We start from the raw sequence: 56,465 nt of genomic DNA on the forward strand, positions 1-56,465 counted from the left end.
TACACCTTGCATGGTGTACGGTGTCTGGTAAAATGGTTTCCAGGTTAGGCAAATAAACACAGGCAGGAGCACACCCCCATGACACAGCAAGAATCCATCACCGTTTACAGCATCCCTTCAGGCATGGGCGGCGTTCATACCGTTTCCATCGTTGAGGACATGGGCGAGCAGGTGAAGGTTCGCATCTGGTACGGCCGCCCTTCCCCGACCGGCTGGGAGAGCTGGGGCGAGTGGGACGGACAGACCCGCATCGTTGATCGCGCCTCACTGACCGGCGAGCGCACCCAGAAACTGGTACGCCTTCCCGAGGACACATCTGCAGGCTGGATGTTCTGCCAGCCCTATGAGGCCGAAAACTATAACCCTGAAAACGTGGTGGCCAAGTACATCCACGCTTTCCACGAAGGAGAGCTCTACCGGATGTATGAGATCGATGAAAACAGCCAGTCGATCAAGGAATACCGGGTTGACCCCAGTGAGCTCAGCGAGGCTCACAAAGAACAAGCCAAAGCGGTTCGCCACGAGTGCACCGGCTATCAAGTGAAAGTATGGGAGCGCGGCCAGACAGCGGCCGCCTAATCCCCCGTTCTGGAGAACCAAAATGACACCCGCTGACAAAGATCAGGCCCTACATACAATTCTCGCCGCCCTGCGCACCTATCAGGAGCTAGGCTATGGGGATCCGGATATCCGCCCGAACGACATTCACGACATTGCCACCAACGGTGGCGACCAAATCTCCATGGACAACGCAGGCATTGAAGAGCTTTGCCAGATGCTGAACTTCGGTGACCTTGAGTTGACGCACAAAGACGAGCGGACCACAAGCCAAGGTCCCTTCACCGTCACCCAGGGCGATGACTCCACCCGGCTCGATATCGGCATTACCGGGCTCGGCGGTGTTCAGCTCAATCGCACCGGCGAAGGTCTGGTCATTGATGTAACCGGGCAGGATGAGGAAAACCCGGTTATCGGTTCCCTCGCCCTGCTGGAAAGTGACTTCACCACCCTTTCAGATGAACAGCAGCCCAATTCCGGCCTTCTGGTACCAGTAACGCTGAACACCTTTGACGTCGAGGGCAACCAGGTCGACACACAGTCCATGGATCTGCCCGGCCACCAGGTGTCCGATATTATCGACCATGCTTCTCAGCTGGTGGTTGTCATGCGTGACATGGGAGCTGGTAACTCCGGCATTGAGGCCTTCGATCAGGTTTACAGCCAGCTCGAAGAGGCCATCACCACGGCCAAGATTGTCGACCCCTGTGACCGGCCCTTGCCCACCCTGCATTTGATGCCCTGAACATCCATCCCGTTCGATCCTTTGCCCGCATGAGCGGGTTTTTTTTGTGCCTGGCCGTTGGCCAGCCGGGGCGCGGGGCGCCCTTTGTTGTGCGCTGAGGCCGTTTGGCTACGCCACGGCTGTCGCCGCGGGTTTTCGGACTATATACACCTTGCAGGGTGTCTTATTGCTGGTAAAATGGTTCTCAGGTTAGGCAAACAAATACAGGCAGGAGAACACCCCATGAGCAATGAACCCACCTTCAAGCTGGCGGTTGAGCTGACCGCCTCCCAGATCGAGGCAATGGCTTCCCTGATTGAATCCGGTGCCGATGATCTGCAAGAGAAGATCGCCTCAGAGTCGGACTACACCGCCGAGGACATAGCCGGTGCAAATGAGCAGATCAAGGACGCCAACAAGGGCATCGAGATCATCAAGCAGGCGCTGGCAGATAATTGCAACGAGATTCTGGCCATGTTCGGCCTCGGCTATCAGAACTCACAGGAGGCTGGCCAATGAGCACTCGCAACGCCCACACCAGTCGCACCATCGGAATCGTTGGCCGTTTCCAGCAGTCAGCCGTAATCGCAGAGATGCTGCGCAAAGTACAGCACATCGACGAGAGCGCCATTCAGATTGTCGTTGAGCCGGAACACAAGGTTGTCACCCTCCATGACATTTTCGACCCGCAGGCCTCCGTACACCTGCATGGCATGGAAGCGGACAACTTCCTGGCCAGCAGCCGAAAGCTCGCCCAAAAGGTCGGCCTGAGCTATCGGGACGCCCAGAAAGCCGCCGCCTACGATTACCGGCAGCTCATGATTTCCAACGCGCAAGCTCGCGCCACCCAGCCGTTCAAGATTCGCCGCGCCGGTTGAACCAAATGCCCCATCCATCCCTTACCCACCGATCAGTAACCCGGGAGCCCTGCTCCCGGTAGGAGGGCTTCGCCCTTTTCGTGTGCACTGAGGCCGGTTGGCTACGCCACGGCTGCGCCGCGAAAACTTCCACCCCCAGAATCTGGTGAAATTTGATACAATGGAATCCTTATCTAGCCAAGTGCAATAATTTTATCGAATAATACAACTTTAGATTCAGGGCAAAGCTGTAATGAGGGGCTTCATGGGATTCGATCCAACACTACTGGCCAGGCGGACAGCCGATGAGGCGCACCGCTCCATTGGACAGGTCCGCAAAGGTTCCGGCGCTCCCTACATCACGCATTGTGACGCGGTGGCCGGACTGGTTCGCCAGCACGGCGGCACCTTCTCAATGATTGAGGCGGCATTTCTACACGACACTCTGGAGGACACCCCGCTCACTGAGAACGACATTCTGGAGATGTTCGGGCCTGCGGTTTTGGATCTGGTTAAAGCGGTGACGTCTATCAGCAAGCCGGAGGATGGCAATCGCGCCACCCGCAAGGCCATTGACCTCAAACATTATGCTTCTGGCGACGCCCGGGCCCAGACCATCAAGCTGGCGGATATCGTGGACAACTTGAGTGATATCTCCACGCTGGATCCGAAGTTCGCCGAAGTCTACATCTGGGAAAAGTACCAACTGGCCCGGGCATTAACCAAAGGGGCTCCCGAGCTGCGGGAGCGGGCAATCGAACTGTGTCTCAAGCACATCAAAGAAATCGGGCTATCCGCGGACTAACCCTCTGCGAATAGCGCCTGCTATATGAACCAGGGGAGCAATCACAACATGCGCAACCTCACAACCGACGAACAGAAAAAGGTCATCCAGATCGCCGAGGCCACCGCCAAACAACGGCACCGCCTCATGGCTATTGAGCCTAAGGGCAATCAATCCCGGTTCTTTCAGGCGCAGGCTGAGTTTCACTCAATGGAAGTCCTGCTGCATCACGGTACCGGCCGGGAGATCCCGGAAGAGACTGTCGAGTTCCTGCAAATGTACAGTGATGATAGCCAGAGCGAGTACAAGGCTGAAATCAACGCCTTCATCCGGGCTGTCGAGAATGCAACCGGGCGCTCAATCAATCTGTAACCGGTTACCGGTACCCTGAACATCAACGAATCAACCAATCCGTAGGTAGGCAAGAAGCATCAATGAATACCCCCGACAACAACCTGAGCCCATCTCCGGTCATGCTCACCCCCAGGCAGACTCACCTTCTGCGGCAACTGGTGGTTGATCGAATGGAGGCAATGGCCGCTCACATGCCGGAGCACAGCGCCCTTCATGACGATCCCGAGATCCTGAATACCCTGGAGGAGTTATCTGACCTTGATATCGCCCTGACCAGTGAGGCTAATGAGAAACACACCACTGGGGGTGGCCCGGAGAAGCCTGGTATGCGGTTTGACTCCGAAGAGCTGGCGGACATCCAGCGTTATGCCATGTACGGCATGGCGGCCGTTGAGGAGGCGCTGACGAGCGATTCAAAGACCGTGCGCGACCCAATCGGCATGGTGAAGGATCGCAAAGAGATGCAGAAAGACCTCACCCGATTCCGACCCACCTTCGGAAAGCTCACTGTGGCCTATCTCTCAGGCTCTCAGGCAAGCGAAATCACCAGGCGGCTAAAGGACTAGCCCTTACCTTTTCCTACCTTTCAGGCAGCTTCCAGCTAACTCCCTGTTCACTGCATTGACTCGCCACCTGCCCAACCCCGAAGTAACATACCCCTCGATACAACAGACCAGAGATTTTTAAGTGTCATGGAACAGCCCTGCAACACCACCCCCACACTTCGTGAAGGTGCCCGTATCACCCTCGGCCTGACGTTCAATGCAGTTTATCGACGATTCCTCAAACGAGGCGTGCACAACCGCCGGGGCTATCTGGCGCTGATGGACAAGCTGAGCCCGGCCAACCGCTTTCGCCTGAGGCAACTGGAGCACCGCAGCCCGGATCTGGCCAACACCATGAACGAGGGTATCGACTACTGGGCCGGCATCATGAGCGCCATCTTTGAAGTCAACGACCTACTCAAGGGCGTCCCAAGCCAAAGAGCGGTACCCAAATCCTTCGAAAACCTCCTGCCACGGGAATCAAGGCCGGCAATCAAGCAAAAGGCCGACACACTGCTTAAGGAGGCGGATCCCGATGGCCTGGCCCTCATGCGGGCCATGAAAGCTCCAGTGACCGATGAAAATGCCCGGAAAGTGATTCACGGCCACTTCATGGCCCATACATTTGAAACGAAAGGACCTATGGTCGATGAGCTGCTGGGCCATGACCAGCTCAACTATGAGGCGCGGGTTATCCTCAGCGATCTCTCCGAAGCGGTTAGCCGCTACCAAACCAATCCGGATTCCTTCGATGAAGATCGAATCAATGAAGTCGGAGGATCCCTTCTCTACATGGATCCGCTTCAGGTTTTGCTCAATGCAAAGCGCAAAGCCACAAAGGATGAATACGAGCAACAGGAAGGTGAAACGGTTGAGTGGACGGTCATCTGCTCTCTGGGAACCCAGTTTTACGGCAGAGAACTCAAAAGCCTCGAGGCCCTTGTCGACAAGCCATAAAAAAACCCTCCGAAAACCGGAGGGTCAAAGTTGCCCCTTGCCCCGTGTCCTGAAGCAAGTGTCTGTCTGCTAGGTCAGCATCCAGACGCACAATTCCTTCTACGCCCTGATCAGGGCTACGGTTCACATCAGTAACTGAGGCCTGTCAGCCGCCCCATACAGGCGTGGGACTCTGGGACGAATCAAGATTCTGCTCCTGATAGTGGTAATCAGTCACCACGTCGGCCTTATCAAACCAAACTATCAGAACCTTGGTCTGAGTGTCCACCCCACCGGCAAACAAGCCGACAAACGGAATGAAGTTGGTAGCACGGGAAGTGGCCTTGGAATAGGTGTACGAAATCCCGCTTACCGCATCGCCGCCCAACTGGTTCCCGGACATCACACCATTGGGCTCACCCAGCCGGGCAATCACTTCCGCCCGGGTAGTCTCGCCAATCTCCAGGCTCCTCACCTGCTCATTACTCACATCCGTTCCAACCGTGGCACAACCGGTCATTACCAGGGCCATCAGTGCGGATAACAGCACGCGCATCGTCGTTTCCTTCTACTGCTGAGTTTGTTCTCCGGCCACCCCCAGTACATCGGCTCTCATGTATCTGTCGGATAAAACCCCGGAGAATGTTAACACCAAAACACCTTGCATGGTGTAGGTGGTATGATACAATTATTATTAGGTTAGGACAACAGCAGGTGATACGTTATGTGCAGCATCGAAAGCAACCCCTACATCGACCGCCTTCAAGCCTTTCAGGACATGGCTCACAGCCCTTCCCTCACGGCTAACTGTCAGGATGTGGTAGACGCCTTCCACCGCGACGCACAGGCCTACGAGACTATCCTCGCCGCCTTCAAGGAAACCGGCTACGGCCTCACCCTCCGCAATGACACCACCAACCAGTGGACCGTCATTCTGGAGGACATGAGCGAGCCCGGCCGCTTCCGCCACCAGACCTTCGATCAGCGCGGTTTCTTCGGACACCACACCATGGACTCCATCGAAGAAGTCATCGAAGACGCCATCGATCTCGGGTACCGCACCGTGGACAATGGCCGCCTCGAGGAACTCTGCATGACCGAAGAATGGGCAGAAGGCTCCCGGGTAGGCGCGTTGATCCAGCAGCTCAACAGCGGCCAGATCAACTGGAGCGAGTTCGCCAGCCAGTCCTCCCCTACCCCATAACCCATAACGAGAAAAGGAAACCCTATGAGTAGTACCGGATCAAAGCACGTTGCCAAGTGGCTACCCATCGCCATTTTTGGCCCCGCTGTCATCGTTGGCGCATACATGCTGTACGATAAGATCTCCAGCCAAAACGAAGCCCAGGCAGAAGCTGAGAGCATCACCGATCTTTCTGAGCAGATCCAACAGGCCTACGAGGAAGTCCCGGACGAAGCCCAACCCATCCTGATCACCGTTGATGAATCGGGCGAAACGAGCATTGAGCCCCGCCCCGGACTGACCACTGACGTCATCTCCGCGACCGCACGCAACCACAACCAATGTGAATCGTTCGCCGAGAATTTCACCAGCGGTCAGTTCAATTACTCAACCGTCATCGTTGGAAGCAAGAGATACCAGGTAGGCGAATGGACCGGTTCCAGCCCAACCACGGCATGCCTCCTGGCATTCCAGCAGTCACCTGAGAGCGTCACTGTACAAGTCGAGATCCGTTGATTATACGGGCTCAGATTCTCATGTAGTGCGGTGGCCCTCCCCGGGTCACCACCTCCCCCACAGTCAGATATCGCCCCTATCCCTCACCTGCCACCCATGGCATGCCCTCGACCCTATGTGCGCTTCGCGCTTTTGTGTGCACAGACAAGACGTTCCTAAGGAACGCATGGCGCGTTTTCTGATCGCCTGAATGCACCTTGCTTGGTGTATCTTTATTTGATACTATTACTTTCAGGTTAGGACAAGTAAGGCAGGCAGACATGAAACAGAACACTATTCAGATTTCAGAAAAGACCCAGAGGACGCTGGTGCTTCTTGGTCTCATTGCTGGGGGTGTCGCCCTCGTTATCGCAGGCACCTCAGGATACGAAGCCACCCGGCTATGGGGCGAGCAGATCGCCCAGACCCAGATTATCGTCGGTGGCGCTATGGCCTCATTTAGCTTCGCAGCGCTCATGTGGTAACGGAGGCAGTTCATGTTGCAAAGAACGAACATCATCAATGCCGCCCGTGACGCAGTGGCAAAGCTTGAATCTGAAAAGCCAGGTGCTGGCCTTGAAGAGCTGGCCCATGCTTTCCGGGTCCTGATTCACAAGTATGTCGATGAGTGGGACCTCGAAGACCTCACCGAAGAATTTCATCTTGAAATCTTCACATACTTCCCGGCGCTTCCTGGAGCCCCTGAGGAGGAGACTGAACATGAATAAGCCTCAAGGGTTTGCAAGCTCCGTCGCCTCATATCCGAATCGCGGTAAGTGGGGTGACTCTCGCTGGCGGGGTAACTGTTCCGGCCACATCATCAAGGACGCTCTGGGTTCCTATTTCGATTGGTCCAACCCAGAGGCCCTGTTCGTTGACCCCTCAGAGGGCTCCGGTACATCCGGTGACGTTGCCCGGGAACTGGGGGTGAGTTACAAAGGCCTCGATCTTCACAGTGGGTTCAACCTTCTCAGGGACGATCTACTCGAGTCCGTTGGGCGTCCCGCTGAAATGATCTTCTGGCATCCCCCATATCACTCAATGATCGAGTATTCCAAAAACGTATGGGGTAATGGACAGGCTCACCCAGACGATCTGTCCAACTGTCAGAGCGTCGGTGAGTTCATCGAAAAGAGTCAGCTGGCTCTGATGAATATCTATGATGCCCTCTCCCACCAGGGTCGAGCCACGTACTGCGTGCTAATCGGCAACATGCGTAAGTCCGGTGAGTTCTATGACCTGACAGGAATGCTTCAGAGAGTGGCGCCGGGGAAGCTGAGGGACATCATCATCAAGCAGCAGCACAACTGCGTTTCAGACTCTCGACGTTATGGGGGTGCTTCCTTCGCCCGTATCGCGCACGAAACCCTATTGGTTTTCGAGAGGGACAGAAGGATTCTCTGTGCCATCGACTTCGCCTTCCAGGTTGAACAGCGTCTGGCCAATGCCCAGCGAATGACGTGGCGATCGGCTTTGAAGCGTGTCACCCGCCCTGGCGAAAAGGTTCACCTACAGGACCTGTACGCTCGCCTGTCGGGGTACGCCAAGCGTGTTGCGACCAACCAGAACTTTGAGGCGAAGATTCGACAGGTAGTCCGACGCTTCGAAGAGGACTTCACACCCCTTGGAAAAGGGGTTTATGAGAGGGTGGCGGCCTAGTGTCGTCATTGTCCACGGCCACCCTTGCTGATAGTATAACTTGGTTTCTCAGGCAAGTTATCGTGCCGGGAGCCCCGGTTTCAGCAGGTGTGGCCCAGCCATTCGCTTCGCGATTTGTGTGCACTTATGGGAAGCGGACAACTGTAGCAACGGCTACACTTGGAGATTGATTTGAATATTGAAGCTGTAAAGGAAACCGTGCCTACTCATTTCCCGGACAAGACCAGCAGCCCCTTTACCATTGGGGATATCATGACCATTGATGTTGATGGTCATCTGGACTTCCACTGCACCCTGTACTGGAATGGCCGAGAGGTCGCAAAGATTGATTCCAGTCCCGGTCCTTTTGAGCCTCTCAACTGGGAATGGCTCGACAAATCAGCAAAAGACGATTTTGCCTCCTTCCTTCGCCTTGTGAAATTTCCTACGGCCGATCTTTTTGTGGGTAGCATGATTGCATGCTTCTGCAATATCGAGTGGCTTGCCAAGGAATGCGAAACAGATACATTGTTTCGTTTTGCAACCGACCCTCCCCACGTTTTTCAGCGTGTAAAACAACCCTTCTCTCCAGAGCTAAAGGCCCGACTTATCAAGCGTTACGGGAAGAATATCTATTTCTTCAATGAAGCGTTAGATAGGTACTCTGGCATCGGGAATATTCTTGACTGAATCTCTGATTTAATTTATCTTCTCATTAGGCTGTTGAGAGGTTTTATTTTGTCAGAAGAATTTGATCCTAAGTCCCTTGAAGAAGAGCTGTGGTCCGAGAAAGCCGAAGAAGGCAGTGCCATTCGCTTTTCCTCGGAGACTTTACCGCCGGCTTCAGTTGGACTCGCAAGTATCAGGATGAAGCGCTGGACTCGCAGGCTTGTCTCCCTGTCAGTTGTGCTTATGGTTCTCTCGACGCTCCTGTGGATCAGTAAGACCCACCACATCCTGAGGCTTTCCACCCAGGATGGTTTGGTTCAATCAGTAGAGCTTTTCATTAATGACGAACGCTAAAACTCCGATCCGGAAAACAACAGGTACTTCTGCTTCTGCAGCTAAGGCCGCGCCGAATCGTGTGGTTCGCAAAAAGCTGGCGGGCCCAGCAAATTCTACTGCGAGCGTTCCGGCACCCGTTCAGGGTCCGAAAACCTTCAAAGAAAATGAATCCAGGCTGTCGTTTGTAGACAGCAATCTGTCTAATTTTTATTGGGCTCTCGGCCTGTTTTTCAGCACGTTGACTTTGTTTTTGATGGTTTTCTTCTGGACGCCCGACCACTACAACATTCCAGCTACGGATGACTACCGCTTAATCAACCTCAAGCCTTTGAGCGAGCAAGGGAATATAACAGATGCTGCTGCACGGGACTTCGCTGCCGCTGCAATCGAGGATGTCTTATCTCATTCCAATATGGACCCGAAAGCATCAATGAATGAAGCTTTCGATAACTACTTTACTGCTGCCGGCAGAAAGGATTTCCTGAATGCACTCGAAAGTGCAGGTGATCTTGAGCCATTGGTCTCTGGCCGATTCTCTACCCTAGCCAAAATCCAGTCGGTACCGGTCATTGAGGAATACCGCCTTACCAACAATCGCTTTACGTGGGTTTATACAGTTCCTGTTCGCTGGCATTGGTTTGACATTGCTCAGAATCGGCCACGATATGCTGATATCCAGGTAACTATCTTCGTTGTACGCGAGAGCCAGCTTAGAAATAGCTCTGGCATGGCCATTGATGCTGTTGTTTACAGGAGCGCTCGATGACCTTTCAGAGCTTCGCAAACAAGAGCATCAAGCCGCTTTATATTCTCTCTGCGTTGCTGATGGTTATCGTGGCAGGAAGACTGTTGTTTGACTTCCACCCACGAATTGATATTCGGCCTTCCAATGCTCCTGTGGTTCGTGCTCCTTTGCTTCCAATTCCTAACGTAGGTCCCATCGCCAGAGACTACTGGATTAAGGAAATGCTTCGTGAGTGCTTTTCCTTTAACACTACCGATATGGAAGAGACCGTGAACAATTGCGCCCTCTTCTATTTCGATATTAATTCGCAGGGGGTTTTTCCAAAGGTCATCTCACGGACCTCTTTTGGTCGGTACATACAAGACAACCCCCAGAGCGGTGCAGTGGTGCAGGCGGTTAACACAAAAGGGCCCTTCATGATTTATGAGGGCTCATCCAAGGGGCTGCCGATATGGCGCTACCAGACTGAAATTATGACAACCCGCTTCTTTTCCGGGAGAACAGCCACCAAACGCTGGTTAATAGATGCAACCATGACTTTTGATACACCGGACTCCCTGTTTTTCTCTGGGTTCCGCTTCACCTCTTTTTACATGGAGGAGCGGGCATGAGAAAGAGCATGAACACTTTCCTTCTGGGCCTCACCCTGTCTTCGGTGGCTAGCTTTTCTGTTGCACAGGACGACAAAAATTCGGGTGATGGTGTTTTGATGTTTACCCCCAGTGAATCCGACAAGGTTGTTATGGAGCAGCGGCGGGAGGCGATGAGTCGGTACATTTGGCAAGAAAAGAACCTTGAGCCTATTCGTGCCGAACTTCGCGAGCTAGAGCGTGAAAAAACGTATCGTCGAGAGCGCGAACAGAGAATGGGTATTCCTCCGAAAATCATCATTGATCAGCGAGTTGTTCAGGAAGAACAGATTCGGGCTCGTAATACTCCTCTTCGCGAGGCGGCTTGCCAAATCAAGACAATCTCTTACAGCAACAGCAACCCAGAAGCTATCAGGCTGCCGATTGCATCTCGCTCCCCGGCTCACCTCATTTTCCAGGACTCAACTGGACAAGTATGGCCACTTGACGGCCACACCCAGGGGGATTCTGAAGCATTCTCAAGCGAGATTCTTGAACAGCAGCCGCACATTTATGAGGTTGCCGTTCAAAAACCGTACGCAATGGCAACAAATAATCTTCTTTTGCAGGGTTACCCGCAACCTATCGTTGTGCGCCTTGTCGGCGATGAAGAAGACAATGTATGCGTTCTCAATGTTCGGCTGAACATGCCGGGACCAAACGCAAACACCAATCCGACCATGCTTTCAGACGCAGGTTATGGCGGCGGTGAAGACGAAATCATGTTCCGCCTTGCTGTCAACGACATCCCAAATGGCGCTGAAGAAGTGGAACTCACTGGACTTCAGGACGCTGGACGCGCCTGGATCATCAACGGCCGCCTCTATGTGCGCAGTAAATTCTGGATGGAGAGTCCTCCCCGAGCCCAAATTCAGGATGTGAGTGGCATTTATGTTTATCGGATCGAGGATCCATCGCAGGCGACCGCTTATCTCAGGACGCCGAATGGTGAGTCTGTAAGGGTAACTATTGGTTCTTAAATATGGCCGACGAACAAAACATCCATGAGAATCCAGAACAGAACAGTGACACGTTCTGGGATTCCTTTGGCGAAGAGCAGGATCGCGAAGACCGTGCAAGACGTAAGGCAGCCCTTAAAAATGCCTTCAAAAAGGGTGGTCGCGGCTTTTTGGTGATTGGGGTTGTTGCTGCTGGTCTCTTCACCTACATGATTATGACAAGCCCTGACGAAAGTACTGACAACACTGGTGGGTCAGGCAGCGTGGTTAACCGGACCAGCCAGGGCGATGTGCGAGAAACAGAACTGTCTGATGATAGTCCTATTGCCCAGCAACAACGCCAAGCTCAGGAACAACAGGCGGAAGACGCCCGTAATCAGGGTCGTACCTATATCGAGCAAGTGACTCTTCAGAACCAGGAGCGTGCTGAAGAAGCAGCTGCTGATGAATCTGTTGACACCAGGCGAGATACTGGTGATCTGGCACTGGATACACTGCAACGTCAATCTCAACGTGTTTCTACAGGAAATCCGACTCCCGTCACGCCGCCCGGTCAGACAAACCAGAATCGTCGTGCAAGCCAGAATCAGCCGGAAGGTTGGACCCTGAAGGACGAAATTGATGAAGCCAAAAGCCTAAGTGAGCAAACAAAAGACGACCTGCGAAAGGTTGCAGAGTCCCAATCGAATTATGGGGCGTTTGCCAGCTATAGCGCTGTTTCACGGGATTCTGGAGAAGCATCAGGTACAAGCTCGAACTCTTCCAATCCTGATGACATTCCTTTCGTCACCGGTGGCTATGGTGAGGAACTGGCCTTTGCACAGAATCCATCAGGCGAGAGCCCAAACACCTTCAAGATTCCAGCCGACACTCGACTCTTTGGTGTTGCCACTGTCGCGCATAACTCGGACATAGGTGGTCCGATGTCATTTGAATCAGTTACACCGCCTTTAGATGGAGCAGTGTTTCTGGCTGAGGAAGTTCCCGTTCGGGGGGAAGCCGTTGCTCCACAAATCACTCAAATGATTTATCGGGGCGAGACATACGATGTAAGGGCTTTGATCGTTAACGCAGCAACTTTCCAGCCCGGCATCGCTAGTGATTATGACAACCACTATCTGAGCCGTTGGGTTCCCTATCTCTTGGGAACATTTGGTGGTGCTTATGCTGAAAGCTTAAGAAATAGCACCACCACTACAAGCCCTGAGGGCGCAACTGTAAATGAGACATCGGACATCCCTGATGCCGCAGATCAGGTCAAATTTACTCTTGGTACTGGGCTCGGACGCATGGTCCCGGTACTCCAGGAACAAATCAATCGACCGGTTACTGTTGAGGTTTACAACGGAGAGCAGGTCGGAATCTGGATCCTAAGTGAAGTTGAGGTTAAGCGATGAGTGCTGAGAACTGGATCGATATTCTTAACCGCGCCATTCAAATGAATGCCGCGTGGGAAGTCGAGGATGATGAGAGCGGCCATACCTTCATGTATGACGTTGAGGTTCTGAACGATATCGTCACACTCCTGGAGAATGGAGCAACCAGTGATGAAGTTGTTCATCAGTATGAGCAGTATGTCGGGCCTGATTTCGAGCGTTACATTTTGGTTCTCGAGCAGGCTATGGAGCAAACAGAAGAGGATGAGCCTGATGTCCTCGACGCAGATGCACCTACCGTTGATGACGCTGTTAGCGCCGGCAACGACACTCCTTCAAGCTTTGACTATGGAGATGTTCCCGAGGAGCCATCTGAGCAAGAGAGCAAAAAAGATTCACCAAACAAAGCTCCCAAAAGCAAAAAGGGTCTTGTGATTGGTGCATCACTTGCCGGACTTATAACGATGGTTGGCGTTGGTGGTTTCGTTTTTTATTCCGCATTCACCCAAACATCAAGCCCCGTGGCACAACAAAAGACAGTAACTCCTGTCTTGAAATCAACGCCCAAGCCTCCCGTTAAGGATGAGGCGCCTCAGCAGGCTGCTGTTACAAATAACCAGGCAGGTTCATCAAATACAGCTGAACAGGGAACAGTGAGTGGGAGCCAGAGCAAGGGGTTCACCGTTGCTCAGATGGGTGCCGAACAGACTACCCGCGGTTCGGAAGCACAACAAAGCGCGGTGCCAACAAGCCGTCAGGTTCAGCCCTCACCCCGCCAGCAGCACGCTTCTATGCCTTCGCCATCTGACATTGTTGATGATTCGCAACTTGCCGACATGAGGGATGAAATTAACGCCCAGATCCAGAAGATCGAAGCATCCATGTCGGAAAAAATTGGCGATCGTTTTGGTGACCTTCGCGAAACATTGGGTCGGATGGAAGCACAACTCAAACGCATTGATGACCTTGAAAAGAAGATCGCTCAGGAGCAGAGCGAAGAAGAGAAACACTCAGAGACTGTCAAGAAGAAGGTTCAAGGCCTTACACGACTGGGCGAGTTCTCAATCCTTGCCAATGCAGGGGTTAACAATCGCGTAGTGGCCCTCTCCCCTACCAACAAGGTCATTACCCTCGAAGAGGGCGAGCGGAACATCCTTGCTGCTGGAAGCAACCTGACTGTTGAGGAAATTGTTGGCAACGGAGATGCGGTAATCTTCAGCAATGGATGGTTTATTGATCATGTAAGGGCTCCGGAATCTCTTCGCGAGAAACGCCTTACCGAGAATTCTGACACGGGCTCAAACTCTGAAGGTGCAAATCAAGGCGCCCCTTCTGTACCCAGAACGGCCGCGATTTCAAAGTCCCTGAACCCGGCCATGGTAGCCGCGTCTTCACGCTCCAATACCAATGCCGATAACCGATTCCCGACAATTCAGCGTGCACCTCAGGGGTGGGAGGCTACCGCCCTCATCCCGCCACGCCGGGCTGTCATTGTAGATCCAGAGGGTAATTCCATAACCATTACTCCTGGATCCCAAATCGCTGGCTTGGGCGAAGTGCATTCGGTCAAACAAGACCGTGTACTGGCTGGCCAGTTTTATATCCCCCTCAGCAATCTGTAATCAGGAGAACACTCATGAAAGACCTTACGCTAAAAGCTTATGTTGCTGTTGCCGCATTTGCAGTGACAAGTACTGCGAATGCGCAGGAAGATCTCGCATCGCGAATCACCGATGAAGGCGGGTGGCTGGACCAACTCGGTGCGGTCGGCATGCTGGTTCTTGCTGCTGCGTTTCTGGCTGGCGTTGGCTGTGTCAGCTGGGGCATCTGGTACTACGTTAAAAAATCCGATAACCCCCAGGAGCCGGACGCTGGTGGAAAGGCACTCAAGTTCATTGTTGGTGGTTCGGCTTTGACAATCGTTCCCCTGTTCATTGCTATCATGACAATGACACTTGGTGGTGACGGCGATGCATCCGGTGCCGTTGATTCTCAGCTTCAGCAGTTCCAGCAGTAATCTGATATGAAGTCCATCGTACTTTCCGTTAAGCGCAGCAAGTTTCGGATGGACGACGCCCGGTCCCATGAAAAGGACCGGGCGTATCAGCAGATCCGACCAAAGATACTTGAACGTGATAATCACACCTGCCAGTTTTGCGACCTCCGTTTAGAAGGAAAGCTTGAGGTTCATCATGTTAGTGGTGAGCATGGCGACAATTCCCCGAACAACCTGATAACTGCCTGTAGGCTTTGCCATTTAGCGCATCACATTGGTTTTGTGGGCGTTAAAAATGCAGGTCTATTGGTTCGTTTGCCAGGCATTCAGCAAGCAGAGCTGAACCATTTACTGCGTACACTTTGGATTGGTGAAGACTCCAAGTTGCTCACCGTCAAAGACCAGTGTGCAAGTCTGCTACGATCCCTTGCTCTGACAGCCAGAGGAGCGGAAGCGCTTCTGGGGTATAGTGACCCTAAGCTTCTTGGTGATTACCTGCTTAGACTCAACGAGAAGCAGTATAAGAGGCGTATCGGGGTTCTGCGCGACATCAAGATTCTTTACCATCGCGACAGCTTTGAAGACCATATAAAAGACGTTTCTGAAGTCTATTCTGGCTATCCTGTCGCCAGATGGGGCAAAATAGCTGAAGCGTTTTCCCAATCTGCTTGACTATCCTCTACACTTATCTTATCATTCTAGGTGCGTGTAGAGGGATTGTTAAGAGGCTATGTTATGCACTCAGCATCCCGTGGTTCCTATTTTTTAACCGGAGTGCTTTTCTTCGGTTCGTTTTACTCGATCTGGCTAATTGATTATCCGCCTTTTGCTTGGTGGGATGGCCTGCTTATGTGGTTTTACGAATGGGTTCTTGATTGGAGGTCTTCTTCCGACAGTACTCTATTCTACGTTTTCTTTATCGTACCACTCGAATGGATTTTCTTCGGCCTAAAGTATCTCTTTTTGCCAGGAATCTTGGCAGCACTACTTACACCGACAACAGACCAATGAAAGGGGCCTAGAGCCCCTTTCTTTTTACTTTCAATTTTAATTTTTGCCCACCCCTTAGACCCTCCAATTCAGCCCTAGAGCGTGTATAAAGCTTCCATCCTTCTGGCAATGATGAAGGAAAAAGTATCCCGGGACCTCTCATCAGTCGTCGGAAAAGTTCCATGGGCGACAGGAAAACCTTTTCTCGAATACAGATTTGATGATGTGTTGCACTCAATAGCATCACAGGAAGGGCAGCCATTGCCATTAATGTAAATATGACCGAAAGTAAGGTCCCGGTTTTTGCCAGTGCGCCGGCTGTAGTAACCGCTATTCCTATCCATAGAACGCCTTGGATTATAGCAACATTCCTGTAAGCGGATTTTACGTCTCCTGGTGTGCGTCTGTTGTCGTAACACTTTTTTTCGAAATCAAAACCAGCCCTATTGGATATGACATGCTTGAGATCAAGATCATTTGCAGATTTCCAGCTTTGATACTGTGTTTTTACAGTGTTTCCGGTCTGCGATCCGAAAGACTGTTTGATGAGGGCGGTGGGCCCTAAGGTAACTGACAGAAATTTTTTCACTGGCCCCTTTTCCTTTGTCATTACCTTCTCCTGTCTTTAGGTGCTGCTGCTTCAATCGCTGTAGATGTCAGACGAGTACTTCCTTCGCGAACATTACTATTCACCTGATCTGCTGCATCTCCTACGCCGAACGGATTAACAATTCCACCCGCGACCCAGTTGTTCATTGAGTCAGGAATAATATGTTGCACTGAGTAAATGAACCTGATCAAAATAGTAGCTGCAAGCATGTAAAGTATCAGTTGAGCTGACATCTCAAACACGGGATTGCTCAACGATCCTCCAAGCTGGTTATCAACATCCCAGGCCCTCCAATACTGAACATTGAAATACGCAAACGAGGGTGCGGCGATCGCATTAGCTGTTGCTACGCCTACAACTATAAAGAATGGCTTAAGAAAAATTGCGGCTGTTAAGCTTACTGCTTTTAAGAATCCAGTGTTTATCGCACCGTCACCATCGCTATTAGTGAGTAGCGCCACAGCAAAGCTTACTGCAAACATCCCCTCGATGGTTGTAGCGAGCCATCCAACTACTTGCATCGTGAATATGATAAAGGGAATCATTGGAAGTATATAAGAAAGGTAAAACCCGCCTGCGATCATCATCAAACTTGCTGTTTCTAGGAAACCAACAACCATTTTTATTGATTTCGCTAAGACAGCAGCGGCGATTGCTAATGGGGACGTCAAAGGATTAGCGGCACTGTTGCTAGCAGCATCAGACGCGGATGCAGCCAATTCGAGAGGAGCAGTTATTGACTGATACAATGCCCCAAGGCCAATCAATGATGTTCCAATCGATGAAATAGTGTTTATAGGATTTGGATCTCTTGATTCTCTCCAGTCTCTCCAATCGTCGTTTATTGCGTCGGTAAATCCATCTTCTCCCCTTCCTTGCAGGAATCCGGCACTTACTCCTGGGCGATTCATTTCATCCCCAGAAACACCAACTGCGTTTGTACCGCCTTGCCCTCCCGCAGTACTGAGATAATTTCCAGCGCCGGCCATTGACCGCAAAATTGTTTGAGAATATGTACTTGCAAAACTTTTCCTCGCATCCATAAGGTTGCACTGATCGATGGAACAGTAGTCCAGTACACCTATAGTGGGCGTTTCCCCTTGAAAACTTGCGCGGTATTGTTTTGTTTGCGTCAGAACAATTCCAGAAAATGCATCCATGAAGCTCTGAGCCTCACAATTCTCGGATAAACCGAAATACTCCTCAAAACAGGGGAACTTACTTTCTGACGCGGAGACGATACCTTGAGCGTCAGTAATATTTGACATGGCAATATTTGAAACCCTTGGAATCACGCTATAAAGAGCTCCTAATGCTGCCCACCCGCCATCAATTACTGGTTCAAACATCGAACCACCCAGTTGGTCTTGTATGCCATTAATGCTATCTGCAACGGAGGTGTAAAGCTGCGTATTAAAGGCAGCGATCAGTTCAAAAAGGAATTTTGCCTCGGGACTGCCAGCGGCGTCAGAACCGTGCTCTTCTTCAATAATTTCCTCGAGTCGACCTGTATCAACAATGGTTTCGACTTCAGTGAACAGCTTGAGCGTCAGCGCCCTATAGGGCTCCTTGTATGCCGCAACTGCCCTTGATTGGGCAAGTTCGAGCAGATCTCTTGTGCTTTCCCCTCTTCCGCCTGAATCAACCGGCGCCGAGGCTGTTCTGAATGAGATCGATCCGCAAATCCCATTATTACCAAACACTAGGGAGGATACGTTTTCTTGAGAAAATGCTGAGGAAATTGCGCTCTCCACACTATTGGTTGCAACAAAGTTTTTCCGGCCATCATTGAGAACGTTAACGCTGCTCTGAAGTTTATTAACTCCGTCATTGTCAACATACTTGCTGGGAATGTATGACACAGTTGTGCCATCCCTTTTCACCGCCGTTACAATTTGAGCATGTTCTGGCCTATCTTCACCCTCTTTTTCTGCAGCTATAATCGAGCAACTTGCGATTTTGAAAACGTTAAAAACTGCAATTGGCGTTTCAGGCGGTCGTGTATTATTCAGAGGAAAGGAAAATGCATTTCTTACGTAAGCCGTAGACACGCTATCACCGAACGCAGAACCTGCCTTAGCGATCTCCATCATCATTAACTGTGATGTTGCAACCTGTGTTTGTCGATCGCCGGAGCCAATTGATACCACTGGAATGATCAAAGCTAGCGCTGCAACTGTTCGTGCAGGCCAGAATATTGAATTTATCCCGTCAGCAGCAAAGGAACCTGTCCATGCATTTTTTACCATTTGCATTAAGAAGGTATAGCTGGAGATGATGAGACCGAATGCAGCAGCAAGTATTCCACTAAAGCCTAAGATAGTGGTTAACAGGGCGACCTCATCCATCCCCATGAAATTACCGAAAACCAATGGCCCCTCAGCTACTCCACGCTCGGCGTTTTCTGAAAAAACCCAGTTTCCAAAAACTTTAGCTAAAAGGGTTTCTGCCACACTCTGCGGAGCGGGTTCAAATAGTGTTCTCGCGGTATCGATCCAGCTTTCATCTTCCATCAGACTATTACTTCAATAATGGTTGGCAGACAACTTGACATAGAGTTGATTGTATCTTGTTTACCCACTTTTAGCGACAAAAAAAGGGGATGCATTTTCATGCACCCCCTATGGTTCCCAGTATCTTTTAGGACATGCTTTCTGCTGCAATGCGCAGATTTTCTGCAAGCTGCAGAGCCTGATCTTTCGTTATGTACCCGGTGTTTGCTGTGAGCTTCAGATACTCTGAGTCTTCAAGCACATCAACGGAAAGACTCTTCAGAACCCGCCCTGGTGCTTTGGGTTTGCTGGCCACAGGAGGGTGCTGGCCCTCACTCGCTGACCCATCAACAGACCTTTCATTGTCTGGTGTAGAATTAACGGAGTCGGCTCCAACTTTGGATTCATTAGTTGCTGCTTCTTCAGATGGGGACTGATTGCTTTGCTTCTTGCTGGCAACTTCAAGATATTTTGGTTCCCACTTATAGGAAAGCTTGGCCTTGCCGGTAGCTTGCTTATATGCCTGTTCGGCCGCAGCCTTGGTAACAGCTCCTTCGCCTTTAAGAGCTTGCAAAACCAAATCCCTTGCAGGCCCCTTCTTTCTTTCCGTTGAATCTGCAGAAAGCGCTGATGCCAGGAAGTACAGAGCGGACATGTTCTCCAATTTCCTATTAACGACTACATCCCTCAGGCTGTAACCGATTAATTCATCATTCGTCTTCATCGCTGAGATAATGGTCAGCCTTCGGCTTATCTCAGAAGCCGGTCGCTTCAATCGTTCAGCAACACGGTTCACCACATCCTCGTGACCTTCTTCGGTATAGCGATCGAAGTAGTTTTCTGTAATGTCGAGAACCTCTGCAACGGTAAAAGAAGAACGTTGCAGGTTTTCGTCAACCTGGTTGTCGTACTTCGTTTTTTCATCCGGCTCTTTTACCAACAGGCAAAGAACACCTTTGTCTTGGCAGTAGTCTCTCTTGGCACGCCAGCGAGTCTCACCGAACCAAATTTGAATCTGCTGATTTTTTTCACTGAAGTACACTTTAATCGGGGTGTGCTGCTTAAGCTCATCCATTGACGAGGCAAGCGCTTTAACTTCTTCTTCTTCGAAGTGCTTTCTTGGCTGATCAGGGTCTGGATGGATCAAGCTTGGATCCAAGGTGAACAGACGCTCTTCCTTGATATAGGTTTCCTTGATTGCAAGTATCTCGGAAAGCTTTTCGAATTCAGCTTCCTGCTCCACAGTCTCATCAGAGTCAAAACTGTCAACCACATCATCCGCAACGCTCTTATGCAACGCAGACATCTTCACCTCCGTAAATCTTCATAACTGTCTGTTTAAAGTATTCGTTTGCTCGCTTCTTCTCGGCTTTAGTTCTAGGGTCGCTAAATCCGACTTTCGGCAAGACGTCCTCAAAGAGTGTCTTTTCGAACAGGTATCGGGCTCTGTCCTCCCCAAGGTCGGCAGCTGTTTTACCATCCCATTGCAGATCAGAGTAACGTCGATACTTAATAATTGGAGTATTCGCGAGCGTTACTAGCCCACGGTTTTTATCGCACTTCTCAACAGAGCGCATGATTATATTTCGCTCTTTGCTATACCCCCACTTCGGATCAAGCTCATTTGGAATGACTACAGCGTGTCTCGCCGGACTGACGTTAGCCTTGTGCAGAATCCCAAGATGGGTTGCGCAGATGTTTAGGTAGTTCGCCACAGAGTGCATGTCAGTCCTGTTCATTTTCGTAGGGATTACAATCAGGTCTGCTGCTGTGAACGAATAGAGAGTCTCAGGTCTAATCGCGGCCTTGGTTGATCCAGGCACTATGTCATCATCGGGGCGACTATCATTTGGATCTTTTGCCGTTCCTGGCGGTGAGTCCACAACCACAAAATCATACCCTTCCGCCAGCTTCATCACTTCATCACGATCGAGCCTTTTTGTCTGGAAGTGATAATCAAATGAAGGAGTTCCAACGAACTTTATCCTGAGTCGGTGAGCATCTGAAATCGAGCCTTGAGTATCTTGCTCGATAAGCAGCACCTTCTTACCATACCGGTGAAGTGTCCCTGCTGCGTGAATCGAAAAGGTCGTTTTACCCGCTCCCCCTTTCTTGTTCCCAACCACGATGATTTTTGCTTGGGTGTCCATATTACCTTCCTGTTGCATTGGTAGCGAAAAACTTGTTTACACATTCTGCACTTTTTTGATTGAGGTGCAACAATTTCCTAACCATTCCACCACTACCATTCACAATCGCGCCCTCTTTTTAGTCTGTGTAACCTGTTGCCCTCCACTGTGATCACCATCATACTTCCGCATTCAGACCACCCATTCTGAGCCCAATTTTAACCGTTAAAATCGCACATCAAAGCCCCAGCAGATAGCACTCAAAATCAAGGTTTGACAAGCCTGATTTTCACGGCTAAACTGCCGTTACGGTTCAAGCACGATCTATAAATTATATATTATTTATAAATAAATATAATTATTTATAAAAATTATTAGGAGATCGGCCAAAAATTCGCCCCTAGGGGACTTTTCATGGATTCGGAGCATTTGAAAACTGGTAAAAATTTCATGTTTTTCGCACTCCCTTTGTCGTCTTTTGGCATCGATCTAATCGTCAAAAAAATTGCAAGAAATTCCACATTTTCTGGAGCATAGAGTGAGCAAGATAGGGATTGCACTTTTCGCCGACCCAAAGCGTCCTTCCGATGGTTATGCATGTGAAGATGGCGAATCAACCGAGATTGGTGGAACGCACGAGCTTTCTACAGATGTGCTGTGGGTCACGAACATCAGGCCATACGACTTCATCCAAGGTGGGTATGGGCAGCTTCGTCATTTGCGGAGTTCTAATTTTTTTCGTATCGATCTTGGCTACCTAATCCGTGAGTGGGGTCTTGAGGGAGATCTTTCTGAGGCAGCTGAATACCTCTTTGCCGTTTTAAATCGCGCTCTTTTTGTTATCCAGGATCGAAACCCGGTTGAACCACGAGACGCAAGGATTGGGATTCGAAACGCCCTTTCTGAGATTGTCGTTCCTGACTCAATTACTGAGCCGCTCATGGGTAACCTTGAAATCAACACTGCGGTAGCTCAGAGCATTCAGTACAACCAGGGCCGAGCTAGCGCCTCAAGGATACCCGCTGGTTCGAAAATCCATTCATTCGTTGTACCGAGAAGTGCTCTAGCCTCATTCCTCATGTCTAGGCGACTCCCCTCTTCTAAGGGGTGGCAGCCAATTACAATTAAAGCGGGAGTTCTTCGGATTGGCTCAGCCAATGGCAGAAGTGCAAACGACCCTTCTTCCGAAGAGTCGTTTAATAAGATGTTGGAACTGGCTGATAAAAAAACTTTTTTCCTTGATATAGACGTGAGGGAAATAGATAGGAGGTTTGCCAATCATAAAAGTTTTGGCGTGGGTGACCGGACAAGCAGACATTTCGCGTGTATTGAAGAAGTTGCCGAAATGTCCAGCTATTCGATCGTTGATGTACGAGGAGGGTGGGTCTGTGACAAATATGAAGAGCCCCTTCCCCACCCTGATATGCCTGATGAGTTTAGTGCCGGCAGAAGTGTGGCCAATGAAATTTACTCTCTCGCAATTGCCTCCAATAAGGATGCCAACAAGCCCTCACCCTGGACGGCATACCTTCGGTGTGCTGAGCGCATAGTCCTTGGTAGGGCTGCTGACCAGTTTGCACGCCATGGGTTCATTGTTGGTAGTTACGGTACTGGGCGTGTGAATGTATTCCTTAGATCTGCTGAGCATGCTAAGGCGTCCGAGTTGGCATTATCGCTAGGACTTCTCCCGCCATTCTCACTACTAAATCAACCTTTATCACCTAGTCAGGTTGCCTTTAAGCCGAAGTTATATTATCGTGACGACATTGTTGATGGTCTCCTTGGTTTAACTGATTTCATCGACTGTCTCGAGTCGGATTGGCTTAGGATGTTTGTTACAGGAGCGGCTCTTAAAGGCGAAAACCCATCAAGGGTTCAGCTGGAATTAGACGCCCTACTCGATCTTCCCGAAGACCGCCGATTAGCCTCTTTTGAGGCGCTGGTGATAAAACACATTCAGGACGTACCTGAAACTGTAACCCCAGACACCGAAGACAGCGATGAGAGTGACGATGGTCTTACTTTTTAATGTCTGGACTCAAACAGTTCTTCGCGAAAACACTCTCTCTTACCGCCTATGACCTTTGCGATCTGCAGGCGGTCGAGAACGACCACACCTTCGTAACAGCTGACGGATACTACTGTTCAGCAATCTCTCTGGATGGTGCAAAAACACACCTCGGAGAGAGCGAGCATCCCAAGGCGGTCCAAAAGCTAAACGATCGCCTCAATGCTTCATTTAAGTCTCCAGGCCATCAGATCCAAATTGTCTTCATACAGGATCCCGAGGAAGGCGGTGCCTACGTTGCGAAAAAACAGGTTGATGAGCTCAGGTTTGTAGCAAATCGGCTCTCTCTCAACATTGAGCCAATATTGAAGGAGAGAGAGAGCATTTGGCGGCAAAAGCGCGTTCCCTTTGAAGCTTGCTATGTGGTTGTGAAGACATCCTTGGCTGCCTTTTCGAAGGCTGACCAGGATCGTGCTATCAAAGAGAGGGAATTAACACCTTTTGTTGTGATGGGTCAGGACCCTCGGAGGGGGTACAAAAGGCTTCTCGCAAAGCACTCATCCTTTGTTAAAAACCTGGCTGCTGCTTTTGCCGACGTTTGCGTTGCGGAGCCGATGACTGTTCATCAACTAGCTAGAGCAATCAATACTTTTATCACGGGCCGCTACGACGATCGTTTTCAGTTGAGGCAAACCCAGAGCAAAAAAGCTGTTCCACCACGGCTTCAGGTGTCAAAAGAGAATCCCTCTGACCCTACCCCACTCTCACAACCGCCAATCGCATTCCAGTTTTGGACAGAAAGGCCTAAAGAGCTTGATGATGAGGAATCTCTGGTTAAGTGCCACAACAGGTACATCGCACCCATCCAAATTGAAACTTGGTCCGACAGGCCTCAACCCTTCACGGAGCTCGTAAGTAGAATTGAGCGAAGAATGCCTTTTGCGGCAAGTTTCACCTTCCAGACAGGGAAGGACCAGGTTAGAACTTTCCTGAACAGTAGCCACCGGATGGCGATGCTCGCGAAGATGTTCAATAAGGCTAATGGTGAGCAGGCCTCGGCAGCGACAATTTTACGGGATTACCTCGTTGGTAACGAGGCAAACGCGCTAAAGGGACATCTCACTCTATCAACATGGGCAAAGAGTAAGGACCTATGTCTAACTCGAAAAGAGGAGCTTTCTTCGGCTGTTAGCTCCTGGTGTGGCCTGAGACCAGTCGAATTTCTTGACGACCCTGTGCGGCTTTGGATTGAGGGCATCCCCGGAATGGCGCGGAAGCCTGTAAGCATACCGTCCGCAATTCGTCTCAAAGACGCCTTGGCTTATCTCCCGATCGACAGGCCTGCATCATTTTTTAAAAGTGGTGCCATGCCCTTGTTTTCAACTGATTACAAGCCAATGCCGTTCATGATGGGTGCGCCATTTCAAACAACTTGGAATAACAATTGGTTCGCACCCCCAGGGTCGGGTAAATCTGTAGGTCTTTTTGGTTCAACGCTAGCTCTGCTACTGAGTGAAGAGAACAAGCAACTTCCCAAGCAGGTGTTCCTTGACGTCGGTCATGCAGGTGTCGGCCTCGTTAAACTGTTTAAATCAATTTTGGGCCCTGAGCGGGCTCACCGGGCTCATTACTTCACAATGCGGAATGACGGGAAGACCTTCATTAACCCATTTGACACGATGACCTGCAATCGCTACCCAACGGACCAGGAGAAGCAAGACCTTATCAGTCTGCTTGGAATCATCTTCGCTACGGAGGATGGAGCTGACTCAAAGTACCTTGAGCTAATCATCCCAGACCTGATCAATAAGATGTACGAGCTCCGGTCAGACCGATCAGGAGGCAAGGGTGACCCAGCGGTTTATAAAAGGCATCAGGATGCTGAAATCGATGCTCGACTAGATGAAGGGGATATCAAGCTTGATGAGCAACCGCTGTGGTGGGAGATAGCGGATGCTCTACTGTACGCCGGCGAATATCGACTTGCTAACCGTGCGACGCGCCAAGCGGTGCCACTACTGCGGGATATCAACACCATCATTGCGAAAGATGATGACCTCAAACGGAAATTTGCGGACGTAACCATTGGCTCGGTGCCGCTCCTCGAATACATCCGTATTTTCACCGAATCAACAATTAGCAATGTCGTGCTTCTGAATGCGCCGACGAACATTGATCTGACTGAAACCGACTTGCTGGTGGTCAACCTTGCGGACGTCGTTTCTACGGATGATGCGACAGGCCGTAAACAGTCAGCGACGATGTTTATGCTTGCGATGGTGGCGGGTGCGCGAGAGTTCTTCCAAACACCTGAGGTTGTTAAATCGCCGGTCTTTTCAGATGACCCCGCAGTGAAGTCGTACCACCTTGAGCGGTTGAAGGCGAATTTCAACACAAAGCGTCACCTGATCCTTGATGAGTATCATCAGTTCAACAGCATCCCATCGCTTGATAACCGCATCATCAGCGCACGGCGCAAAGGGCGAAAGAACAATCTGATCATCTCTCTTGCCACCCAGTACGACTATCACGTCACTGAGGAGCAGCGAGAGATTGCTACCAACACGTTCTTTATGTCTGCCAATGACCGTCCTGAGATGAACAGTAGGCAGGACCGATACAAATTCTCAGACGACATCAAAGAGTACGCCCTGAAAGAGCAGCGCGGGCCCGGGACGATGCTGCATTTTGCCAAGAAAAAAGAAAACTCCACATGGCAGGTTTGTCGCGATGTTAAAGGCCCGATGGAGCTTTGGGCTTTTTCAAGCACAAACTCAGATCTCGACCTGAGGGATGCGCTGGAAGACAAAGTTGGATTCTGGGAAGCATGCCGAATCCTTGGGGAAAACTTCCCTGGAGGCAGTATTGGCGACTTCCATCATAAGTTCACCAGATATGTTCAAGCCACGTTTAAAGATCCAGAAGCGACTAAGCGCTGGCACCAAATTCTTGCAAAGAAAATCTTGATGGAGCCGGACTCCTGGCGGCTCTCTATTTCGGAGGAAATTGAATGAATCGCATGTTGATTGGCGCAGCTCTGGCCATATCCGGAGTTCTTACCCTTACAGGTTGTGCATCCAATGAGCCTGTTGCGCAGGCGTCAGTTGCATCCTCGAACCTTCAGGAATCAATGGATCGTGTTGAAGTTGAGATCGTCGATGAACTGCGATTGTTGGCGAAGCTCAGAGATGAAGAAAGAAAGAAGCGGCTGACAGAAGAGGAAAAACAGCAACGGATCCTCCAGGCCCAGGACGAGCGAGTACCTCCTGAGTTCAAGCAGCACGCCTCAATGAGCGTGCCTCCGAAAGATGCCCACGAAGTCTGCACGTTGCTCGCTGATGCCGTTGAATATGAGAGCACAGTTGAGGGGCCGATTCCGCGCCGGCCTATTTGGGTAAGGATCAATATTCGTGACGAGCCATTGTACTCAGCAGTCATGGATCTTGGTCGTCAGACTGGCTCGGCATTCACCATGGAAATTTACCCTTTAAGCAAGCTTGTTCGCTGTGTGTACAACAGGGAGATAAACGAGTGATGCGTCGGTTGCTGTTTACTTCGATTTGCGCGGCTTTCCTGGCTGCTCAAGGTGCGAGTGCAAGCAATCTTGAGCGGATAGACGCGCCAAATTCGCTGAATGATCTTGTCAATCTTTCGAGCGATTACATGTCTGACGAGAAGTCCTCAGATGATGCTTCGGCTGACTTACGCTTGCGGGCTATGAGGCAGGCAGCTGAAGCTGTCGGTGTTCAGAAAGGCTACGCGCATAGGATGAATGAATACCATGACTTGCTGATGGAGCAGGAGGATCGCTACGACGAAAACTTCGACTTCCGGCAACTGATGGAACTGGTTCCCGGCGACTATGACAACGAAGTTCGTTTGTATCGACTGCCAGCGGTTATCCAGGAGGCGCGGAATTACATTGAAGGTGATGACTCGTTTCTTACCGTAACGGGGACGCACTACAAGATTCTGAAAAATACCCGATTAACGACAGTGCCTCCAACATGGCGCGACTATCTGCTGACTACAACAAACCTTGAAGCCAACAACCCGGCTCGATCAATCCTGCCATCCGCTGACGATGAACGGGAACGCGAAATTTGGTCCACGCACGTCCTGCGCGGATGGAAGAGGGGGCTTAGCCAGGCAGATCAGGAAATTCAGTTGAGGATTTCTCGGTTTCGCCGTGATTTTGTAGGAATGGTTCGCTATTTGCGATTGCTCGAGCAGGAGTTGATTGATCCTGACTACATCGCTGTTCAGAACCAGATGGTCACCGGGGGAGGTGATCGTCTTGCTATTGATAAGACCACCTACCAGATAACAGCCCCAGCTCAATTCAACACTGAACATGAGCGGTGGAGAGCGGATGTTCTCGACCCGCGAGAAAGTTTCCGAGAGATTCCAATCGAAGAACTGGATTACGAGGTATACCGTGAGTCTAAGTGATACTGGCCCCCGTTTTGATCCTGAGCTTTTTGTTCCTGAGCAGATACCGAATGTTTCTACGGGCGATCAGGTACAGACGATGCTTCGTCATGCTCATGAGCTTGGCGCTAGCGATATTTTCTTCACCACGGACGTTGAGCCCTCAATGGATCTGCATGGACGTAAAAAAGTGCTGATTCCGAGGCCGCTATCTCAGCATGAAATGGATACGGTTTTAACGGAAGTCGCCGGCCGGGGGTCAGATGCCGTTTTGATGGGGGGCAAGAAGAAAGAGTTTTCCTACCCGGTGCAAATCGGAAGAGGGAAATACATTCGCTTCCGGGGAAGCGCTGTACCCGCAAGGATCAGTGACACCATCGGCTACCGGATTACTCTGCGTACGATTCCAGGGACGATACCTTCTGTTGAAGATCTCGATATCGAACCTGAGATCGTTGAACAGTTCATGAATTTCCGCAAAGGCCTGATCATTGTTATCGGTGCGACCGGTACCGGTAAAAGTACAACCCTAGCAGCGCTTCTGCATCACAAGCTGTCTCAGCCTGATGCGAACATGAATATGCTGACCTGGGAAAACCCGATCGAATTCGTCTATCCCCTGGCTTACCCCTCCAGTCTGTGTCTTCAGCGTGAAATCGGCCGTGAGTGCGACAGCTTTGTTCAGGGCCTCATGGATAGCCTTCGCCAGACACCTACGCACTCGTTGGTAGGTGAGATCCGGACTCGTGACGAAATTGAGCTTGCTTTGATGGCCGCCAACACAGGGCAGGGCGTTGTAACCACAACCCACGCCAACAATGTTGCCATGGCTGCCCGGCGCCTTATTACGCCTTTCGATGACTCCCAGAAGGCAGTTATTCAAGGTGACCTGTTTGACCTTGGTCAGCTTTTCCTCGCCCAGGACCTCCTGCCCACAGTCGACGGTAAGCGCTGTGCAATTCGTGAATACGTGATCATGACTTCAGAGATCCGGGAGCGACTGGCAACCGCTAAGAACATTACATCAGAAATGATGAAAGTCCTCTGCGAGGAAGGTGTCACCTTTGAAAAGTCGGCAAGAAAGCGACTGGAAGAGGGGAAGATCACTGAAAGGCAATATGAGCGCGTAGCACGCCCATATCGAGCATTTTTGTAAGGGCGGTTAATCTGATGGACGACATCGATAGCTACGTTGCTCACTCCCGCAAGAAAAGGCTGTTCTTGGGACTGCCTTTCTCCGCAATGACACCAATTGTTCTGTGCTTTTTCCTTCCTTGGTTCTTGGGGTGGGTAAGCGTTGTAGCGATGCTTGTTTGGGTCCTTTTTCTGAAATACACAGACTCAAAAGGCTATTCGTTCTTTGGCTACTACCGCCGCAAATTGCGCCGTTGGGCGGGAGGTTACACTGCCAGGCCAAGAACGCACATAAACATTGACTATTAGCTAAAGTAAAAGTAGCATTTAGTTGTTAAATCAATTTTTCTGGTGAGACAAATGAACAACACCGCACGCAGCTTGTCGCTGGTTATGATTACGGCCTTCGGGACCGCTCACGCCGGCGTCTATATTGCCCCGCTGGATGATGATGGTTCCGTGGAGTTCACCGAGGAGCCGATGTACATCGAAATGGACTCGAAGCGTGTCCAAACCTTCCTCCCAAAGAATCAGTCCGAGACTCAAGACAAGAACATCCCCATGACCGGTAGTGACCGGTTGAGTGTTGAGTCCTCTGAGTCCAGCGATGAAATGAGTCGTGGCGCCGGTGTACCGATGCGCCAGGCTGTTCAGGCTGTTTTGCCAGATGAAGAGTGGTCTGTGAATTTTGACGGCAGTGTGAGTCCTCGTGAGCCGGCGGTATGGGCCACAAAGGGCGACTGGCAGGACATTCTGCGTGACATCTCGAAACGCAATGACGTCTCAATTGCGGTGAACGAAGAAAACAAGGTAGTGGGTATTTCTCGAGACCCTGGCTATGCCCGTTTGCTTTCTGCTGCCGATGCGGATGTAGAGGGGCTTCGTGCGGCCCGTGAAGCAGGTGTTCCGGCGGCTGATCGCAATATTGGACAGATGAAGGCTGGTGACAAGATCTGGTACATCAGCCAGGACCTTACCGTTCGTGAAAATCTCCAATCATGGGCTGAGCGGGCTGAGTGGTACATCGACTGGGATTACCCATCGGATTACACGATGGCGGCACCGGCGCAGTTCGTTGGTACTTTTAAAGACGCTGCTCGTGAGCTGATGTATGCGCTTTCAGATGCCGGGTATCCGATCGGCGCGGAAGTGAACAGCAAAAACCGAGTTCTGAGAATCCGGGGTATCAAATGATGAAGCAGTTTCCTTTTATTGCAGCCCTTGCAGCTACCTTTCTGGTGGGCTGCTCCAGCCTGGGCGTTGAGGATAGTCGTCAGCAAAGTGCGCAGGACAATGCCAAGCGATCTGCAGTCGAGGCAGAGGTTGCAATTGATAACGCCGGCGCCCATCGCCATCGAGAAGCTTTCCGTGAAGTCGACCGCTATTGGCTGGGTTCTCCCTCTGAAGTTGAGCTAAGCGATCCGGTGCCTGAGGAACTGGAGCGCAGCCTGACTTACTCTTCATTTTCTCCGATGAGCATTCAGGAGATTGCGAAGCTTGTGACCGAAGTGACGGGTCTCCAGACCCGTGTTGCGGAAGATGTCATTCGTCCTCTGCCGAGCGGATCTGCACCGCAACTGGACCAGAATGGTGCTCCCATTATGGCTTCTCGCTGGAGCGAAGATGTCGAGTTGATGGGAACCGGCCGCGAGCGCATCACATTCGACGTTGATGGTACTGTTGAGGATCTTCTGAACCTCGTTTCCAGTCGCTTCAATATCGCATGGCGGGTTGATGATGGTGTTGTGATTTTCCATCGCTACGTCACTAAATCTTTTGCTCTCAACATCATTGATGAGCGCCTGGAAACAACCACTGAGTCAGGCGAGTCGAGCCAAGAGACAGGCGGCACTGAAAGTGTTAACAGTGAAATTGCCAAGAACGTATACAGCGATGTAATGGACCTGATGGCTGGTTTGATGTCGGATGCTGGCGTGATTACCCGGTCGCCTTCAACCAGCTCATTTACCGTCACGGACACCAAGGACGTCATCGATGCTATTTCCCGCGAAGTTGAGCGCGTTAACGAAGATCTGACGCGCCAGGTGGCCCTGAACGTCCGCATTTACTCTATATCCGATGTGGATAATGAAGAGTTCGAGTTTTCGCTCGATCTTCTGTACACCGGCATGGAGTCCTCGGCTCAGATTCAGAAAATTTCAGATCCCATTGGTGACATCGCAGGCATCAACTTTAACGGCGCCTACCTGATGGGCAACTGGGCTGGTTCGAACATCAACTATGACAATGTAGCCCTTAAAGAAAACGTAGCGATTGTCACCAGGGCTACCAACATCACTACCAACAACCGCACGGTGCCCCTGGAAACCGCGAGAATCACCAACTACATCTCTTCTGTAACCACTTCCCGCTCAGATCTCTCTGGTGGGGTTGATACAGAGATCGAGCAGGACAAGGTTGTAACTGGCTTGAATATGCAGGTTACACCCAAGATCCTCGCTGATGACCGGATTCTGGTTCACTACAGCATCAACATCACTGACTTGGTATCGCTGTTTGAGCGCCAGATTAACGAAGCGAGTGTTCAGCAGCCGGACATTACGCGCCGGAAAATCATCAACCAGGCAATCATGCGTAGTGGTTCCACGCTCGTTCTTACCGGGCTCCACGTTAAGAACGACGAGTACAAGGATTCCGGCTCCTTCTGGCCCAACTTCAAGCTCTTTGGCGGAAGTCGCCGCGACAATGCCAACCGTGAGATGGCTGTGATCATGATCACTCCGGTTCTGCTTGGCAACTCTGTAGGAGAGCCTCGCGCATGATTCGACTGCTCGACATAAACGGTCATGTCGCAGTCGCTGGTCTAACATGGGCCAGCTTAGCGGGCTCGACAACGAAAGGTATCGACGCCAAAGAGCGGGCGATGGACTTCGAGGGCGTCGTATACCTGAAAGGGAAGGGCGCTAAAGGGAGCAAGAAGCGCGGAAACGCTGGCTACCTAGCCGCAGGCTATGCCGAAAGTGAGCAAGTTCTTCGAAGCGCTGACTCAGTTGAGCAAGGGGATATCCTCAAGCAGCCTTCGCTCATGCTTTGGCTTATCGAAGAGGCTAAAAAGCAGGGCGTTGGCTATAGCGAAGAGTCCGGTGTAAATGGCGTCTTTAAACTCGACTTGGGCAATGGTGAATGCTGGATTGGTGCTGTTCGCGAATCACGCCCACTTGCGTTTGTGGAGAGTGACTGGGTTGGTAGCGATGAGGTGTTGGAGAAGAACCTCCAAGCACTGATCGGCAGTTGTGAACCGGTATTCGGTGACGTCGAGGTTTTCGAGATCTCTGTAGACGACTTCTTTGAGGGCAAGCCGTCAAAGAAAGTCGGTGTTCTGGTAAAAAGCCGAAGCTCCACGGCCGCAACCGCGATTCAACTGGTTATCGTTTTTGCGTTACTTGGTGGGATCGCATGGTTCATGTACCAAATCTTCCTGGCAGAACCTGAGCGGGTAACTCCCAGGGGGCCTTCAGAGTCCGAACTTAGGCGCGATGCTCTCAATGCTTACCAGCGGGCCATGCAAAGCGATTTCGGTTACGTCGACTCTTTGGAGGCGTACGATCGCGTTATGACGGTGACTCAAGACGTTCCGGTTGCGGTTGAGTCCTGGTCCTTCATTGCTGCTAACTGCGGGGCATCTTCATCTGAGTGCGTTTTCAAATTTGAATCTCCGGGTTATGGGCTCCCCAGCAGTTTGGAGTCTGCTCTCGGCACGGGAGTTCAGGTCAATCTTGGGGGCAGGGAGGCGCTCTATCGTAAGCCTGTGTCCTTCGTCAAAAGCTTGCCAGAAGACTTCTCTGTACCGGGCTCAGATGCTGTGAGATCGCAACTTCTTGACAGGGCAGCATTCCTCAGAAGCCCTGCCTTGGAATTGAATGTTGAGCTCTCAGCGTTTGAGAAGGTCACGATCGATAACAGTTCATTTCTCCGCGGTTCCACTTTCACTGCCGAGTATCAAAAAGGCGCTCTTTCGGTGAGTGGACCTCTGGGGCTACTGGAAGTGGCTGCAGATCAGCTTTCTATGCCAGGCGTTCTGGTAACAGAGATTGTCATAAACAACGAAGAATTTGCGATGCGAGGACACTATGCATTCCAGTAAAGCAGCCTTAGTGGCGTCAATTTTCGCCTTTGCCTTCAGTACTTCTTTGTTCGCACAGCAGTCGCCACAGGCGAGACTGAGCGTTGCTGAGAAGATTGAGATGGCTCAGCGGATCAATGATGAAAAATTGCGCTCAGAGCTTGCGGCGCAGGAATCTGAGCGTCTCTCAGCTGAAAACGAAGTTATTCGCATGCAGATTCAGTTGCGTGAGTTGCGCTCACAGAAGGAAACCTCTCTCACTGATATCGAGAAGATGAAGCAAGAGCTTCAGCGATATCAGAGACTGCTGGCTAACAGTGCCACAACCGCCCAAAGAACGGAGACAACTGTTTCACCTCGTTCTCAGGTTACGACCGAACCACCTCTCAACATGAGGCTGCTTAATGTCCTGAAAGGTGAGGGGATCTCAACAAGAGCAAGGGTTGTCGTTCTGGGAGACAACGGTGCTTCCCAGGGCGAGTTTCAAGTTAAGGAAGGTAGCAGCATTCAGGGTTGGACTATCGAATCAATCAACCAGAACACAATTCAAGTTACCAAGAACGGTGAATCCTACACCTACGGTAGCGATGGAATGATGTAAGCCGATGTCCAGCGGAGCATTTGAAATGAGTGACAAGCCAACGAAGAAGCGCATTGTTGTTAAGACAAGGGCAGGCAAGAAGCCTGAGCCCTCGCTGTCTGTCGTTGGCGGTCGCTCTGTTGATGCACAAAAATCAGCACCGAAAGTTGCGTCAACAACAAGGTCGGGCGTCAAGCGGTACACCTCTCTTGCAGAAATTGCGACTCCCGAAAAGTTGCTCTCGATTCGGGTTTCGGATGTAAAGAATAGCTCGGGCGATGAGAAGCGGCCCTACATCATTTCAGATTCTGTTGCCGATAAGGCGGTTGTCTTCCAGGCGAGTAACGGGTCGCTTTGGCTTCTGAAATCTGATGCTATCAGCGCTGAGGAAGTAGAAGATCTTGCGTTTACTGAGGGTAAAGTCAAAACCTCAGGTAGAAGTTTTACTATTGCTATTTTGCCGGATGCGCTCTTTCAGGAGTTCCACGCACAATTAAAGGAACAACACCGGCGCAAACTAAGCGCGGCACCAAGTGATCAACATGTCCAGTTTGAGTCGCTTGTCGAGGATGCAGTCGCTAATGGTGTCTCGGACATCCATATCACGGTTGCCCGGGGCAAGGTCACTGTTGAATATCGGATTGACTCTCGAAACGTAGAAATCACCAAATTCAGCTGGTCTATTTCAGTCGAGCAAACTTTCAAGTTTATCCGTTCAGTATTCAACACGATCACCCAGGCAACTGAGGATGGTTTTAACTCCCGCATCCCTCAGGATGCTTCGATTATCCACCCGATCAAGGGTAAGAATTACCAGCTCCGCTATGCTCACGACAACGTAGAAGGCGATGGCATTCACGTTGTTCTGCGTGTTCTCGATGACCTCAGTGATGGTGGTGAAAATGCTGAGGGTAGCTTCGTGCCTCTCACTAAGCTGGGGCTCTACGAGGACGAGGAAGCGTTAATCCTTCGAATGATGGAGCATCCCTACGGATTCTTGTGCGTCTCCGGTACGACCGGCTCTGGTAAATCCACGATGCTCAAAAACATCATCGGTGGGTACGCATACCGGAACCCCGGGAAGAACATCATCACAGTCGAGAACCCGGTTGAATATCGCATCTATAACGCGAAGCAAACATCAGTTTCTTCGCCTGAGAAGATGGCGGCACACCTGGTCTCAGCCCTTCGTCGCGATCCAGATAGCATCCTGATCGGGGAAATTCGTGACAGAGAGAGCGCAAAGGTAACGGTTGAAGCCACCCAGACAGGTCACTTCGTCTGGTCCACTTTGCATGCTTCAAATGCACTCGCCCAGATTGCTCGCCTTGAGGACATTGGCATTTCGCGACTTACTCTTGCTGCACCTGAGTTTATTGCCGGGATGCTCCATCTGGCTCTGGCCCGGAAGGTATGCACGCATTGCCGCATCCACGTCAAGGATGCTTTCCAGCGTGATTTGATCTCAAAGGAGCGGTTTGAGCGAGTAAAGAAGGCAGTTTCACACCAGATTGATACCGTCTATGTGGCTAATCCCAGCGGTTGTGCGAAGTGTTCGAATCAAGCTGATGATGGCAAGCCAGATGTTAACGCCGGTTTTAAAGGTCGGATGTCGGTTCCTGAGATGGTCCTTCCAAACATGAAAATCCTCAATGCCATTAAGCAGGGTGATGATCTGGCTGCATACCAGGCATGGCGGGAGAGCGGAGGTATAACGATCCAGGAGTCAGCAATTCGTCGGATGAAGGATGGTTTCATCTGTGCAAATGAGATCGAAGCCCAGTTCAAGCGGCTTGATCATGACGAAGAATTCTACATTTGAGGTCATGATGGACTTAGCAACATTTTTCCCATTCCTGTCAAAGTCCTCCGCTCGGCGTAAGTCTCACCCGAAGCTGAAGGGCAATATGAAGCAAGAGATTTATTCTCAACTCGGGTCCTTCATTGAGGATGGCTTTACGCCTTACCGGACGGCCGAGGCTCTTGCAATCGAATATGGCCGTGATCCTCGTGATAAGCGTGGTCAGTTCTATCGGTATCTGACCAGGCAACTAAAAGAAGGTGATGAGATTGCTAAAGCTTTGCGGGGCGTCGTGCCAGAAACCGATCTTTTTGTTCTTGAGTCAGCCGAACAGACTGGAAGACTGGCCGAGGGCTTCGAGCGGCTTGTGTTTTTTAATCAGCAATCTGCCGTCTTGAAAGCAAAAATGTCTTCATTGTTTAAGCCGCTTGCAATGGCTGGTGCTGCCCTTGGAATTCTTTACGGCTTCGCAACGGGCGTACTTCCGGGTTTCACAACAATGGTTCCAGAAGATGAGTGGGGTGCTGGAACAACCAGCCTGATCGCCATGGGTGAATGGCTTGAGATCTACACTTTACCGATTCTACTGGGTGTTGTGGTTTATTTCGTTGTCTCGTTTGCCATGCTAACGAGGCTTTCAAACCCAATTCGTGACAAATATCTAAATCGATTCCTACCTCCCTGGAATTTCTATCAGATATTCACCTCCAACAGCTTTCTTCTCACACTTGGCACCATGATGGAGTCGAAAATCCGTGTGAGTCAGGCTCTACCCATGATTAAAGAATACTCAGGACCCTACTTGGCGAATCATATTGACGAAATGGAACAGGCAGTAAAGGAGGGTGCGACCGATGGTGCGGCTGTAGCTACGGACCTATTTGATCGTGAGAGCAAGTTGCTTCTGCGAGTCTATGGTCGAGGTAATCAATTCGAAACACAGGTTCAGAAGATAGCAAAAAGAAGCATGGATGCAGCAATGCAGCGAATCGACAAGATAGTTGAGGCTGCAAATACGGCAATGAAAATTGTCATCGCCGGAATCATTATTTGGATAGTTAGCGGTATCGGAGGTGTTGTCCTCCCGATGATTTCAAACATGAACATGGGCGCCTAACCCTAAACACACTCAGTCTTTGATTCATAAAAGCGAAAGGTAGTAAACATGAAACAAATGCAGTCAATCTCAAAAGCAAAAGGCTTCTCACTGATCGAATTGATCATTGTTCTGGCTGTAATTGGCCTTTTGGCCAGCGGCCTGTATTTCGCCAAAGAAAGGTTGTTTGGCTCTGTTGATGCACAGGAAGAAGCCACAACCTACCTGCAGATGATTGGTACAGTGCAAGAAGGGTTTTCCCTTGCTTCCAGTTACGCTAATGCTGATGTTGCTTGGCTCATTGGTTCTGGACAGGTACCTCCCGAGTGGATTGCCGGTACCGAGATTCGTAACAACTTCAACGGTATTGTTGATATCGGCCCCACCGGCGCCGGCAACCGGCAGTTGCTTCTTACTTCAGAAAATCTGACCAGCGAAGCGTGCCAGCAAATCGTGCGGATCATCGCTCGAGAGTCGGTGACAATGGGTACCAACGCATCCAACACCAATATCAAGGCGGATCCGTCAGACGAGTACGATCCGACTGCGGTGCAGGCTGCATGTAACGCAACTGATCCCGTTGACCTGAACATCGTCGCTAACTAAGAGGACTGCCGTGAGTATGGGTTTCCACGATAGAAAGATGCAACGAGGTTTCTCGATCCTGGAGCTGCTGATCGTATTAGCGGTCAGCGGTACCATACTCACGCTTATCGCCAATGTAGTTGAGCGTTACCGTGAAAAAGACGCGATGTCAGAACTTGGCGGCGAGATCGCCATCGTGGCAAACGCCGTCACCGCCTACGTCTTTGACCAGGGCCCTCTGGTACCGGTCGGACCAACGACCTATAACGGGGTGGATTGGCTGCGCGACAGTACCTGTGGAGGCCCTGCCACAACAGCACCAGGTGAAGGATACCTTTCGTGTAACTTCCGGGCCGATCTGGCGCCTAAATACGGACTGGCTTACCAAACAGTAGTTACTCGTAACGCAGCCGCAAACAACCTCGTGACTGCAAATATTAATCTCGCTGGCGCTCCCGTTCAGTATGGTGGCGAGAATCGTCCGGACCTTTCCGGTACTGCAATGAGGATCGCAAAGGGCAGGTACGCCAATACCTCAACCAAACAAATCAGCGATGCAACACTAGACCTCTACATTGATTACCAATATGACCCGCTGACTGGCGCAATGACTGTTGTTGTTGATAATGCAAGTGATGGTTCTGACCCCTGGTTATCAATTACCGGGCAGAATTCAATGCAGGCTGATCTTGATATGGGTGATGGTACCAATGACCTTGTAGATGCTAACGATGTGTTCTGGGGCGGCACTCCCACCGGGCTTGAAGCTGCGAATAATACGCAGAGCGCACTTCTTGCTGATAATGGCGCTGGTAGCACTGCAATCAGGCTTAATGGTCGTGGTGGATCTGGCTCCGAGATCTTCTTTATCCGAGATGGCAGCGAAACCACGTTTAACGTGCGCATTGCAAACCAGGCAGACGGTGAGCTTCTGCTTGAAGCCTCAAATGGTGTTGCCGTAGACGCGCCTGTGCTCGATCTGATTGGTGGGGCAGGTAACGGTCAAATCGCTTCGGATGATTTCTATTCGAAGCAACGTGGTCGAACGCTTAACCAGGCGGTTACTGACGTCTATATGGCCAATCACGATCAGCTGATACCGAAGCCTACATGCCCGACCGGACTGAACCCTACCATCTACACCGCAGTTTCTCGGTTTGCAGGTGTTGATCGTTCAACGCCAAACCAGCTGAATAACATAGCAGCGTTTCAGGCATTGGCGGTTGATTCAGGTGCATCGTGGAGAATCGTTTTGGAAGGCATTGTTCAGGACCAGGGCACAATCGTCCCACCAGATGACTTGGCTGCTGTTATGGCAGTAACAAAGTGCTCGTAATCTGCTTGACTTGCACCTCACGTTAACATGTTGTTACGTGGGGTATGATGTTTTTCCTTCTCATTTGTCTGACACACAACGATAATTGAGTTTAGGTTAGTAAATGTAGGAGCAACCAATGAAGAAGTTTCTCGCTGTCCTTTCAGCATCTTTTATTCTCTCAGCGTCGACTCTTGTCGTTGCTGAACCGCGTTTCTCAGTGAACCGCTCAGGCGGTGTTGATGCATCGGGCGCCAATACTGACGGTAGTTTACAGGGGTATAGAAGCGGCTCATTTGCTGACCTGGCAACACTCAACGCTCCGACAGTTGACCTTTCACAAATTCAGAATGAAATCACTAACATTCAAAATCAGGTGAGTAGCAACGTCACCACCATGAATCAGCTGGTTAACCGTATTGATAACGCTGAGAATGCTGCTTCGACGGCGCAATCCACAGCTAACGGTGCCAGATCCCGTGCCGACCAGGCATACAGTCTCGCAAACCAAGCCTTATCCCGAGCTAACTCGGCCTACAGTCGCGCTGACTCTGCTTATAGCAAAGCCAGTAGCGCTCAATCGACGGCCTCCTCTGCGTACACCATGGCTTCGGACTCATCGAATCCAACATTTAGTCTAAGAACGTACTCAACTTGGGCCAGTGGTTGCAAAACTGGAAAAACAGACCTCATACGAAACGGATCTGTTATTGTAACATTTACTGATTCAGTAGATTGCTTCGGAGGGTGATAAATCTCCCCAAAAAAGCAGGCCAAGGCCTGCTAAATTGTCCATCATCGTTTTCCCATTATGCCTTTAGTGTTTTCTGCTTTGTTATGAACGCATTATGGGCGGTAGATCCAAAGCGTATTCTCCTAGCTCGCCCTGCAACTACTCCGTAATAAAAGTAGGTGTTGATGTTGTCCTTCACCCAGTGGCCATTACCATTGTCTGCCGCACTTTTCTTAGCATCACAACGATTTGGACCCACATAACCTGACAGTACACATTAGGTCCGTGTACTGAGTATCTAGCTCCAAGGCTCCAGTTGAACCGGTCTCTGCCATAGACATTATGACTCCCCACTAAGGGGGCTGCCCCCACCTCGTGGGTTAGCCTCAGCCAGAGCCATAATTTACGTGTTCACATGCGTAAAATCGGGGGGCAGCACCATGAAAAACATAGCACAGTGTTCATTGGCCTGGATACGCACAAAGACTCCATCTCCGTGGCCTACGCCACAGATTCTCGAACGGAACCGGTCACTTACCTCGTTGCTATCGGCACCCAGCACTACGCCATCCGAAAGATGGTTCGACAGTTCGAATCCCGACACCCTGGATGCCAGCTTCAGTTTGTCTATGAAGCCGGTCCCTGTGGCTACTGGCTCTATCGTCTGCTTTTGCAGCCATCCCCTAAAATCGGTGCATGCGTAATTAGAGTTCTCCAACCTACAATGAGGCAAACGGAGAGCAGCATGAAGAAATCACGATACAGCGAGTCACAGATCGTCAAGATCCTGAAGGAGGTCGAGGGCGGTCGCCTGGTCAAGGAAGTCTGCCGGGAGTACGGCATCTCCGATGCGACCTACTACAACTGGAAGTCGAAGTACGGCGGCATGGAGGCTTCTAACGTGAAGCGCCTGAAGGAGTTGGAAGAGGAAAACCGCCGCCTGAAGCAGATGTACGCTGAGTTGAGCCTTGATCACAAACTGCTGAAGGATGTGATCGAAAAAAATGTATGGTCCGCTCCCTTTTTGCAAGGCACGACCGATGACCAGTGACAGTTCGCAAAAATGTATCCGGCCTCTCATGAGTCAGGCGCTTTTGACGCCAAGGCCATGATGAATATCCGCACATAGCGTTTCCAAATAGCTTCGAAGGGCTCTGAGCCCGCTTTTTGTCCCGGATTTACGCTATGCCGATCGACTGTTTGTTCATCTTGTTCATACCATCGCAAAACTCTGAATGGGTGTGATTTGTTTAACAGCTTGCTGGTCTGGCTGCTTGAACCTGTTCGTAAGTGGCGGCTGGTCGGGTGAGAATTACCCACGCGATGCGAGCCAATTTATTGGCCAAGGCGACAACAACCTTGTTGAACGGCATTCGTCTTTCGAGGTCGGTGATCCACGCCCCTAGACGATCCTTTTCTCTGTTTAGATGCAGCATGCAACTGCGAGCACCATGTATCAGCAGGCGTCTTATATAGGGGTTACCAGATTTACTAATCCTACCAAGGGTGGTTTTACCTCCCGTCGAATGCTGCTTTGGAACTAACCTCAGCCAGGCCGAGAAATCACGGGCTTTATTGAATTGAGCCGCGTTACCAATTGCAGCGATGATAGCTGTCGCAGAAAGCGCTCCGATGCCCGGCACAGATTGGAGTCGACGGGCTGACTGATCCTGAGAGGCCCAGGCTTCAATCTGGGAATTTATTGATTTGAGGCGCGTTTCAAGACCAAGCAGTTCGTCCCAAAGTTCATTTATCAAAGCAGCCATTGCCGGCGAAATTTCCTCAGACGGATCGCTTAACACTGCTGGAAGTTGGCTTTTGAAGTTGCCAACACCGGTGCGCAAAATAATGCCTTCCTCTAACAAGAACCCACGTATCTGATTAATCAAACGAGTTCGCTGATTCACCAAACGGTCGCGCACTCGATGAAGAGCCTGGAGGTGTAGCTGAGATTGGGTCTTGATCGGTACCGGTTTAACCGATGGCCGCTGACTGGCTTCAGCAATTGCCAGCGCATCATTGGCGTCATTTTTCTGATTCTGCACGAAAGGCTTCACATACTGAGCGGGTAGAATTCGAACCTGGAAGCCCAATCCATTGAGTTTGCGCCCAAGCCAGTGAGCACCTGCACAGGCCTCCATCGCCACGACACAGGGTGGTTGATTGGCAAAAAACGTCACGATTTGTGTTCGTCTGAGCTTCTTGCTGACGACTCGTTTGCCGTCAGCATCCAGACCACAGACGTGAAAAAGTGATTTGGCCAGATCGATTCCGAAAGTCGCAACGTTTTTGTTGTTTGACATAGCTGCTCTCCTTGGTTGTGTGCCTTCGAAAATTATGGAAGGTGGGAGCGGACCATTCCATTAGCTGTAAAGCCAGCCGTTCGACGAGAACTGGTGGATTACCTCAAGCAGGCTCACGGTGTCAGCATCCGCAGGGCCTGCCGAATCGCTGGCATCAGTGACACGGTGTACCGGTATCGGCCGGACACCTCCCGGGATGAACCGGTGATTGCAGCGCTTCAAAGCGCGACTGAACGTTATCCCGCCTACGGATTCAGCAAGCTGTTCAAGGTGCTGCGACGCTGGGGCCATGGATGGAATCACAAACGGGTCCACCGGCTGTATTGTGCACTCAACCTGAATAAACGACGACGGGGCAAGAAACGACTCCCAACACGAACTCCGGAGCCATTAAGCGTGCCAGCCACCGTTAATCGATGCTGGTCCATGGATTTTATGAGCGACAGCCTGTTCTGTGGTCGCCGGTTCCGGACGTTTAACGTGGTAGATGATTTTAACCGGGAGGTACTGGCTATTGAGGTTGATCTGAACCTGCCGGCACCGAGGGTCATACGAGTTCTTGAGCGCATCATTGCTTGGCGAGGCTACCCGGCCAAACTACGCATGGATAACGGACCGGAATTCATCTCGATTGCCTTGGCAGATTGGGCTGAGCACCACGGTATCGAGCTGGAGTTTATCAAGCCAGGCACACCCACTCAGAACTCGTATGTTGAGCGCTTCAATCGGACTTACCGTGATGAGATCCTGAATATGTATGTCTTCCGGAACCTCACCGAAGTCCGAGAGCTGACCGAATCCTGGATGACGGAGTACAACGATGAGCGTCCCCACGATTCACTGGGAGACCTGACGCCATGGGAATACCTAGATCAGCACAGCGCCAGCCACACCTAACCCAAACGGCTTGAAGCCAAATATTGGCTTCATTGCTGTCAGCGGAAAAGGGGCAATCACTTTCCGTTACACCATGCCAAAAGCCATGAAGCGAAATCATTGCTGTGCGGCTTCCTTCTGCATGCGGGCAATCAAATGCTCTTTTTCCCTTGGAATCGGAATGCCTTCCATCGTTAGTGAAATTTACCGCGGATTTAGTCGTATCCATTTATCACTATCCATTATCAATTAATTCTTGCCGTTCACAATTTGAGCTAGAATTTTTATATATCAAGTAAATTCACCAACACATACTCTGCGAGCCACCAAAACTAAGCACCAAGAGGCATTGCGTCTTGTTGATAAATATAAGACCTAAACCAAAAACAAAGTGTCCAAGTATTTTCCCTGTCTTAAATGGCAGGCTTGTTCCGTACATATCATTTCCAAACATAATGGAAATGTAGGCATCTTTTAATCCCATATAAATAGAGATCAAGCCGATAGCGATCAGAATTCCGTAGAAGGCTATCAAGGCGCCAGCTGGCACATACTTGCCTGGCCCTGTCTGGATGCTTAGGGTTTCCGCCTGAGCCAGTGTACCATCGATAGCTATACGTTGAAATTCTACTGAACTGACAGGGTTTTCCGGCGCAAAGAAAGAATTTCCGCCAATCACAACAACGAAAGGAAGCATGATTGCTAGCGTACCAATAGATACTCCAGTCAATAATTTACCCGGACCCATGGTCTCCCGCTCTGAGGTGTCTGCTTTCATCCATCTGTTGATAGAGCCTACGACCATCAGCAACCCCCCGAGAGCTGATGCTGCCCATATAAGCGCGGCAAGCCCACCGACTTGCTTCATTGCATGTGCGGCGCCCAAATTTGGGTCAATCTGCTGCGCCAAGCCTATTTCCGGATATCCCCAAAGGAATGCCAGTGCTACTGCTATCTGTACTCGAATCATGAGCTTCACTGACCCTCGATATCGTCGGCTGTCGCCAATAAGGACAACAACATATTCGAATAACGCCTTTGCTTGACGAGCTCATTTCCCAGCTCTAGCTCTTGCCCCATCATGACTGCAATTTCTTTCAATACGATGGAGTCATTAGCGCAATTCCCAGGGTCACCTGTCTGGGACGTGCAGGTGATCTTCTTATGCCATTCGTCGTTCGCAAAACGACTGTTGATGATGAAATCTTCCCGCGCAAGTGCAATGCTGTTGCCTTGATCGTCTGGTAAATAATCAGCTCTAATCTTTTCAAGTATGGCCCGAACAGCACCTTTTCTAATGGTTGCTTGAGCAAGCTGAATTCTTTCTTTTTCTGTGAGCTCCTCAAGAGTTTTATCACCTAAAAGCAACTCTGCGCGTTCACTATAGGGTCCGACCAAAAGATCAACGAACAGTTCGCTTGACCTAACTTCTGCGTCGCTATACACCAGGTCATTGCTGTAAGGCCCGACGCGCAAAAAAACATCGGCTCTTGAAAACGCTTGCTCTTTTCCGGTACCGCTTAATTCTTGATTCAAGGCATCCATTTCTGCAGTTATCTGTGCGTTCTTTTCCCGGCGGTAACCACTGCGGCTCGTTCCGGGCGGTCTTAATTCGTCATTCCAGTAATCGGCCATCGCCTGCCAGCTGATTTCTCTTGAAGATCTTTCTGCGCTATCTCTTGCCCGAGATACTGATACGTTCTTACACGCCATGAAGCTTGGTGTCACTTGCGCGTCCATGGCCTTGTTATGAGTTTCTTCAAGAGCATCTGTGATTCTAATAATGGTATTGGCTGCAATATTCGTATCTGTAGCTTCTTGGTTCTTTGCAATTTGGAGATCGTTTTCCATGCCTGCTCGCTTCAAAGCCTCATCACGGGCCCATGACTTGACGTCAGTTACCAACTTACGGAGGGCAACAGTAACGGAAGTGGCATCTATGACAGGTATGCCGGCAGCGGCCTGCTTGACAGGAGTGAAAGCTAAGACCGAAAAACCAAAGACCAAACTAACCAGTAAATTTCGGCTCATTGCCCTTTTCTCCTAATGTAACCTTCTTGCCATTGGGAAGAATTGCATCAACTTGTGGTGCTGGCTGCATCCTTCGATCAGCGTGCTCCTGACTTGGCACCATCCCCTTGACTAAAGCCTCTACATATTCTTTCTGGGAGATAACTTGAGCCTGCTTAAGGCCGTCAAGACATAACTCTTCTCGCTGTTGGCTGTCGTCGTAGCCAGTGAATTCCAGCAACCGGTTTTCAGTCTCTGGACCAACGTAATCGGATAAAGGGCCAAGCGACCACCCTTCTTTAAACAACATATCGCCAAGATTCTTGCTGAAGCTCACGATTAATCCTTGCTTGTCCTGAGTTGAAACTAATGTTATTATAATTTAAATCTAATTCGAAGACAAGGTGGCTTGTGGCATCCAAGACTTTATCAAAATCAGACATCACCCGGTTTTGGAATGATTTCAGCCCGCAAATTCAGGAAGTTCTCGCTTCAGCAGAAGAGAGAGAGACGTGGGTATACCAAAGGGATGAGCTTCCCGAGCTCTTCGACAGCATTGAGTCATCCCTTCCAGGTGTTGTTCAGATACCCCCTTCGCCAGAACAAACTGATGTTTTTCGGGATTTAATAAGTTGCCTCGCGTCTGTTCCGTTCCGAGAATGCATTGCCGCCTTGGCCTTCCTTGAAAAGGATAGTCTTCAAAGATCACTCGCTGAGAACGAGGTTGGGTCTGGTACTGCGTGCTTCATGGTTGCAAATCGCATTTGCCTTACAAGGGATGGCGATGTCAGCAGCGCCAAGGTAGTTCGGGACAGGGTGCAGTTCATGGTTAAGGTTGGCTTCCAGCTTTCTTCATTTGTTCGTTCCGCAGAAGAGGTTTCAGAGTATGCCTAAAAGGTACCCAGGCTTGATCATCCTTCTTGTTACCGCCTTGGTTTCTAACGCAGAAGTTTTGGCTCAACAAGCGCCTCGTAATGCCGTTATGCAAGACTGCGAAGATCTCGACTTTTCAATTAAAAGAGAGGCCAGTCCTTATCATTACACCAATCCAAACGAAGGGTGTGACATCTCCCTTTCGCTTGATGGTCTGCCAAAGAAAACTGGCTCCGGTTACTCTTCGAGCGGGAATGACGCCTGTCGTACCATTCAAGGTGTTGTTTCAAATCTTGAAGGTCGACTTAACGAGCGTCTAGAGGGTGCTTTAGGTGCGATTGGTGAGGTCGTCTCTCCCGAAGACCTCGCACAATTCGGTGAACAAACAGGCGTTGACATGAGCGGAATATCTGATGCTTTGGAGAATGGCATTTCTTTCGATCGCACACTGAATAACGATTTGACCAATACGCTCGGTCAATTGGCGACTGAAGAGGGAAGGTCTCAGTTGGCCGATGACCTCAAAAGTGGTGCCGACGATGCTGCACGAAACTCTCTTGATCAATCGAGGCAAAACGTCTCCACGCCGGGAATTAATGGAGGGCAGGGGACATCAACCGAATCTTCCGATGATTGGTCTATATTCGACTGATGATTATCGTCATCGAATCTCCGCACAAAGCTCCAGCGCTCAAACGGGCCCTTCGAGCGAACCAGGTAGAAGCCAAGGTTATTGCGACATACGGGCGACTTTTTGATCTTCCATCGAGCAACATGGGAATTACCAAGTCACTTGGCGTCGAAAGATTCGAGGCGGTTAATCCCGATCATTGCAAGTCTATCTCAGAGGATCTGATGGCGGCCGACTTGGTGGTGGCTACGGACCCGGATGAGGAGGGGGACCTGATTGCGTGGACCATTGGGCAGATCCGGGGTGATCGAAAAACCTACAGAGCTGAGATGTTCGACTTTACGCCGAAATCGGTTTCCTCTGCGCTGGAAAATCTCCGAATCGTCTCATCTGCAGAACCACCAGCATTAACTCGCCGAATTTTTGATCGCCTTCTTGGTTTCTCCGGTAATGACGGAATGTTTTTAAGCAGAACCGCCGGAGTTCTTTTGGGCTCTGCTGCCGGGTCACCACTGCCCACCACTAAACGAACGAGCTTAACTCATAATCAGGAGAACTTCGGTGAGGCAGCATTTTTGGAGCAGTATTTTGATGTGTCCGATAATGAAGTAAGTTTCAACCACGAAAAACCAGGAGACCTACCAAAGCTTCGTCACTTATACGCTCTTGGCCCAGAGCTTGGCGCAACCCCTACCGAAACCTTCGAAGCTCTACAAGAGCTCTACATCTCGGATGATATTTCTTATTTCAGAACAGACTCAATGTCTCTCAACAATTCAGCGCACGATGCGCTCGAAATATTGGCCGACGAATCAGGTTTCGAGAATCAATGCCAAAAAAAGCCTTGGTCAAACAGGGCGCCTCATCCTGGAATCTATGTCACTCGATACGTTGATTCCCATCCCAGAAGAGGTCGGGCTTTAGGTAGGAGAAGTGAGTTAGCACAAACCCTTCATCGCTTTATATGTAATGCGACATTGTTCGCAATGAGTGACCAGAAATCACGAACCAATGTTCGAGTCGTTAAAGGCGGGAAAGCATATACATCTACAATTGCCGAGTGCAGAGGGCAGACATACAGCTATCCATATTCAACCTTCTCGTTATCGACAGACATTTTGGAGGGGGCGCCACGGGTACTTCCTCGCTCTCATTCTTTGCCGATCAACAAGGAAACCTCCATCGCCTTAACCTTATCAGGGCAGGGTATTGGTCACCCAAGTTCATGGGCTGCGCTTTCCAAGAATTATTCACCACTGATCGACAGGAATGGGCGTCTGAGTTCCAGGGGCGTTGCATTTTTGCACAAGCACAAATTGGAGGCTCCGGCTTTGCTTGAGCCCAATATCGCAAGGGCCATTGAAGCAACGCTCCTCGATCCTCAACCTGAAATGGCAGTAAAAATTGAGAAGGCGCTTAAACTCGCAGAATTAGATCTCTCGAAATTCGAGAATAGCTTGACCCCCGATCCCAGTCCGAATGCAGAGCTGCAGTTTTCTGATCGCACGCTCGGGCTTTGACGTCTTTACATAAAACTTATTTTATATTATGATTTTTCCAGATCGTTCAACTGGAAGAATTATGAGTCAGAAGCAGAGCTATCTCCTTTACGCTGTTGGTAAGGACACAAAGTCTAAGCCGGCCATTGTGCCCGTACAGGTTGAGGCCAGTGGCGCCGACCTCCAGCGAAAAGTACACATTCAGAAAGCCGAGGAAGCGGCGAAAGCCCAAGGACTCCAGTCTGTATCGGAGGTACTCTTTGCAGATGCGGTCAACTCAGCAGTTGAAAAGGGTGTCGACCTTCAAGGTGATGCCGCGGCAGTTTGCGTAGACCTCCATAATGAGCTTCGTCGCGGCGGCGAGCTGAAAGACCCTCCCGAGGTTAACGATCCTATGTGGCGAATTGCAGAAGCAATTCTCCAGCTCCTAAGTGCACTTCCCCGCAGATCAAAAGTTCAGTTCATCAAATCGATTGGTAGCAATCAGCCCAGCTGGGATAGAGCTGTATACGGGGTGTTCCGCACTGATGAGAAAGGCAAGCCTTATGTCGACAAGCTGCAAGTTGAGGACCTGTCCGAGCTCAAAAATCTCAAAAAAGCTGGCATGAATATGGAGTTCTTTTTGCGAATCCTTTCAAAAGCCGGCGTTCTCGAGCCGATCATTAGAATGATTGAGCGGAGGTCGAAATCACTTGTTGAGCTTCGCAAAACATTGGAGTTAGATGACCTCGGCAATGAACCGGCAGAGCGTCCTGAGATTTTAAAGATCAGCACGAAGCGCAGCGATAACGAGACGCGCAACCCTTTTTGATTATTGCCTGGAGCATCCATCATGAGCAAATACCAACCTGCAGACATCAGCATTAATTTCGGCAAAATTCGTAACCAGCTGGGTTTAAAAGGCATTGATGATGCCAAGCTTCAGGATATGGTTAAGCATGCTGTAGTCGACCAGTTGCGTGATCAGTTAGGCATGGAAGTAAACCTTGATGATCTTGATGTTTCACCGGTGCGTCAGGCGCAAGATGCTCGGCTCGAGGGAAGTCTTCGTTACGAGGATAAAAACTGGTTCACGGACGGAGACATGGATGAAGTGGTCAGCGAGGAAATCCCCTACCGTGTTTCTGTGAATGAAGAAAGCAAATCTATTTCTATCAGTTCAAATGCTGGTAGAGCTGGCATTGAAACCAAAGTCGAAGTGGATCTCTCGCCGGGTGGGCTTACAAACATAAAAGTCTTTGGGCCATCCGATGGCTTGCTTGCAACGCTTGTACAGAAGGGCGATGTAATGCTGATGAAAGAGGGTAAGTTCGCTGATATGGACTTCAGTGCCACGCACAACAACTGCATGGTTTTAACGCGATCTTCCGCAGATCCTCAGGCAGTGTTGACCATGGTGGAGAGAATGCCGGCCCTAATGAACGATGAAGCCAGGCCTCGACTTGATGGGTATGACGTTACTCACCACAACCCTGAGGAGATAAATTATGAGGGGGTCGCGGACCCCTCGGCTAAGGGCCCCAGCCGGGGTGGACCGGGAGGAATGGGTTGATGGGATGGAGCGCTTTATCGGCGCTCCCAAAACATTGACTTATCCTTGCGTACCTCTATTTCAAATGAATCGCCGGTCTCTGCTCTACTTCCAAGGTATTCATTCTGCTCGTTCATTTTGACAAAGGTTACGCGACCGATATGAGCCAACTTGTCGTGCAAAGACCGAGGGAAGGGGAGTGCGACAGCAATGGTATTCGAGTGCCTGGTGTCCTCGTTCCCTGCGTGCATGACGAGAAACAAGTATTCAAGGGGGTGCACCAGAAATCCGGAGCAAGCCTGTACTTTGCTGAAAGACTCGTAAACGTCGACGTCATATTTCTGAGACGGGAGACCAATAATAAATTCCTCTTCTCCGGCCATAAAACCAAGCTGATTGCAAAAGGCTCGATCGAGGAAGAATGTCTTTTTGTACCTCCCCATTATTCCTCTTCCATGGCGCGGAGAAAAATTCAGGAAAGACCGATAAAGCTGGACGAGAAGGGAGAGCTCCTCTCGCAGTTCATCTTGCCCGGTTGCCACAAAATGATTTATCATTCAGTCATGCTCCTTGATTTGGCGCTTCAGTTATTTTATCGCATGTTTCGGCAAAGGTCGATATGAAAGACAAGACAACGCAGTTAGCAGCTAGCATTTTCAGGAGGGCCATGGAGCTGGAGGGCTTAACCAGTTACGAGCTTCAGCTTGATGGTGATAACACTTTAGATTTTGTCGATGCAGTGGTTGGTGAGCAGGGTGGTTTATCTTCACTCATGCTTGCTAGTGATCGTATAGCTGTAACGCAATATGGTGCAAGGCTTTGGGATTGTGGGTACGCCAAATCAAATACTTCTGGAGATGGTCTTCAATTGAAACCTGTTGAAGAGTTCTCTGATGCCGAGGCAGCTTCCAGTTACCGGGCCATAGAGTCTATCGACGCTCGTTCAGAGGTCGGTCTTGCGCTATTGATTGCCAGGGAGGCTGTAAAGCAACTCTGCGAGCCAGTAAATGAGAACGTGGCTCGGCTGAAGGGTGTGCCAGGATATTTTTTTGGGGCTGACTTTGAAAACGATCAACGTGAAGAGGTCGCCTTTGAAGCACCCTCAGAGATCATAGCCTTTGGCTTTCGGCAGATGATGGTCGCTAATCGCGAGCTTGTTTTGTCTTTGGGGCAAGACCTTTCCCTGGATGCTCAGCCAGAGCGCACACCAACTGGACCATAGGTGTTAATCAATGAGTAAACGTCTCGATCTAACAACTGCTCTGGGGGTTTCGCGAAACCTGTTGCACGGCGTAGACCCCGAAAGTGACAGCATTGAAGCCCAGTTTGGAGAGGCCTATCAGGTTTACCATGATCTATGGTCAGTTATTGCAGAAAAAACTGCGGTACAAAACAGCCAAAGACATGACTTGGCGATTGTTCTTGCAGGCTACGCAAGTGACGTTGTTTGCGGCAGCATCTCCTTAGATCAAGCCAAGAACGTTCTTGCACGAACAGCTGAAGAAGCGGACAACACATTTGAAGATGTCCGCCCTGCTAATCAAGAAAAAAGTCTTGAACAGCTTATCCACTCAGCTGAGTCAGAAATTTTAAAAGCCGCTTTAAAAATCAGGAAAGCCGTTGATCAGATGCCACTCGGCCAGGACGCAGAAATCGCTGTCAGCTATGTCTTGACGCTGGTCTCTGACCGAGCCAAATCGTACTCCACCGAACGCTCACACAACCTGACGGTGGCAGACGGTTTTGAAATATTTGTAAGAACTATGCCGGTTGTTACAGATATTGCGCTCGATGCGTGGAGTAGATTGGGTAGCACATATTACAACCCAACCAATATAGTGTTTGATCGATCCTACGTGCGTGGAGCACTTTCAGAATTCAGGGCCTATGTTGAAGCCTACGATATGGGGCTTGGGTCAGCCGTTGCAGAATTAGTGAATCAAACTGCGGATTTTATTGCTGAAGTGGCTGAAAGTGAAGTGAGCCGGTTCGAGCACCTTTCAAAATCTGACATTAACGGAGTAAAGCTCGGAATAGCGGACCAACTCATTGGCATAGCGCAGAGAGCATGGCGTCTTTGCATAAACAACCTTATCTCTGATGTTGATGAGATGCTTGCGGAGCCTGAGAAAGCCAAGAAGTGGCTTTCTGAAATCGAAAAGCCAATAGATGTTGATGCCTTGTTAGCTGCCATAAGAAACCTTCATGCAGAATTGCCGGCGTTTACAAATGACGCAGACATTGATCTTGATTCTCTTGATGAGTTGGTAAGCCAGGAATTTGCACTTACCGCCCAGGCTGCGGATGCCATGATCTCTGAAGTGGTGCCCTGGTCCATGTAAGGACATTGAACATGAAGAGTTTCATTTTATTTTTCGCGATTGCTCTTGTCCTGCCATCGGTAGGCTTTGCCGCAGGCATACCCATTATTGACGCTGCGAAGGTGCAGCAGATGATTCAGAATGAGATCAAGACCCGGATCAACGATGCACGACAAGAGGTTTTAAGTCGACTCGAACAAAAAACAGGTATCGATCTCAGGGAAAATCAAGAGAACAGCGACAAAAATATTGCGGCGAACACTTCAGCCAGAATAACTGATGCTGTTAGCGCCATTCACAATAAGAAATCAGACGCGAAAGTCGCCCCATACTTGGATGCCTGCTCTAACGTTTCAATCGCCAGAACGGCATCTGCTACAACCAATAACAGCGATATTCAGCGTGAACTCCCAAATCGAGTGTCGGCCTTCACCAGGGCAGACCGCAACCCTCGATTTCTTGAGGAAATATTAAGCTTTGCAAATTACAGCGGTGCTGACTTCGGACTGGAAAGGCAGAGAATAGTTAATGATCTTCGTGCTTATGAACGCCAGCGTATGGCGGTCCTCGACGATGCAATCATTAATGTGTCCCAAAGCCAAGAAGGGCTAACCGCAGTCTACGAGCCGGCAGTGCAAGACATGGCGAAAAAAGAGCGCGTAGATTTCCTTAGGATGATGCTCATCGGTAACGGTGTTAGCCGATCGTATTTGCATGGCGCAATCAGCCCTAGAAATACTAATGTCAGGCAAGAGCAGATGGTAGAAGAGGGTATCTACCAAACGAAACGCAGCGCCAACCTGGCAGGCTCTATGTTTAATAACGATCAAACGGCGGTTATTGGCGATGGAGTGTTGCCTATCGAGGCTGCTCTTGATGCAGCTGCATCTCCTGAAAACGAAGAACGTTTCGGTGTGGAGATGACTAATAACCCAAAAATGATGGTTGATAGGGTCATGCTCCAGCGCTGGGCTTTAAACAAAGCTGCCAGGCTAGCTGCCTTGCTCCAAGAATACCGGCGGGGACAAGTCGAGTTACTGCAACTTGCAGCCTTGGCCAGGGATAAAGCGCTTGAATGATCTTTGACCATCACAAGAATTACCTTTAAACTGTAAAACAAGTTTTATAAAGGTTGTGGAAGCTATGGCCGTTACTCTGTCTGACATCAATTTTATTAACCAGAATTTCCCGGGAGCTCAATCGATTCCGGTTAATCAGATAAAGGATCTGGCCTCACAACTGTCGGTCACTTTGAGTGATGATCTTAACCGGATGCTTGCAGAGCAGCGAGAGCTTGATGTTGCTCGGGTTCAGCAGATTGCGGACATGCCGGACATCGATGTTGATATAAGTGACATCCCTCTTGAGCTAAATGCGAACGTCAAACAGGCTTTTGAAGCTCCAAATGCTCCTCCAGTCGATCCGGAGCTTGCTCAATATGACGATTTGATGCAGCAGGCAGCACCTGATGACGGGATAGATCCCGCCATGTTTGGGTTTGAGCCACCTGTCAATGATGCGCCCCCTCCAATCGAAGGGCCACCTCCAGAAATGTATGAGGAGGGCCCCATTCCGGAACCTTCGAACGATCGTAAAGCTGCTTTTGAGGACGATTTCGAAGGTAGTGATCTATCGTATCTCACTGATAAACCTGAATATGGTGAGTCGGTGGACATCCAAAAAAAGTACAAAGAAGTGGCACGCAAAGGGCCTGATTTGGAGGAATCTCCAGAACCGCTAGCAGGAAGTCAGGAGGCTCCTATGGCTGAACAAGATGCAGAGTCGACAAACAAGGCGCCTGGGGAGCCAAGCGATCTCGGTGGAACCAAAACGGAAGAGCAGTTGATAGTTGATGAAATTGCCGGTGACCGCCCAGTATTCAAGATGCTCAAAGACTTGGACGAATTAGCCCAAGTATCCGGGGTTAGCGAGCTTGATTACGAAGTTATCAAGAATTACTTAAAAAATGAGGTAGCAGACGACGAGCCTCTTCTCAAAAAACTGGAGGAGGAGCACGCTAAGGGTTACTCGAAATTTAGCCCTTCGGTCATGCTTAAATTTGCCAAGGAAAATCCGCCGGTAAATGAGCCTACTTCACAGCCTCAGGATACTCAGGATCCGACCAAGGAAGCAGAAAAGAAAAGAGAAAACGAAAAGGATGGCCCTGGAAATAAAGGTAAAGAGCAACCCCAGCAAGCGCCCGTTGAATCAAATGTAGGGGCGGCCATGGTCGGTGGTGCAGTGAATGCATTTAAAGCTGGATCAGGGTTGGGGTACGGCGTATCAAAAGCTCTTGGCCAGGGGCTTGTAGGCGGGGTTAAGAATCTGAAAGGCTTCTATGACACACACAAGCAAAATCAGATGAAAATGACCTCCGACCTAAAGAGCAATGTTAGCGGGCTAAGTTCTCAACTAGACGCAATTCAGGCCGATCGATCAGCTATGAAGTCTGCTAAAGGCGCCTTTGAGAAGAAGCAGTACGCTGACAGAATGCAGAAGAAACTTCAGGTTTTTGAAAAGACCGCAGCAGGTTTTGCGGACACACTCAGCTCAAAGCAAGGCCAAAAATTGGCAAAAAAGGCGGATATGTCTAAGAGCCTTGAGTCACTATCAAACAAGATGGAAAGTGTTTTTAAAGGCATGGAGCCAGGAAAAGGCGAGAAAAAGGTGATGGAGAACATTGCTGCTTCTATCGAATCGGCAATGCAGGCCGTTAAAGCTGTTGTGGAAGCTATTAAAAAGGTCTTCTCTGCTCCGACTGCCGATGGACCCTCGAACACAATGCACGCTGGCCCGCGCTAAATAAAGGGACAATAAAAGAAGGGGCGCCTCGAGGCGCCCCTTCTTTTGTTCTGTTGGCAAGTCTCACTCAATATTCTCAATAGCGTCGGCCGAGCGAACATAGATGCTTTCAATCGTGCGAAGCAGGCGCTTTTGTTTTTGAGCCATTTCTCTATTAGCTTCGTCACTGGCTTTGGCTTGCTCTTTAGCCAGAGATAACTGCTGCTCGAGATCGTCAATGTACGCAAGAGCACTATCAAGATCATTAATGTCTTTTCGTTTCTTGAAAGTTTTTCTGGCTTTAGTGGTTACTCGGGCCGCACCCAATTCGCTTCTCTGATTAAAATGAAGCTCAGAAAGGGCGGTAGGGCCTCTCTTTTCACGCTTTTCACCGAGCACTGGCTCCGCGATTTCAAGTTTTCTTGCAGTCTTCATATCGTGCCCTCCGGGACAGAACCTTAACCCTGAGTGGTGACTGGTCAAAAAAACATTTCACTTCAGACTCCTACAGAAACTGAAATCACGCTGTGTCAGATTCCAAAATTTCCTAGTCTCACCACGCTTTTTAATATAGCAAATTGGTACGACAACGACATCAAATTTTGCAAAAAGTGAAGCGGAATTCACGTCTGAGAAAGGGCGCGGTCATCAATCCTGTTGCTAAAGGCAAATTCGCAAGGTACTATATGTAAAACTTGTTTTATAATGTGGTTAACGATGACAACACCTAACGCTTCAACAGTAACGCCACTGCGCCCGGAAGATCCCAGTGATATTGCCTTTCAAATCGGCCGGCGGCTTGACGGTGCACAAGCTCCACTGACGCACTCGATGATGAAAGCGTCGAATTTCCATCACGCGCTGATAGGAACCTCTGGTGTTGGCAAGACTTTCACAATTCGAAAAATGGCAATTGAGTTCGCCTCACAGGGTGTAACCCAGTTTATTCTTGACACTCAGGGTGACTACAGTTTCGCGGAGTTCTCCTCTAACCACGACATGAAAGGCGTGAGGGTCAACGAAATAAAGTTTGGCTATGGCCCTGGCACAGCAGGCATTAACCCTTTTGCGATTCACTCAGACGACCAGTACGGCGGATTTCACCATGCCGTGATAGGTGTTCTCGAGACGCTGAGGCTATTCAATCCTTCGATCGGTTCGCGGCAGAAAACCCAGCTGCGCCGCTTAATCACTAGAACCTACGAACGAAAGGGCATTGTCATGGAGGATCCTCGCTCCTGGAGACTTGAGCCTCCGAGCATGAGGGATCTTCTCATTACGATTGATGACGAGATCAAAGCCGTAAAATCCAGGTCCGGAACAGACATCTTTGACGAAATTGAAGAGGCACGAAAAAAAGCTCAAAGGGCCGCGTTCCGTATCAAGAATGAGGCTGGCAGTACTGAGGATCAACAAGCGCTTGAGAAGGAAATTGAAGGCCACAAGGCCTCAGTTATGGAAGCCTTTGAAAAAATGTTGGATGCAGAGCTGCAAACAGGGGAGAAGCTACCATCGCTCAGCGGCAGTCTGAATAGACTAGAGGCAATTCACGATATGATCGAGGGGGCGATTATCTCTGGGCTTTTTGATGGCGAAAATATTTCAGCAAAACGAGGAGCGATCAACGTTCTTGATCTGACTTCATTGAACCAGGCTGATCAGCAGCCGATTTTCTATTTGCTTCTGGAGAAAACCTTTCACAGTGCAGTTAGAACCTGCAAAAACCTAAATCCCAAAATCCCCGACATGATGTTTGGGTTCGACGAAGTGAAGCTCTTTACCGCTCTAGCAGATTCGCCGCTCGATCCTATTAACCGTTTCTTTACTGAAGGGAGAAAGTACGGACTGGGAAGCCTGTGCGGCCTGCAGCACCCCAAACAACTTACAAACGAAATGCGATCCAGTATCGGGACAATTATGCTTTTGCCAGTTGCTAAAGAAAAAATTGCGGACGTGAAGCGCCTCTGGAATATCCCAGAGGAACAGATGTCCCGACTGAGAGCCAAGTCCGATGCATTCTATGGGTTCGGCAATGACTCGTTTGTACCAATCAAGCTATTCGGATAACTGCTTTTCAATGGTTGATATTTATTTTATCATTTGGCTTGACGAGTTACTTTTTTCACGTTGTCTTGGTGCCAGATCATGCCGCATAAATTTTTGTTTATTCCATTTATCGCAACCCTTCTTTTTTTTTCGGGTTGCGCCTCGAAAGACTATAGCGTGGAGACCTTGGGGCAACCCGTGGTATTCCTTGAGAGCTTGGATTCTAAAGTAAAAGAGCTTTTCCCACTCTCTGATTGGCAGCAAACCAAAACAACTTTGTATGACCCGGAAGTAGAGTTCTCTGAGGAGACAGGTGGCATTTGGGTAAGGGTGAAAGGGCAAACTTGGAACTGGGATGAGCGCCGCTATCGTTACTCGGTTGCGATGCTTACTATCCCAGAGATTGACACCGATACCAAGACTGTAAGGCTACCTCCGTCTCGAGAAATCATCTGGCATCTGGAAGATGTGCCTCGCCTCTACAAGCAACAAGTTATGGACATGACCTACCCAATCATTATTGATACCTTTCATGATCGCGGGTTCGATGATGTCCGGTTTGAGCGTCGCCCTGTATACCACGAGTAATTATGGCCAAGAACGAGACTGCTTTTACGGGTGTTATCGAGTCTTTCCTATGGAAGGACAACAAGAGCAATCATGCTCTTATTAAACTCAAGAATGTCAGCACAATCGATAGCAGTCTCCCGGAGTCACTCGTTTGCTCTGGCACCTTCGGCGATTTGAAACCAGGGATGAAAATTCTTGGTAAAGGAAGCGCACGCGAAAACCGCCAAAACCAACTGGAGTTGAGGGTGAGGG

The 56,465-nt window shown here is 50.1% G+C and carries 60 protein-coding genes and 2 pseudogenes (1 of these 62 cut by a window edge); 51 read left to right on the top strand and 11 right to left on the bottom strand.

Annotation, left to right across the window (positions count from 1 at the left end; genetic code table 11):
• The first annotated feature begins 78 nt into the window (after window positions 1-78).
• The 8 genes from AC5JQH_RS22955 (at window position 79) to AC5JQH_RS22990 (ending at window position 4,779) form a co-directional block, all read left to right on the top strand.
• On the top strand, window positions 79-579 hold the full coding sequence (locus AC5JQH_RS22955) for a hypothetical protein (RefSeq protein WP_136630079.1): 501 nt from the start codon (window positions 79-81) through the stop codon (window positions 577-579).
• A 22-nt stretch (window positions 580-601) separates the two neighbouring features.
• Window positions 602-1,303, top strand: coding sequence for a hypothetical protein (locus tag AC5JQH_RS22960; protein WP_136630078.1), 702 nt, complete (start codon window positions 602-604; stop codon window positions 1,301-1,303).
• Window positions 1,304-1,525: 222 nt separating this feature from the next.
• On the top strand, window positions 1,526-1,801 hold the full coding sequence (locus AC5JQH_RS22965; protein ID WP_136630077.1) for a hypothetical protein: 276 nt from the start codon (window positions 1,526-1,528) through the stop codon (window positions 1,799-1,801).
• Complete coding sequence (locus tag AC5JQH_RS22970; protein WP_136630076.1) at window positions 1,798-2,160, top strand: hypothetical protein; 363 nt, start codon at window positions 1,798-1,800, stop codon at window positions 2,158-2,160. The genes AC5JQH_RS22965 and AC5JQH_RS22970 overlap by 4 nt, the downstream gene beginning before the upstream one ends.
• A 244-nt stretch (window positions 2,161-2,404) precedes the next feature.
• Entirely contained in the window at window positions 2,405-2,944 is a 540-nt protein-coding gene (locus AC5JQH_RS22975) for an HD domain-containing protein (protein ID WP_482902111.1), read from the top strand.
• 48 nt (window positions 2,945-2,992) lie between these two features.
• On the top strand, window positions 2,993-3,295 hold the full coding sequence (locus AC5JQH_RS22980; protein WP_493806165.1) for a hypothetical protein: 303 nt from the start codon (window positions 2,993-2,995) through the stop codon (window positions 3,293-3,295).
• Between the two features lie 62 nt (window positions 3,296-3,357).
• Window positions 3,358-3,843, top strand: a complete 486-nt coding sequence (locus AC5JQH_RS22985; protein ID WP_482902109.1) for a hypothetical protein — start codon at window positions 3,358-3,360, stop codon at window positions 3,841-3,843.
• 126 nt (window positions 3,844-3,969) lie between these two features.
• Entirely contained in the window at window positions 3,970-4,779 is an 810-nt protein-coding gene (locus tag AC5JQH_RS22990; RefSeq protein WP_493806166.1) for a hypothetical protein, read from the top strand.
• Window positions 4,780-4,924: 145 nt separating this feature from the next.
• Here AC5JQH_RS22990 and bamE read toward each other — a convergent pair whose 3' ends face one another.
• A complete protein-coding gene (gene bamE / locus AC5JQH_RS22995) occupies window positions 4,925-5,314 on the bottom strand; it encodes an outer membrane protein assembly factor BamE domain-containing protein (protein WP_482902108.1) in 390 nt (129 codons plus the stop codon).
• A gap of 168 nt (window positions 5,315-5,482) precedes the next feature.
• Between bamE and AC5JQH_RS23000 the strand changes: the two genes are divergently transcribed.
• The 15 genes from AC5JQH_RS23000 (at window position 5,483) to AC5JQH_RS23070 (ending at window position 15,795) form a co-directional block, all read left to right on the top strand.
• A complete protein-coding gene (locus tag AC5JQH_RS23000; protein ID WP_482902107.1) occupies window positions 5,483-5,962 on the top strand; it encodes a hypothetical protein in 480 nt (159 codons plus the stop codon).
• A 24-nt stretch (window positions 5,963-5,986) separates the two neighbouring features.
• A complete protein-coding gene (locus AC5JQH_RS23005) occupies window positions 5,987-6,457 on the top strand; it encodes a hypothetical protein (RefSeq protein ID WP_482902106.1) in 471 nt (156 codons plus the stop codon).
• A 260-nt stretch (window positions 6,458-6,717) separates the two neighbouring features.
• A complete protein-coding gene (locus AC5JQH_RS23010) occupies window positions 6,718-6,921 on the top strand; it encodes a hypothetical protein (RefSeq protein ID WP_482902105.1) in 204 nt (67 codons plus the stop codon).
• A gap of 12 nt (window positions 6,922-6,933) precedes the next feature.
• Window positions 6,934-7,164, top strand: coding sequence for a hypothetical protein (locus tag AC5JQH_RS23015; RefSeq protein WP_482902104.1), 231 nt, complete (start codon window positions 6,934-6,936; stop codon window positions 7,162-7,164).
• Window positions 7,157-8,095 (top strand): class I SAM-dependent methyltransferase, encoded by a 939-nt coding sequence (locus AC5JQH_RS23020; RefSeq protein WP_482902103.1) that lies wholly within the window; start codon window positions 7,157-7,159, stop codon window positions 8,093-8,095. Before AC5JQH_RS23015 ends, AC5JQH_RS23020 begins: the two co-directional genes overlap by 8 nt.
• Window positions 8,096-8,266: 171 nt before the next feature.
• The gene (locus tag AC5JQH_RS23025; protein ID WP_153637286.1) at window positions 8,267-8,764 is read left to right on the top strand and encodes a hypothetical protein; all 498 of its coding nucleotides are present in this window, start codon (window positions 8,267-8,269) and stop codon (window positions 8,762-8,764) included.
• A 48-nt stretch (window positions 8,765-8,812) separates the two neighbouring features.
• Window positions 8,813-9,097 (top strand): hypothetical protein, encoded by a 285-nt coding sequence (locus tag AC5JQH_RS23030; RefSeq protein ID WP_136631014.1) that lies wholly within the window; start codon window positions 8,813-8,815, stop codon window positions 9,095-9,097.
• The gene (locus AC5JQH_RS23035; RefSeq protein WP_482902102.1) at window positions 9,084-9,845 is read left to right on the top strand and encodes a DotI/IcmL/TraM family protein; all 762 of its coding nucleotides are present in this window, start codon (window positions 9,084-9,086) and stop codon (window positions 9,843-9,845) included. The genes AC5JQH_RS23030 and AC5JQH_RS23035 overlap by 14 nt, the downstream gene beginning before the upstream one ends.
• Window positions 9,842-10,435 (top strand): hypothetical protein, encoded by a 594-nt coding sequence (locus AC5JQH_RS23040; RefSeq protein ID WP_136630763.1) that lies wholly within the window; start codon window positions 9,842-9,844, stop codon window positions 10,433-10,435. Before AC5JQH_RS23035 ends, AC5JQH_RS23040 begins: the two co-directional genes overlap by 4 nt.
• Window positions 10,432-11,433: a DotH/IcmK family type IV secretion protein gene (locus tag AC5JQH_RS23045; protein WP_493806167.1), complete on the top strand. Its 1,002-nt coding sequence runs from the start codon at window positions 10,432-10,434 to the stop codon at window positions 11,431-11,433. The genes AC5JQH_RS23040 and AC5JQH_RS23045 overlap by 4 nt, the downstream gene beginning before the upstream one ends.
• Before the next feature lie 2 nt (window positions 11,434-11,435).
• Complete coding sequence (locus AC5JQH_RS23050) at window positions 11,436-12,809, top strand: DotG/IcmE/VirB10 family type IV secretion system protein (RefSeq protein ID WP_493806168.1); 1,374 nt, start codon at window positions 11,436-11,438, stop codon at window positions 12,807-12,809.
• On the top strand, window positions 12,806-14,410 hold the full coding sequence (locus AC5JQH_RS23055) for a hypothetical protein (protein ID WP_153637284.1): 1,605 nt from the start codon (window positions 12,806-12,808) through the stop codon (window positions 14,408-14,410). The genes AC5JQH_RS23050 and AC5JQH_RS23055 overlap by 4 nt, the downstream gene beginning before the upstream one ends.
• Window positions 14,411-14,424: 14 nt before the next feature.
• Window positions 14,425-14,805, top strand: a complete 381-nt coding sequence (locus AC5JQH_RS23060) for a DUF6750 family protein (protein WP_136630768.1) — start codon at window positions 14,425-14,427, stop codon at window positions 14,803-14,805.
• Between the two features lie 6 nt (window positions 14,806-14,811).
• A complete protein-coding gene (locus tag AC5JQH_RS23065) occupies window positions 14,812-15,456 on the top strand; it encodes an HNH endonuclease (RefSeq protein ID WP_482902099.1) in 645 nt (214 codons plus the stop codon).
• 63 nt (window positions 15,457-15,519) lie between these two features.
• Window positions 15,520-15,795, top strand: a complete 276-nt coding sequence (locus AC5JQH_RS23070) for a hypothetical protein (protein WP_493806169.1) — start codon at window positions 15,520-15,522, stop codon at window positions 15,793-15,795.
• A gap of 7 nt (window positions 15,796-15,802) precedes the next feature.
• Here the strand turns inward: AC5JQH_RS23070 and AC5JQH_RS23075 are convergent, their stop codons facing one another.
• The 4 genes from AC5JQH_RS23075 to AC5JQH_RS23090 form a co-directional block, all read right to left on the bottom strand.
• Window positions 15,803-16,384, bottom strand: coding sequence for a hypothetical protein (locus AC5JQH_RS23075; RefSeq protein WP_482902098.1), 582 nt, complete (start codon window positions 16,382-16,384; stop codon window positions 15,803-15,805).
• Window positions 16,384-18,897: a DotA/TraY family protein gene (locus AC5JQH_RS23080; RefSeq protein ID WP_482902097.1), complete on the bottom strand. Its 2,514-nt coding sequence runs from the start codon at window positions 18,895-18,897 to the stop codon at window positions 16,384-16,386. Before AC5JQH_RS23080 ends, AC5JQH_RS23075 begins: the two co-directional genes overlap by 1 nt.
• A gap of 127 nt (window positions 18,898-19,024) precedes the next feature.
• Window positions 19,025-20,182 carry a ParB/RepB/Spo0J family partition protein gene (locus tag AC5JQH_RS23085; RefSeq protein ID WP_482902096.1) on the bottom strand — a complete coding sequence of 386 codons (1,158 nt, stop codon included), beginning with the start codon at window positions 20,180-20,182 and terminating at the stop codon, window positions 19,025-19,027.
• On the bottom strand, window positions 20,166-21,026 hold the full coding sequence (locus AC5JQH_RS23090) for an AAA family ATPase (RefSeq protein WP_482902095.1): 861 nt from the start codon (window positions 21,024-21,026) through the stop codon (window positions 20,166-20,168). Before AC5JQH_RS23090 ends, AC5JQH_RS23085 begins: the two co-directional genes overlap by 17 nt.
• Before the next feature lie 517 nt (window positions 21,027-21,543).
• Here AC5JQH_RS23090 and AC5JQH_RS23095 point away from each other — a divergent pair.
• The 15 genes and pseudogenes from AC5JQH_RS23095 to AC5JQH_RS23165 form a co-directional block, all read left to right on the top strand.
• Window positions 21,544-23,034 carry a hypothetical protein gene (locus AC5JQH_RS23095; protein WP_136630094.1) on the top strand — a complete coding sequence of 497 codons (1,491 nt, stop codon included), beginning with the start codon at window positions 21,544-21,546 and terminating at the stop codon, window positions 23,032-23,034.
• A complete protein-coding gene (locus AC5JQH_RS23100) occupies window positions 23,034-26,027 on the top strand; it encodes a putative type IV secretion/conjugal transfer ATPase (protein ID WP_153637281.1) in 2,994 nt (997 codons plus the stop codon). The genes AC5JQH_RS23095 and AC5JQH_RS23100 overlap by 1 nt, the downstream gene beginning before the upstream one ends.
• A complete protein-coding gene (locus tag AC5JQH_RS23105) occupies window positions 26,024-26,548 on the top strand; it encodes a DotD/TraH family lipoprotein (protein ID WP_482902094.1) in 525 nt (174 codons plus the stop codon). The genes AC5JQH_RS23100 and AC5JQH_RS23105 overlap by 4 nt, the downstream gene beginning before the upstream one ends.
• Complete coding sequence (locus AC5JQH_RS23110) at window positions 26,548-27,465, top strand: type IV secretory system conjugative DNA transfer family protein (protein ID WP_227549472.1); 918 nt, start codon at window positions 26,548-26,550, stop codon at window positions 27,463-27,465. Before AC5JQH_RS23105 ends, AC5JQH_RS23110 begins: the two co-directional genes overlap by 1 nt.
• Window positions 27,386-28,600 (top strand): type IV pilus twitching motility protein PilT, encoded by a 1,215-nt coding sequence (locus tag AC5JQH_RS23115; protein WP_493806170.1) that lies wholly within the window; start codon window positions 27,386-27,388, stop codon window positions 28,598-28,600. Before AC5JQH_RS23110 ends, AC5JQH_RS23115 begins: the two co-directional genes overlap by 80 nt.
• 338 nt (window positions 28,601-28,938) lie before the next feature.
• Window positions 28,939-29,772, top strand: a complete 834-nt coding sequence (locus tag AC5JQH_RS23120) for a toxin co-regulated pilus biosynthesis Q family protein (RefSeq protein ID WP_493806171.1) — start codon at window positions 28,939-28,941, stop codon at window positions 29,770-29,772.
• Window positions 29,769-31,361 carry a secretin GspD/PilQ domain-containing protein gene (locus AC5JQH_RS23125; protein WP_493806172.1) on the top strand — a complete coding sequence of 531 codons (1,593 nt, stop codon included), beginning with the start codon at window positions 29,769-29,771 and terminating at the stop codon, window positions 31,359-31,361. The genes AC5JQH_RS23120 and AC5JQH_RS23125 overlap by 4 nt, the downstream gene beginning before the upstream one ends.
• A complete protein-coding gene (locus tag AC5JQH_RS23130; RefSeq protein WP_493806173.1) occupies window positions 31,358-32,683 on the top strand; it encodes a type IV pilus inner membrane component PilO in 1,326 nt (441 codons plus the stop codon). The genes AC5JQH_RS23125 and AC5JQH_RS23130 overlap by 4 nt, the downstream gene beginning before the upstream one ends.
• A complete protein-coding gene (locus AC5JQH_RS23135; protein ID WP_493806174.1) occupies window positions 32,670-33,263 on the top strand; it encodes a hypothetical protein in 594 nt (197 codons plus the stop codon). Before AC5JQH_RS23130 ends, AC5JQH_RS23135 begins: the two co-directional genes overlap by 14 nt.
• A 25-nt stretch (window positions 33,264-33,288) precedes the next feature.
• Entirely contained in the window at window positions 33,289-35,064 is a 1,776-nt protein-coding gene (locus AC5JQH_RS23140) for a GspE/PulE family protein (protein ID WP_493806175.1), read from the top strand.
• On the top strand, window positions 35,042-36,160 hold the full coding sequence (locus AC5JQH_RS23145) for a type II secretion system F family protein (protein ID WP_493806176.1): 1,119 nt from the start codon (window positions 35,042-35,044) through the stop codon (window positions 36,158-36,160). Before AC5JQH_RS23140 ends, AC5JQH_RS23145 begins: the two co-directional genes overlap by 23 nt.
• Window positions 36,161-36,208: 48 nt before the next feature.
• Window positions 36,209-36,745: a prepilin-type N-terminal cleavage/methylation domain-containing protein gene (locus AC5JQH_RS23150; protein ID WP_493806177.1), complete on the top strand. Its 537-nt coding sequence runs from the start codon at window positions 36,209-36,211 to the stop codon at window positions 36,743-36,745.
• Window positions 36,746-36,761: 16 nt separating this feature from the next.
• Window positions 36,762-38,060 (top strand): type II secretion system protein, encoded by a 1,299-nt coding sequence (locus AC5JQH_RS23155; protein WP_194839003.1) that lies wholly within the window; start codon window positions 36,762-36,764, stop codon window positions 38,058-38,060.
• Between the two features lie 118 nt (window positions 38,061-38,178).
• A complete protein-coding gene (locus tag AC5JQH_RS23160; RefSeq protein ID WP_493806178.1) occupies window positions 38,179-38,790 on the top strand; it encodes an alanine-zipper protein in 612 nt (203 codons plus the stop codon).
• Window positions 38,791-39,517: 727 nt separating this feature from the next.
• A pseudogene (locus AC5JQH_RS23165) lies at window positions 39,518-39,775 on the top strand (transposase); the annotation flags it as partial.
• Window positions 39,776-40,022: 247 nt separating this feature from the next.
• Here AC5JQH_RS23165 and AC5JQH_RS23170 read toward each other — a convergent pair.
• Window positions 40,023-41,075, bottom strand: coding sequence for an IS110 family RNA-guided transposase (locus AC5JQH_RS23170; protein ID WP_482902093.1), 1,053 nt, complete (start codon window positions 41,073-41,075; stop codon window positions 40,023-40,025).
• Window positions 41,076-41,138: 63 nt separating this feature from the next.
• Here AC5JQH_RS23170 and AC5JQH_RS23175 point away from each other — a divergent pair.
• Window positions 41,139-41,972: pseudogene (locus AC5JQH_RS23175) on the top strand (IS3 family transposase); the annotation flags it as partial.
• 280 nt (window positions 41,973-42,252) lie between these two features.
• Here the strand turns inward: AC5JQH_RS23175 and AC5JQH_RS23180 are convergent.
• The 3 genes from AC5JQH_RS23180 to AC5JQH_RS23190 are packed head-to-tail and all read right to left on the bottom strand — an operon-like array spanning window position 42,253 to window position 44,298.
• Entirely contained in the window at window positions 42,253-42,930 is a 678-nt protein-coding gene (locus AC5JQH_RS23180) for a hypothetical protein (RefSeq protein ID WP_153637278.1), read from the bottom strand.
• Complete coding sequence (locus AC5JQH_RS23185; protein ID WP_136630213.1) at window positions 42,927-43,982, bottom strand: hypothetical protein; 1,056 nt, start codon at window positions 43,980-43,982, stop codon at window positions 42,927-42,929. The genes AC5JQH_RS23180 and AC5JQH_RS23185 overlap by 4 nt, the downstream gene beginning before the upstream one ends.
• On the bottom strand, window positions 43,960-44,298 hold the full coding sequence (locus tag AC5JQH_RS23190; protein ID WP_136630212.1) for a hypothetical protein: 339 nt from the start codon (window positions 44,296-44,298) through the stop codon (window positions 43,960-43,962). The genes AC5JQH_RS23185 and AC5JQH_RS23190 overlap by 23 nt, the downstream gene beginning before the upstream one ends.
• Before the next feature lie 74 nt (window positions 44,299-44,372).
• On the opposite strand from AC5JQH_RS23190, the gene AC5JQH_RS23195 reads away from it, so the two are divergent.
• The 5 genes from AC5JQH_RS23195 to AC5JQH_RS23215 all read left to right on the top strand — a co-directional run bounded on the left by AC5JQH_RS23195 (window position 44,373) and on the right by AC5JQH_RS23215 (window position 48,516).
• Complete coding sequence (locus AC5JQH_RS23195; protein ID WP_136630211.1) at window positions 44,373-44,855, top strand: type 2 periplasmic-binding domain-containing protein; 483 nt, start codon at window positions 44,373-44,375, stop codon at window positions 44,853-44,855.
• Between the two features lie 13 nt (window positions 44,856-44,868).
• Complete coding sequence (locus tag AC5JQH_RS23200; RefSeq protein ID WP_493806179.1) at window positions 44,869-45,486, top strand: hypothetical protein; 618 nt, start codon at window positions 44,869-44,871, stop codon at window positions 45,484-45,486.
• Entirely contained in the window at window positions 45,486-46,985 is a 1,500-nt protein-coding gene (locus tag AC5JQH_RS23205) for a DNA topoisomerase (RefSeq protein WP_136630209.1), read from the top strand. The genes AC5JQH_RS23200 and AC5JQH_RS23205 overlap by 1 nt, the downstream gene beginning before the upstream one ends.
• A gap of 61 nt (window positions 46,986-47,046) precedes the next feature.
• The gene (locus AC5JQH_RS23210; RefSeq protein WP_136630208.1) at window positions 47,047-47,775 is read left to right on the top strand and encodes a hypothetical protein; all 729 of its coding nucleotides are present in this window, start codon (window positions 47,047-47,049) and stop codon (window positions 47,773-47,775) included.
• A gap of 21 nt (window positions 47,776-47,796) precedes the next feature.
• Window positions 47,797-48,516 (top strand): hypothetical protein, encoded by a 720-nt coding sequence (locus AC5JQH_RS23215; RefSeq protein ID WP_136630207.1) that lies wholly within the window; start codon window positions 47,797-47,799, stop codon window positions 48,514-48,516.
• Between the two features lie 14 nt (window positions 48,517-48,530).
• Here the strand turns inward: AC5JQH_RS23215 and AC5JQH_RS23220 are convergent, their stop codons facing one another.
• Window positions 48,531-49,052, bottom strand: coding sequence for a hypothetical protein (locus AC5JQH_RS23220; protein WP_136630206.1), 522 nt, complete (start codon window positions 49,050-49,052; stop codon window positions 48,531-48,533).
• Between the two features lie 62 nt (window positions 49,053-49,114).
• Here AC5JQH_RS23220 and AC5JQH_RS23225 point away from each other — a divergent pair, with 62 nt between their 5' ends.
• The 4 genes from AC5JQH_RS23225 (at window position 49,115) to AC5JQH_RS23240 (ending at window position 53,618) form a co-directional block, all read left to right on the top strand.
• A complete protein-coding gene (locus AC5JQH_RS23225; protein ID WP_136630205.1) occupies window positions 49,115-49,717 on the top strand; it encodes a hypothetical protein in 603 nt (200 codons plus the stop codon).
• 10 nt (window positions 49,718-49,727) lie between these two features.
• Window positions 49,728-50,837 carry a hypothetical protein gene (locus AC5JQH_RS23230; RefSeq protein WP_136630204.1) on the top strand — a complete coding sequence of 370 codons (1,110 nt, stop codon included), beginning with the start codon at window positions 49,728-49,730 and terminating at the stop codon, window positions 50,835-50,837.
• 11 nt (window positions 50,838-50,848) lie between these two features.
• Window positions 50,849-51,895 carry a hypothetical protein gene (locus AC5JQH_RS23235; protein WP_136630203.1) on the top strand — a complete coding sequence of 349 codons (1,047 nt, stop codon included), beginning with the start codon at window positions 50,849-50,851 and terminating at the stop codon, window positions 51,893-51,895.
• A 64-nt stretch (window positions 51,896-51,959) separates the two neighbouring features.
• Entirely contained in the window at window positions 51,960-53,618 is a 1,659-nt protein-coding gene (locus AC5JQH_RS23240; protein WP_153637277.1) for a hypothetical protein, read from the top strand.
• A gap of 63 nt (window positions 53,619-53,681) precedes the next feature.
• Here the strand turns inward: AC5JQH_RS23240 and AC5JQH_RS23245 are convergent, their stop codons facing one another.
• Complete coding sequence (locus tag AC5JQH_RS23245) at window positions 53,682-54,032, bottom strand: hypothetical protein (RefSeq protein ID WP_136631886.1); 351 nt, start codon at window positions 54,030-54,032, stop codon at window positions 53,682-53,684.
• A 282-nt stretch (window positions 54,033-54,314) separates the two neighbouring features.
• Here AC5JQH_RS23245 and AC5JQH_RS23250 point away from each other — a divergent pair, with 282 nt between their 5' ends.
• The 3 genes from AC5JQH_RS23250 to AC5JQH_RS23260 all read left to right on the top strand — a co-directional run.
• Window positions 54,315-55,664, top strand: coding sequence for a helicase HerA-like domain-containing protein (locus AC5JQH_RS23250; RefSeq protein WP_169054549.1), 1,350 nt, complete (start codon window positions 54,315-54,317; stop codon window positions 55,662-55,664).
• Between the two features lie 78 nt (window positions 55,665-55,742).
• Window positions 55,743-56,231 carry a hypothetical protein gene (locus tag AC5JQH_RS23255; protein ID WP_136629903.1) on the top strand — a complete coding sequence of 163 codons (489 nt, stop codon included), beginning with the start codon at window positions 55,743-55,745 and terminating at the stop codon, window positions 56,229-56,231.
• Between the two features lie 2 nt (window positions 56,232-56,233).
• A protein-coding gene (locus AC5JQH_RS23260) for an AAA family ATPase (protein ID WP_493806180.1) crosses the window boundary here: on the top strand, window positions 56,234-56,465 show its start. Its footprint extends 2,105 nt past the window's final position; only the first 232 of its 2,337 coding nucleotides appear in the window; the start codon lies at window positions 56,234-56,236; its stop codon lies beyond the right edge, outside the window.

The organism is Marinobacter sp. H13, from assembly GCF_059072335.1.

Bases quoted from the DNA above. Each gene is read 5' to 3' on its own strand.
- AC5JQH_RS22955 (WP_136630079.1), top strand. From the start codon at position 79: ATGACACAGCAAGAATCCATCACCGTTTACAGCATCCCTTCAGGCATG.
- AC5JQH_RS22960 (WP_136630078.1), top strand. From the start codon at position 602: ATGACACCCGCTGACAAAGATCAGGCCCTACATACAATTCTCGCCGCC.
- AC5JQH_RS22965 (WP_136630077.1), top strand. From the start codon at position 1,526: ATGAGCAATGAACCCACCTTCAAGCTGGCGGTTGAGCTGACCGCCTCC.
- AC5JQH_RS22970 (WP_136630076.1), top strand. From the start codon at position 1,798: ATGAGCACTCGCAACGCCCACACCAGTCGCACCATCGGAATCGTTGGC.
- AC5JQH_RS22975 (WP_482902111.1), top strand. From the start codon at position 2,405: ATGGGATTCGATCCAACACTACTGGCCAGGCGGACAGCCGATGAGGCG.
- AC5JQH_RS22980 (WP_493806165.1), top strand. From the start codon at position 2,993: ATGCGCAACCTCACAACCGACGAACAGAAAAAGGTCATCCAGATCGCC.
- AC5JQH_RS22985 (WP_482902109.1), top strand. From the start codon at position 3,358: ATGAATACCCCCGACAACAACCTGAGCCCATCTCCGGTCATGCTCACC.
- AC5JQH_RS22990 (WP_493806166.1), top strand. From the start codon at position 3,970: ATGGAACAGCCCTGCAACACCACCCCCACACTTCGTGAAGGTGCCCGT.
- bamE (WP_482902108.1), bottom strand. From the start codon at position 5,314: ATGCGCGTGCTGTTATCCGCACTGATGGCCCTGGTAATGACCGGTTGT.
- AC5JQH_RS23000 (WP_482902107.1), top strand. From the start codon at position 5,483: ATGTGCAGCATCGAAAGCAACCCCTACATCGACCGCCTTCAAGCCTTT.
- AC5JQH_RS23005 (WP_482902106.1), top strand. From the start codon at position 5,987: ATGAGTAGTACCGGATCAAAGCACGTTGCCAAGTGGCTACCCATCGCC.
- AC5JQH_RS23010 (WP_482902105.1), top strand. From the start codon at position 6,718: ATGAAACAGAACACTATTCAGATTTCAGAAAAGACCCAGAGGACGCTG.
- AC5JQH_RS23015 (WP_482902104.1), top strand. From the start codon at position 6,934: ATGTTGCAAAGAACGAACATCATCAATGCCGCCCGTGACGCAGTGGCA.
- AC5JQH_RS23020 (WP_482902103.1), top strand. From the start codon at position 7,157: ATGAATAAGCCTCAAGGGTTTGCAAGCTCCGTCGCCTCATATCCGAAT.
- AC5JQH_RS23035 (WP_482902102.1), top strand. From the start codon at position 9,084: ATGACGAACGCTAAAACTCCGATCCGGAAAACAACAGGTACTTCTGCT.
- AC5JQH_RS23040 (WP_136630763.1), top strand. From the start codon at position 9,842: ATGACCTTTCAGAGCTTCGCAAACAAGAGCATCAAGCCGCTTTATATT.
- AC5JQH_RS23045 (WP_493806167.1), top strand. From the start codon at position 10,432: ATGAGAAAGAGCATGAACACTTTCCTTCTGGGCCTCACCCTGTCTTCG.
- AC5JQH_RS23050 (WP_493806168.1), top strand. From the start codon at position 11,436: ATGGCCGACGAACAAAACATCCATGAGAATCCAGAACAGAACAGTGAC.
- AC5JQH_RS23055 (WP_153637284.1), top strand. From the start codon at position 12,806: ATGAGTGCTGAGAACTGGATCGATATTCTTAACCGCGCCATTCAAATG.
- AC5JQH_RS23060 (WP_136630768.1), top strand. From the start codon at position 14,425: ATGAAAGACCTTACGCTAAAAGCTTATGTTGCTGTTGCCGCATTTGCA.
- AC5JQH_RS23065 (WP_482902099.1), top strand. From the start codon at position 14,812: ATGAAGTCCATCGTACTTTCCGTTAAGCGCAGCAAGTTTCGGATGGAC.
- AC5JQH_RS23070 (WP_493806169.1), top strand. From the start codon at position 15,520: ATGCACTCAGCATCCCGTGGTTCCTATTTTTTAACCGGAGTGCTTTTC.
- AC5JQH_RS23075 (WP_482902098.1), bottom strand. From the start codon at position 16,384: ATGACAAAGGAAAAGGGGCCAGTGAAAAAATTTCTGTCAGTTACCTTA.
- AC5JQH_RS23080 (WP_482902097.1), bottom strand. From the start codon at position 18,897: ATGGAAGATGAAAGCTGGATCGATACCGCGAGAACACTATTTGAACCC.
- AC5JQH_RS23085 (WP_482902096.1), bottom strand. From the start codon at position 20,182: ATGTCTGCGTTGCATAAGAGCGTTGCGGATGATGTGGTTGACAGTTTT.
- AC5JQH_RS23090 (WP_482902095.1), bottom strand. From the start codon at position 21,026: ATGGACACCCAAGCAAAAATCATCGTGGTTGGGAACAAGAAAGGGGGA.
- AC5JQH_RS23100 (WP_153637281.1), top strand. From the start codon at position 23,034: ATGTCTGGACTCAAACAGTTCTTCGCGAAAACACTCTCTCTTACCGCC.
- AC5JQH_RS23105 (WP_482902094.1), top strand. From the start codon at position 26,024: ATGAATCGCATGTTGATTGGCGCAGCTCTGGCCATATCCGGAGTTCTT.
- AC5JQH_RS23110 (WP_227549472.1), top strand. From the start codon at position 26,548: ATGCGTCGGTTGCTGTTTACTTCGATTTGCGCGGCTTTCCTGGCTGCT.
- AC5JQH_RS23115 (WP_493806170.1), top strand. From the start codon at position 27,386: ATGTTCTCGACCCGCGAGAAAGTTTCCGAGAGATTCCAATCGAAGAAC.
- AC5JQH_RS23120 (WP_493806171.1), top strand. From the start codon at position 28,939: ATGAACAACACCGCACGCAGCTTGTCGCTGGTTATGATTACGGCCTTC.
- AC5JQH_RS23125 (WP_493806172.1), top strand. From the start codon at position 29,769: ATGATGAAGCAGTTTCCTTTTATTGCAGCCCTTGCAGCTACCTTTCTG.
- AC5JQH_RS23130 (WP_493806173.1), top strand. From the start codon at position 31,358: ATGATTCGACTGCTCGACATAAACGGTCATGTCGCAGTCGCTGGTCTA.
- AC5JQH_RS23135 (WP_493806174.1), top strand. From the start codon at position 32,670: ATGCATTCCAGTAAAGCAGCCTTAGTGGCGTCAATTTTCGCCTTTGCC.
- AC5JQH_RS23140 (WP_493806175.1), top strand. From the start codon at position 33,289: ATGAGTGACAAGCCAACGAAGAAGCGCATTGTTGTTAAGACAAGGGCA.
- AC5JQH_RS23145 (WP_493806176.1), top strand. From the start codon at position 35,042: ATGACGAAGAATTCTACATTTGAGGTCATGATGGACTTAGCAACATTT.
- AC5JQH_RS23150 (WP_493806177.1), top strand. From the start codon at position 36,209: ATGAAACAAATGCAGTCAATCTCAAAAGCAAAAGGCTTCTCACTGATC.
- AC5JQH_RS23155 (WP_194839003.1), top strand. From the start codon at position 36,762: ATGGGTTTCCACGATAGAAAGATGCAACGAGGTTTCTCGATCCTGGAG.
- AC5JQH_RS23160 (WP_493806178.1), top strand. From the start codon at position 38,179: ATGAAGAAGTTTCTCGCTGTCCTTTCAGCATCTTTTATTCTCTCAGCG.
- AC5JQH_RS23170 (WP_482902093.1), bottom strand. From the start codon at position 41,075: ATGTCAAACAACAAAAACGTTGCGACTTTCGGAATCGATCTGGCCAAA.
- AC5JQH_RS23185 (WP_136630213.1), bottom strand. From the start codon at position 43,982: ATGAGCCGAAATTTACTGGTTAGTTTGGTCTTTGGTTTTTCGGTCTTA.
- AC5JQH_RS23205 (WP_136630209.1), top strand. From the start codon at position 45,486: ATGATTATCGTCATCGAATCTCCGCACAAAGCTCCAGCGCTCAAACGG.
- AC5JQH_RS23210 (WP_136630208.1), top strand. From the start codon at position 47,047: ATGAGTCAGAAGCAGAGCTATCTCCTTTACGCTGTTGGTAAGGACACA.
- AC5JQH_RS23215 (WP_136630207.1), top strand. From the start codon at position 47,797: ATGAGCAAATACCAACCTGCAGACATCAGCATTAATTTCGGCAAAATT.
- AC5JQH_RS23220 (WP_136630206.1), bottom strand. From the start codon at position 49,052: ATGATAAATCATTTTGTGGCAACCGGGCAAGATGAACTGCGAGAGGAG.
- AC5JQH_RS23225 (WP_136630205.1), top strand. From the start codon at position 49,115: ATGAAAGACAAGACAACGCAGTTAGCAGCTAGCATTTTCAGGAGGGCC.
- AC5JQH_RS23230 (WP_136630204.1), top strand. From the start codon at position 49,728: ATGAGTAAACGTCTCGATCTAACAACTGCTCTGGGGGTTTCGCGAAAC.
- AC5JQH_RS23235 (WP_136630203.1), top strand. From the start codon at position 50,849: ATGAAGAGTTTCATTTTATTTTTCGCGATTGCTCTTGTCCTGCCATCG.
- AC5JQH_RS23240 (WP_153637277.1), top strand. From the start codon at position 51,960: ATGGCCGTTACTCTGTCTGACATCAATTTTATTAACCAGAATTTCCCG.
- AC5JQH_RS23245 (WP_136631886.1), bottom strand. From the start codon at position 54,032: ATGAAGACTGCAAGAAAACTTGAAATCGCGGAGCCAGTGCTCGGTGAA.
- AC5JQH_RS23250 (WP_169054549.1), top strand. From the start codon at position 54,315: ATGACAACACCTAACGCTTCAACAGTAACGCCACTGCGCCCGGAAGAT.
- AC5JQH_RS23255 (WP_136629903.1), top strand. From the start codon at position 55,743: ATGCCGCATAAATTTTTGTTTATTCCATTTATCGCAACCCTTCTTTTT.